This window comes from Maribacter caenipelagi, from assembly GCF_004364175.1.
GTDB lineage: Bacteria > Bacteroidota > Bacteroidia > Flavobacteriales > Flavobacteriaceae > Maribacter > Maribacter caenipelagi.
Map to the genome: position 1 here is coordinate 288,358 of NZ_SNZW01000017.1, position 57,671 is coordinate 346,028.

A 57,671-nucleotide genomic window follows, 5' to 3' on the forward strand; every position below is an offset into this window, starting at 1 on the left:
AGAGTTCCATTCGCTGCATCTCTATTAAAAACAACAATATTGTTACTACGTTGATTTGCCACCAGTACATATTTCCCAGAAGGGTCAATAGTGAAATTTCTTGGCCAATCTCCTTTTACGGACTCTCTACCTACTAATTCTAATTTTCCCGTAGCTTGGTTCACTTCAAATATTACTACAGTATTCTCTCCTCTATTGGTGCCATATAGAAATTTTCCATCAGGGGATAAATGAATGTCAGCACAATAGCTATCTCCTTCAAAATCTGAAGCTAAAGTATCATAGGTCTCTACTCCATAAAAATTATTATTACCGTCTTTTTGAAATAGTGTTATCGTAGAATTCAACTCATTGATCGCATATAAAAATTTACCGTTACTCGAACTTACAAAATGCCTTGGGCCTGCACCCTCTTCAACCACCAATTCTTTCTGCTCACTTGCAACGAATGAACCATTTACATCATTATACCTTTTTATCCTATCCAATCCTAAATCAGCAACAAACAGCTCATTATTTAGAAATGAAGACATATGGGCATGGGCTGTTTTATTTGTGTCCAAAACTTTGTGATCTAAAATTTGAACAGGTAATTTCAAATTTCCTTCTTCCAGTCTATTATATACAGCAACATTACCGCCTGTGTAGTTAGCAACAGCTACTAAATTCCCATTTTCGGAAACGTTAACAAAGCAAGGGTTTGCGCCATAGGTAGATTGTACATCTACTTTTACAAGAGCTGTATCTTTTACCATAAATGTAGTTATGGAACCCTGGTCTTTTTTAAAATCATCTACCTCACCAACCGCATACAAAGACTTTCTATCTGGTGAAAAAGCTAAATAGGATGGGTTTTTTAGACTTGCAGCAACCAATTTATTGCCCAGATGACCCGTTTCTAGATTTAGATTGAACCTATAAATTCCTTCACTTCCATTATCGGTGTACGTTCCTACAAACAGCACCTCTTCATTTTTAATTTCTTCCACGTTACAGCTGTTTATCATTGTTAATGTGGTAATAGTTATTAAGACTACTATTATGGCTTTAAATTTCATCTTTTAAAAATAAGAACAATTATTATGCGAAGAACTAATACCCAATACAAAACCGATTTGATAAATGATTAAAATTTAGCCTCTAAAAGTGACGCAAAATCAATATAATCTAAAGTCTTTTTATGAGTAGCTTCTAAAACGACAGGAGGGGCAACGCCAGCTTTATAAGCTTGCAACCAACGTGTCGCACATAAACACCATTTGTCGCCTGGCTTTAAACCTGGAAAATTATACATTGATATCGGGGTAATTAAATCATTGCCTTGTTGCTTAGAATACTCCAAAAATTCTATGGTCATAACAGCGCATACTGTATGTCTACCACTATCTTCTAACCCTGTTTTACAGAAACCATCGCGATAAAAACCTGTTAGTGGTTCGTAACAACAAGCTATTAATATAGTATCTAAAACATTAAGATTCATACTTGAGTTTTTATCCATCTTATTTAGTTATTAAGATAAATGATTTTTAACCATAAAGGTCAGTCGTTTTCAAATCGAATTAAAATAACAAACAATATCAAATTTATAATAGCATAAAATAAAGAAGGTAAAGCTAATAAAAATGGGTCTTTTATCTTAATTCTTACCATAAAACCAAAAACCATTAATATTGCCAAGCCTAAACTTGCCAATATTGCCCAGTTTTTATGAAAAATCCCTAATAAAAGTCCTACAGCCCCTATAAGCTGAAGAAACCCTACTAATACCCTAAACTTCTCAAGATCATACCTTTTAAATTCAAGAACCATAAAATTCGAGAACAAACAACTTATCCCAAAAAAGACGAAAGAAAAGGCCGAAAACAAAATAATGGCTTTTGTAACCAACATATATTCTTTAAAATTAGCAAATAACATATACAAGTTTAAAATATTTTGTTTAATTTTATTTCAAATATATTAAACAATATGGACTATATCAGTATTTTAGCCAAAGTAATTATCTTCATATCAATTATTAATGTGTGGATTTTTCGTTTTAATAAGAAAACAATTTACAGGGGAGGCAACGCTTCTTCAATGAAAGAAGAATTCGCCGCTTATGGATTATCAGAATCTATAATGTATATCATTGGCACCCTAAAAATACTTAGTGCCCTAGGTCTAATAGTTTCTATTTGGGTTCCTATACTAAGCATCCCTTCTGCCAGTTTAATGGCAATACTTATGATTGGGGCCATACTAATGCATATGAAGATTAAAGATTCACCAAAACAGTCAATGCCTGCGGCGATATTTCTTTTACTATCTATTATTATTATAATTCAAACCTATATTTAGTTCAATAATAAATATACTCTGCTTAAAAAGACAAGAGTAAAAATATTGCCGAAGCACTACGATTTATTAGATATTCTGTAACAAAAACTTCAAATTCTTTACATATTAAGAAAGAAGTTACAATGGGTTTCTCGGGTCATGCAACAAAGGTTTTAAAGTCGAACAGGGTTTTACTTAAAAAAAGTAGAAGCTTTAGAGAGTTGCGCAAAGATTATTTGGACTATTCGCAAGAAACCAAGTTACACTTTAAAGAACTTACCGATGTTGAGCGCCAAATAGTACGCGATAAAATAAGAGCTCAAGCTAAAAAAGATAGGTTTCAAGAAATAGTCATTTATATACTCTCTTTTGTAATCGTATTTGGAACCTTTTATGCAATCTATTATTTTAGATAATTAAGGCAAAATACTATCACCTATAAACCCCAAAGTTTAAAGGGGTTTTTGGTTTCCGGATCTTTATCTTTTGATTTAGTTAGAGGCTTATCTACCATAACCTTGTACGTAGGGTCTTCCATAACATTTACATCTATAATGTCATCTGCAGCTGCTAATAAGCGTATACAGTCATTACTCAAATGACGTAAATGAACTTTTTTACCTACTTGGGCGTAGCGTTCTGTAATCTTGTTTAAAGCCTCTATACCACTCATATCTGATACACGGCTTTCTTTAAAATCGATGATCACTTCGCTTGGATCACCTTGCACATCAAATTTCTCGTTGAACAACGTTGTTGACCCGAAGAATAAAGGTCCGTAAATTTCATAATGTTTTACTCCGTTTTCATCTATATGCTTTCTAGCTCTAATTCTCTTGGCGCTTTCCCAAGCAAATACTAATGCAGAAATTATTACCCCAATCAATACAGCTAATGCCAAATTGTGCAAAACTACAGTGATTAAAGTAACCAATATCATTACAAAAATATCTGATCTTGGCATTCTTCTTAAAGCCTTAAAACTTGCCCACTCGAATGTACCAACAGAAACCATTACCATAACGCCAACTAAAGCCGCTATAGGCACAAGTTCTATTACCGGTGCTCCAAACAATATAATTAGCAATATAGTTAGCGCAGCAATTATACCTGATAATCTTGCTCTTGAACCTGCAGACAGGTTTACTAAAGTTTGTGCAATCATTGGACAACCGCCCATACCGCCAAAGAAACCGTTCAATATATTTGCGCCACCTTGTGCCAAACACTCCCTGTTACTATTACCTTTTGTATTGGTAATCTCATCTACCAAATTCAAAGTAAGCAAGCCTTCGGTAAGACCTACCGCTGCCATTATTAAACCGTAAGGTAAAATAATTTTAAAGGCTTCAAGTGTAAAGGGTATTGTTGGTATATGAAAAGAAGGTAAAGACCCACTAAGCGACTTCAACTCTTCTCCCGGTAACGTATCTTGATTAATAATATCTACTACTTGTTTGGTTTCTATATTTAAAAAATATACTACTAGAAACACTACAATAATACCTATTAATGAAGCCGGTACTGCTTTAGTAAGTTTGGGAACAAAAACAATTATTGCAATTGTGAACAATACCAAGCCTACCATAGTGTACAATGTTGCACCTGTTAACCAAACTGCAGCATCGCCCACGCCAACTTTAAACTGATCCATTTGTGCCATAAAAATAATAATGGCCAAACCGTTAACAAACCCAAACATTACTGGTTGCGGAACTAAACGAATAAATTTACCAAGCTTTAAAAAACCAACGATTAATTGAAAAACACCTGCCAAGGCAACTGCCGCAAAAACATATTCTAAACCGTGAGAATTCATTAATGCCATTAGTACAACTACGGTCGCTCCTGCTCCACCGGAAATTAGCCCTGGTCTTCCCCCAAATATTGCTGTAACCAACCCCATGATAAAGGCTCCATATAAACCTACTAATGGCGAAAACCCAGCAAGAATTGCAAACATCAATGATTCTGGAATCATTGTCATTGCCACCGTTAATCCTGCTAAAATTTCATTTTTATAATCTACTTTCTGGTTGAAATCGAAAATATTGAGGTACTTCTGCATGCTCGATGAATTTAAGGGCGCAAAAATAAGTCATATTTATTGGCCTCACCACTAACTAGCAGATTATTACCATATTATCTATCTACCAGGCTTTTAAGCCTAATAACTTCTCTCCTAAAGGTGATAATTTAGCGGTATCATATTTGGTTTGTTCCCAATTACGTGGATCACCCGGAAATGCATAGCCTTCGGGTGCGATTTTGTTCTGCCAAGAATTGACTCTCCAATTACGCATTTCTTCATTTTCTGGTTCGGCAGGCATCATAGAAATGTACTGCGCTATTCGTACTTTATCTTTCGACTTATTTGGTCTAATACCGTGTGGTTCTGTGCTATTGAAAATCAACAAATCACCGGCCTTCATTTTTACCTTTACTATTTTATCTTCCAGACCATCTAAAGAAGGTTGAAAATGATCTCGATCATCTGGCTGTGTAAGTTTCCATGAATCATAATTACGGTATAACCAAGGTATACATTGAAACCCGCCCATATTCTCATCTTCTTGGTCTGCTAATGCCAATACTCCTTGTACGTTTTGGGGCTTGGTCTCGGGGTCATAATCCCAATGTATAAATCCTTTCTTATCTACTCCTGGTGGTAGTGGAAAATTTAGATTTGCACGATCAATAGTAACCCACAACTTTTCTGTACCCCACACATCTACAAATGCATCATATACTCTTTGCGTCTGTCTATTGTTCCATAAATGTTGGTTGTTGTACACCTCAACCATTCCTGTGCCAGTTAGTTCTTTCATTTGCATTTCTGCTCTTGGTGGTGTATACCATGTAGAAGAATCTGTTGGACTCTTTTCATCAAATTCCCAAAGAAAATCTGCTGTTTTTCTAGCTTGCTCTAACGGTACTGCATTTTTAATAACTATATATCCATTCTCTATCCAGAATTTCCAGTCTTCTTCACTGAGTACACGAAGTGGCTTACCGTTAGATCGATCGTTTAATTTTTGTTTACTGCTTGTTGCTGTTGATGGATTACCGGGTATATCCTTATGCGCTTTATTACCCTGCTCAACTTTATTGTCTGTCTGTTGCATCGTATAAAATTTTAAGTTGAAAATGTTTTATAAATTTACTGAGCATAAGCTACTTGGACTACCGTAATATTGACCACAATTTGAACAATATTGATTTTAACCTCTTCAAAATGTCAAAACATGTGTAATTTTGTTACATTTAACTCATGAAAATTGAGTTAGAAACTATTGAACCGGCAAGTAAAAGTCCGTTTCGTTTACTGCACGACCCTAAGCTAAGTCACCTATTTTATTGGCATTTTCACCCTGAATATGAAATCGTTTATATAGAAGGTGCAAACGGAACTAGGCATGTAGGTGACCATATTTCTGAATATAAAGAAACCGATCTGGTTCTAATAGGTTCGAACATACCACACCTAAATTTTGACTACGGTGTAAAAACATTGTATCGTGAAGAAGTCTTACATATTAAGCCTTCTTTCAAGAGTACTTTTGTTGACCCTATTCCTGAATTAAAAAACTTAAATAGATTATTAGATCTATCTAGATACGGAATTGCTTTTCACGGAGAAACCAAAAAAGAAGTAGGCGAATTATTAAAGGAACTCCACACCCTAAAACCCTTTGAATATTTTATGGCGATCATGAATATTCTAAAAAGGCTTTCTCAAAGTAATGAGTTCGAATTGCTACATAAAAAACCGTATAAGAATAGATATAGTAAAAAGGAACAAAGTAGAATTCGTGATATTTACGCATTAATAGATGAGCGTTATCAAGGTAAAATTTCGGTCGATGAAGTTGCTAAATTCTGTAATTTAACGAAACCAGCCTTTTGCCGATACTTTAAAAAAGCTACAGGTAGTACTTTTATCGAGTTCTTAAATCAATATCGCATCAGCCAATCTAAGCGTTTATTGCTTACCGGCAAAAATGTTAGTGAAACTTGTTTTGAATGCGGATTCGAAAGTTTGTCGTATTTCAATAGAACGTTTAAAAAAGTAACAGGAGAAAATCCGTCAGCATTTAAAAAGAGATTGCAGCGTGATTAAATGAACTAGAACTATAAGCAATAGAGGAAACATGTAACGTGAGACCTTGTTATTTTAGAGAGAACACAATGTCTACATTCATCTACACTTTAGATGGGTAGCGAATAACTTCTTAAAAAATAATTATCATGGAAATTTTTGATCCTCTTTCGTTAAAAACCGTTTTACAAATATGTGTTGCTGCAGTTTTTATCTATCTATATATGATGTTCATTACTCGAGTAACAGGTAAAAGAACATTCGCTAAAATGACAAGCTTTGATTTTGCAGTTACCATTGCCATGGGCTCTATTCTAGCCGATGCTGTTAATAAACCTGTTTCAAGTTTAATGCCCGCAATAGTTTCTATAGCATTACTTGCTGTTTTACAAGCTTTATTTGCAAAGCTATTATCATCATCTAATGCAGCGCAAAAAGTAATAACCAACACCCCAATTCTTCTAATGAAAAATGGTGCGATTTTGAAAGAGAACTTAAAAAAAGCATTGGTTAGTCAGGCAGACTTAATGGGAAAACTTCGAGAAGCAAATGTTTTACAGTTGTCGCAAGTGAAAGCTGTTATTTTTGAAACTACTGGCGATATATCGGTTCTTCACTCAAATAAGCCTATAGATATTGATCCTATTATTATGGAAGACGTAAAATCTTAGGTATAAAAAATACCCTATTCTAGCAGAATAGGGCATTCTTGAGACAATCAACTTAAAAACTATTTAGCCTTCTTTCGTTCTACTTTCATAATAGGATTAGAAGATTTTATTCTTTTCTTACTTTCTGAACCTTTGGCAGATTTTAAATACTCTTGGTATCCTCTACCTCTAAACTCATAAGTTGTACCGCTATCTGGGTGATATAATTCTATTGTGCTGTCATTTATCACATATAATTCAAAGTAATCATCGCCCATAAAATCATAATCTAAAGTCAATGTTTTTAATGAATTGTCCCCCTGTACATCATACACTTGATAATCACCTTCAAAATCCCACTGTAAATTAGAAACACTCGTATTAGGTGCATCTAAAGAAGACCTGAAAAAATTGGGTAAAAATTGTATATAATTTTCATTATCAAAATCATTTAAAGCGCCTGCTTCACTGGTGTATATTTTTTCCCAAGCATCATATTCTTGTATGAAGTAGTTGATATTATCGTAGAATACGGTATCATAATCGAAATAATTAATCTGATATCCTTTCAAATAGTAAGAAGTGTCTGTACTGGCATCATACAATTCAATCGTATTATTATTCACCGCATAAACTTCTAAAAACCAAGATCCGTCAATATCATGGGCAATATCTACCGTACCTCTAAGTGTACCATAAGTACCTACATCAATACCATAACCACCACCCGTTTTGCCGATGCCAACGATATTATTATTCGCATACAACACTCCGCGATCAAAAGACACCGTAAACGCTCTTTGTAAAAAAGGCACTTCACCATTGCCGCGTGTTGCATTGATATCGACATACCATAAATCATAGCTTTGTAAAACTTGATCGGTATTAAATGCTGACTCTTCTATAAAATCATCTTCAATAATTACTTCTGTATAACAAGAAACCATTAAAGTGGCTAAAAGAAAATATCCTGTAAGTAGTTTTATAGTTTTCATATGATTTCATTTAATAGGTTATTAACCATAAAACAATCTCCATGCCAAAATTTACATAAGACTGATACTAATGACATTATGAGCATCTAAATTATTGGTAAATTTGCCCTATGAATAACGATGCGAAATTTGCAGTTTTAGGCGGTGGAAGCTGGGCTACGGCTATTGTAAAAATGTTGACCAATAATCAAAAAGAAGTTGGTTGGTATATGCGAAATACAGATGCTATTGAACATATTAAATCTCAAAGGCACAACCCAAATTACCTTACTTCGGTAGAGTTTAAACCAGAGCAATTGATTTTGACTAACAACATCAACGAAGCTGTCAATTATGCCGATGTCTTAATTTTCGCTATCCCTTCTGCTTTTTTGGTAGGAGAATTAGAAAAATTAACTGTTTCATTAAAAGATAAAATAATCTTTTCTGCGATTAAGGGTATTGTACCCGAATCTGGATTAATAGTTGGTGAGCATTTTCATAACGTTTATGAAATACCTTTTGACCATATTGGTGTTATTACTGGGCCTTGTCATGCAGAAGAAGTAGCCATGGAGCGACTTTCTTACTTGACCATTGCATGTGCCGATACTGAGAAGGCTAAATTGGTAGCCAATAATCTAGCTAGTAATTACATTAAAACCAATATTAGCAAAGACATTATCGGTACAGAATATGCCGCAATGCTAAAAAACATTTATGCGATTGCCGCTGGTATAGCTCATGGATTGGGTTATGGTGATAATTTTCAGAGTGTATTAATGAGTAATGCCATTCGTGAAATGAAACGTTATACCAAGCGTATTCACAATTTAGATCGTAATATTAACAAGTCTGCTTATTTAGGCGATTTATTGGTTACCGGATACTCTGTGTTTAGTCGAAATAGAATGTTCGGTAATATGATTGGAAAAGGATACACTGTAAAAAGTGCACAGATGGAAATGAGTATGATTGCCGAAGGGTATTATGCCGCCAAAAGCGCTTATAACATAAAAGAGAACTTTACAAAAAAGGTCAAAACTCCTATTATTGACGCTGTTTACAAAGTTCTCTATGAGAATAAAAACCCTAAAAAGGTGTTTCTTGATTTAACTGATAAGTTAGATTAACGTCTCTCTAAAGAAAAATCTGAATGCTCTTTTAATTCTGCGTTCAAGGTTGTTCTCCATTCTTCGACTACGTCATCTGTTACTTTGAACCTTTTCTGAAACTCCGCCATTAACGGTTCCATTAGAGTTCTAACGCTATCTATATCGAAATAAAGTCTACCTGTTCTTCTAATGAAGAAATCCATAGGGGTTTGCACCATTTCATAATCAATACCAAATGTCAATTCTGCTTTGGCCAAACGCACGTATTTATCTGTTTCAACAATACCCTTGTAATTTTCAAGAATCTTCTCTGTTTGTTTACCATAGTTGGTTACCAAAAACCAGGCATCGTGCTTTGTAAAACCGTCTTCTTTGATTTGCTCATACACTTCGTCAATGTATTTTTTTACATGCTTAAATTTTTTAAAATCTACGTTTCCGCATAGAAAAATTTTCTCTGTATAGCATTCTTTTAGCTCGGTATCATATTCCTCTTCCATTTTCTTGGCAATACGATCCACTACTCTTTCTGCCATTTTACGGTAACCTGTTAGCTTACCGCCTGCAATACTTACCAAACCAGTATCTGATACAAAAATTTCATCTTTTCTCGATAATTCTGAAGCTGATTTACCTTCTTCATGTATTAAAGGCCTTAAACCTGCCCAAGAAGAAACAATATCTTCTAACTCTAAGTTGATATCAGGAAACATGTTATTCACCGCAGAAATCAAATAAATGGCATCTGCAAGATCTGTTCGTACATTGTCTTTATTATCATTGAAGTTGGTATCTGTTGTACCAACATAGGTGATTTTACCTCTTGGTATGGCGAACATCATTCTGCCATCGGGAATATCAAAATAACAAGATTGTTTCACTGGCAGCTTTTCATATGGAAAAACTAAGTGAACCCCTTTGGTTAAATGTAGTTGTTTTCCTTTTTTAGAATTATTTAGGCTTCGCAATTCATCTACCCACGGACCAGCAGCGCTGATTACATATTTCGACTTAATAGTAAACTCTTTGCCTGTAACCGTATCTATTGCCTTAACACCGGCAATTTTCTCATCGTCGTAAATAAACTCATTAACCTTGGCATAATTTAATGCCTGCGCACCAAATAAAAGACTGGTTTTTATATTCTCAATGGTTAAACGGGCATCGTCTGTTCTATATTCGGCATAATAACCTGCACCGTTCAAAATCTTTTTAGGTAATAGAGGCTCCAATTTCATGGCTTCCTTTTTTTCTAGCATTTTTCGCTTATCATCACCCGTAACTTGAGCCAGAATATCGTATACCTTAAGACCAATAGATGTCAACCATTTACCGTAAGAACCGTTTTCTATTAACGGTAATAACATTTTTTCTGGTAGCACTAAATGAGGAGCCAATTTATGTACAATGGCACGTTCAGAACCTACTTCTTTCACCAACCAAAAATCGAATTGTTTTAAATAACGGAGCCCTCCATGTATCAGTTTAGTAGATTTACTACTGGTACCAGAAGCAAAATCTCCTTTTTCTAACAAGGCTACTTTTAACCCACGAGACGCAGCATCTAAGGCGATACCACCGCCGGTAATTCCACCACCGATTACCACTAAATCAAAATCTTCCGATTCTAGGTGATCTATCGTTTTTTGGCGTTCTAAATTGGTGAATTTTATATTTTTCATCAGTAGATGTATTTTTAGTTTTAAGCAGATATTTTGGTCGTAACACAAACAACACCCAACATCTAGAAGCAAAGATATAGCTAGTTATATGCTATTCTATGCTCTATAAAATTAATAAATTGTAAAATTGATAATAGGCTATTCCTCTTCTTCCCATCCTTTTGATCTTTCAACTGCCTTTTGCCATTTTTTATACAAGCGTTTTCTTTTTACACGATCAAAAGTTGGTTTAAAAATTCGGTCCATTGGTCGACTTTGATCAATATCAGATTGCTGCCAAAAACCAACCTGTATACCTGCAAGAAATGCAGCACCCATAGCGGTAGATTCTATAATTTCTGGTCGATGTACTTCAGAATCTAAAATATCTGCCTGAAATTGCATTAGATGATTATTTGCACAAGCACCGCCATCTACCCTTAGGTTTTTTAGCTGAATACCCGAATCATCTTCCATAGCCTTTAAAATATCTTTAGTTTGGTATGCCAATGCTTCTAAAGTCGCCTTTGCCAAATGTGCCTTACCTGTATCTCTAGTTAAACCGAAGACGGCACCTCTTGCATACATATCCCAATAAGGTGCACCAAGACCAGCGAAGGCCGGTACCACGTAAACAGGATTCTCGCCCTCTATTGAATTTGCCAATTCTTCTGTTTCTTTGGCATCTTTAATAAGTTCTAAACCATCTCGCAACCACTGTATAGCGGCTCCTGCAATAAAAATACTACCTTCTAAGGCATAATTAACCTTGCCATCTAAGCCGTAAGCAATAGTGGTTAATAGTCCGTTTTTAGAAAATTGTGGTTTCTCACCAGTATTCATTAACATAAAGCAACCAGTACCATACGTATTTTTTGCAGATCCTTTCTTAAAGCAAGCTTGACCAAATAATGCCGCTTGTTGATCACCCGCAATACCTGCAATAGGAATTTTTACTCCATCAATTTCATAATCTCCAAAATTCGCGGCAGATGGTTTTACTTCTGGTAGCATGGTTTTAGGTATATCTAATGCCTTCAACATTTTATCATCCCACTTTAGATTTACAATATCATAAATCATGGTACGAGACGCGTTGGTATAATCAGTTACGTGATTATGATTTTTCGTCATATTCCAAACCAACCAATTATCTATTGTACCCATTAATAAATCACCAGCTTTAGCTTTCATTTTAGCTCCTTCAACATTGTCAAGAATCCATTTTACTTTGGTACCCGAAAAATAAGAATCAATGACCAACCCTGTAGTTGTCTTTACATGCTCTGTTAAACCTATTTTCTTAAGATGCTCACAAATATCTGCTGTACGTTTGTCTTGCCAAACAATGGCGTTATAAACAGGCTCCCCAGTATTCTTATCCCAAACTACGGTAGTTTCCCTTTGGTTGGTAATACCTATACCAACAATTTCTGTGGGTTTGACTTTTTCCTTCTCTAAAAGTTCTTTTAAAACTTCCATCTGAGAAGATAAAATTTCTTTTGGGTCATGTTCTACCCAACCCGATTTAGGAAAAATCTGTTTAAATTCTTTTTGGACCATTCCTTGAATGGTGCCATCATGGTCCACTAATAAAGCCCTAGAGCTTGTAGTACCTTGATCTAATGATATTATAAATTGCCTTGACATGTGCTTTAAGTTGTTTCTCTAAATATAGCGGAAATAAAAATTAATGCAAAGCAACGAATGTTGAAGAGATGTGAAGAATTAAGTGCTTCTGCTAAAACTATATTCCCGTTCTACCAAACAAATGCGAACGGTATAAGATTCGTACCAATCTGCTATACCTTTTTTCTGAGCTAACAAATGGTCTGCCTGTTGTTTCCAGTCATGAATTGCATTTAGATTTTCCCAATAACTTACGGTTATTCCTATTTCTTGACGTGCACTTTCAATACCTATAAAACCAGATTGTTCCTTAGCCAAACGCTCCATGAACTCTGCCATTTTACCGTAACCATTATCACCTGCTGTTCTAGTAGAAGTAAAAATTACAGCGTAATATGGCTTTTGCATCTTTATTGAATAAACTCTTTTTCTACAAAATAGGTAACAATTGCTTCTTTCATAAGTACCGTTTGCTCTCCGGCTTTCAAAGAAGGTAATTCTTCCATTACATTATAATGAGGCCAACCATCTTCATCGAAAAAACTAAACTCATAAAAACCGTAAGGTTCTAAAAGACGACAAATTGCGATGTGCATTAAATCTAACTTATCATCTTTCTTATATTTTTTATGATACTGCCCTAATTCTTGAACACCTATCAAGTAAATGATGGCATCTAATTCTAAAGGGTCACCGTCAGAAAACTTTCCAGAGAGCTTTTCTACCAAATAATCCCACCGTTCTTTTAATTGTATATCCCTTGCCATAAAATTAACTTCAATCTCATCTATGATATTGACCTTGCAAAGGTACAAATCAAAGTTCTATATTTGTTAAAACACTTTACGAATGGGACTTTTAGATATTTTACTTGGATTACCCTTAATATGGGGTCTTTGGAAAGGATATAAAAACGGACTATTCATGGAGATAGCTTCTATTGTTGCACTTGTTGCCGGTATTTTCGGAGCCATTCATTTTTCATACATAACGGGCGACTATTTATCTGAACACTTGAACTGGGATGAACGCAACATGAGCATCATTGCCTTTATTGTTACATTGGTGCTCATCATGATCATAGTAAATTTAGTCGGAAAATTATTGACCAAAGTTGCCAACTTCGCTATGCTAGGTTCTTTGAACAAAATTGCCGGAGGTATTTTCGGTGCTTTAAAAGTTGCAATTTTATTAGGTGCTGCTTTTATTTTTTTTGATAGAATGGACAGTACATTTAATTTGCTAGATGAAGACACTAAGAAGGAATCAATTCTCTACCAACCTATTAAAGATATAGGCGCCTTAATTTTTGATACCGTGTTACAAAATGAAGAACTTCAAAAAGAGTCTTCTGAAGAACCTGTTACTATTTAAACACATTGTCAACTAATCTAACTTTTCGAGCACTTTATCGAATATGCATTTTTGTTACTGCCCTGCATTTAATTTTTCGATAATATTACTATAACGATTACCCAAATCGATTACGAGAGCTTAGAACACTCTTAACTTTTTTACCTACTGCGCTACGCCGAGAGGCTACAATTTAAAGACACTTATATGAAAATGAGATTGCTTTACGCGGTCCCTGTCTTTATATTACTTTTTCTTGGTTCTTGCACTAGCGACTCTATTGACGACACGCCGGTACTTGAAGCTGAAAATGTATTATTTATAGAGCAGGAACTTCTAGATATTGTTAATGAACATCGTTTAAGTTTAAACACCAATGCTTTGGCGTTTAGTGATGTGGCATATAAATACGCGAACCTTCATACCGATTACATGATATCTAAGGGTAGTATTAGTCACGATAATTTTAGCTCGAGAGCGTCTAACATCGATTCTGAAATAAATGTTGAAATGGTTGCTGAAAATGTTGCCAAAGATTATCAAACGGCAATAGAGGCATTTGAAGGGTGGTATGTAAGCAGCAGTCATAAAAAAACTATGGAAGGCGATTTTACACATACTGGTATTAGTGTTAAAAAAGATGACTTTGGCAACTATTACTTCACCCAACTGTTTTATAAGCAATAAACCATATTTTACTTTATTAAAGACTATTCTGGATTTAGATTAACTTAAATAAACTGACTGGTTTCTTTAAATAGATGAAATGTAGAAAGTCATATAAAATGCACTTTTATTCGTTGTAATTTCAGATGTATTTTAACGATCAACCATAATCTACAGATTCGTGTCGCTTACCGTACAAAATATACTTTCTATAGATATTCTTCTTTATGAAAAGATTAGTGAGCCTATTTTTGACACTCAATACTTAAATAGTTCCCCTATATGAAATCCTTTTTTATTTATTTAGCTTTGATTTTAGCCTTATCATCATGTTCTAGATATGAGAACTTTGCGGGCTACGGAGAAACTTCTGAAGAACCATCCTCAACTTATAATCTGGCCTCTTCTAATTCGCATAGTATTCTAGAAGCCGAACTTTTTGAAATGATAAATAATTATAGAGTTAGCATAGGTCTAAATGAAATGCAATTTGAAAGTACAACATATTACTATGCAAGCCTTCATACCTCATATATGATTTCAAAAGGTAATACGAGTCATGACAATTTTAGTAACCGAGCAAATAATATTGCAAAAAGAACCAATGCGGTATTTGTTGCAGAAAATGTAGCAAGAAAATACGACACCATAGAAGATGCTTTTGATGCATGGTTGTTAAGTTCTGGTCACAGAGAAAATATAGAAGGCAACTATAATTACTCTGCCATAAATATTCAAGAAAATAATAAAGGAGATTTATATTTTACACAATTATTTTTTAGATAAATAATTTAGGAAATACTTTTAGTAAAAGCCTTTGTAACCCAAAGGTTTTTTTATGCTTACCTTTTAGGTAAGAAATGATCATTTCTTTAACTTTCACTTAAAATCACAGAAATGAGTATACAAGCACCATTTAATCTTAACAAATGGATTGAAGAAAACAGAGCTTCACTTAAGCCACCGGTAGGAAACAAAAATCTTTATAAAGATGCGGGCGATTATATTGTTATGATCGTTGCCGGACCCAATGCTCGAAAAGACTACCACTATAATGAAACTGAAGAGTTGTTTTATCAACTTGAAGGACATATAGAAGTTAACATTCAAGAAGATGGCAAAAAACGAACCATGCAATTGGGACCAGGCGATATGTATTTGCACCCTGCGAAAGTACCACACTCGCCGGTTCGTAAAGAAGGCTCTATAGGTTTGGTCATCGAACGAAAACGAGCAGAAATGAATGTAGACGATGGTCTATTATGGTTTTGCGACAATTGCAACCATAAACTATATGAAACCTATTTCACCCTTCATGACATAGAAAAAGATTTCTTATCTCACTTTAAGCATTTTTACAGCTCAAAAGAATTAAGAACTTGCGATAATTGTGGTACTGTTATGCCAGTTGACGAACGTTTTATAGCCAAAGAATAATGATTATAACAGCACAAATTATTACAGCCCTTGTAGCACTCATTCATATATACATTCTTTGGTTCGAAATGTTTGCCTGGACCACAACTGGCAGAAAAGTGTTTGCAAACTTTCCGAAAGATTTGTTCGCGCCGACCAAACAAATGGCCGCGAACCAAGGGCTGTATAACGGCTTTTTAGCAGCAGGTTTAATCTGGAGCTTTTTTATAAATCATACAGAATGGTCTGCAAACATTGCGCTCTTCTTTTTAGGCTGTGTAACTATTGCCGGTATCTATGGCGCCATATCGGTAAGTCAAAAGATTTTTATTGTTCAAAGTGTGCCAGCCTTACTAGGAATTATTTTTTGGTCAATTATTAAATTCTCTTAATTACTATTTGTTCTTCCTAGGGATAATATTCTTTGTATTTTTGTAATAAATCTAACATAAATTACGTAAAAAGTTATAAAATGTCAAAAATAGCAACAGATTTCGGAATACACGATGCTCTAAAAGCATTAGGAATTAAAGATGTCAATGAGGGTACTTCAACCGGATCTAACCATTTTTCATCAGGCGATATTATTTCGTCATACTCACCGGTAGATGGTTCTCTGATTGCAAAGGTCAAAACAACGACAAAAGAAGATTACGAAAAAGTAATGTCTACTGCTACGACTACTTTTAAAGAGTGGAGAACAAAACCTGCACCGCTACGGGGAGAAATTGTTAGGCAATTTGGCGATAAGCTTAGAGAACTTAAAGAACCGTTAGGTAAACTTGTTTCTTACGAAATGGGAAAAAGCTACCAAGAAGGTTTAGGCGAGGTTCAAGAAATGATAGATATCTGTGACTTCGCTGTAGGACTTTCTCGTCAGCTACACGGTTTAACTATGCATTCTGAAAGACCTGGGCATAGAATGTACGAACAATACCATTCTTTAGGTGTGGTTGGTATTATTTCTGCCTTTAATTTTCCTGTAGCCGTTTGGGCATGGAACACGGCACTTGCCTGGATCTGTGGTGATGTTTGTGTTTGGAAACCGTCAGAAAAAACTCCATTATGCGGCATCGCATGTCAAAATATTGCTGCCGCAGTAATGAAAGCCAATAACCTACCAGAAGGTATTTCTTGCTTGATTAATGGCGATTATAAGATTGGTGAATTAATGACCCATGATAAAAGAATTCCTTTAGTATCTGCAACAGGTTCTATAAGAATGGGTAAAATAGTTGCTCAGGCTGTTGCAGCCAGACTAGGAAAATCTTTACTTGAACTTGGCGGTAACAACGCAATTATTGTTACACCTGACGCTGACTTAAAAATGACCGTTATCGGTGCCGTATTCGGTGCGGTAGGTACTGCGGGTCAACGTTGTACTTCTACCAGAAGATTGATCATACACGAATCAATGTACTATAAAGTGAAAGAAGCTGTTGTTGCTGCATACAAACAATTAAGAATTGGTAACCCGTTAGATGAAAACAATCATGTAGGTCCATTAATTGATACCGATGCGGTTGCTCAATATAAAATGGCTCTAGAAAAAGTAGTTAAAGAAGGTGGAAAATTAATCGTTGAAGGTGGTGTGCTAGACGGTGCTGGCTATGAAAGTGGTTGCTACGTTAAGCCTGCAATCGCAGAAGCTAAAAATGATTTCGAAATTGTACAGCACGAAACTTTTGCTCCCGTTCTTTACCTATTAAAATATTCTGGTGACGTTGAAAATGCCATCGCTATTCAAAATGGTGTGGTACAAGGACTTTCATCTGCTATAATGACAAACAATCTTCGTGAAGCCGAACATTTTCTTTCTGCTTGGGGTAGTGATTGTGGTATTGCAAATGTAAACATCGGTACTTCTGGTGCTGAAATCGGTGGAGCCTTCGGTGGTGAAAAAGAAACCGGTGGTGGTCGTGAAAGTGGTTCTGATGCTTGGAAAGTGTATATGAGAAGACAAACCAATACAATTAACTATACTACTGAGCTTCCTTTAGCTCAGGGTATCAAGTTTGATCTATAACCAAAACATAAATTCCTTTGTATGTTTACAACTAAGCTGCTTTTCTATTGGTTGGTTCGTTTGACCAACTGCCATGAAGCAAAGTTTGTACGCCTAGAACAATAAACATGCAAAGGAAATTTACAATACCTTTTATTTTTTTCTTCATCTTACAGTGTAAATACCTCTGTATTAAACTAGTAAATTGTTTTACTAGTTTCAACTAATTCTGTACAGCTTCACACAAATATTGTATAGTTGGATTGTTCACACCCTTATTTTTAGACATAAAAAAATCCTATCGACTAAAAGAGGACAGGATTTTTTAACCAACTAACTCAAAACTTGAAATTATATATGCAATGCCCAAACTTTGTGGGGAGATATATACCGTTTCAATACTTACGTAAAAATGCAAATAATAGTTGTTGCGTCAACCCGTTTTTTTATTGTTAGCCTCGCATATTGTATAGTTGGTACGCATTTTAACATATCTGAAATTAAGATAATGTTGATTGTAAGGTAATTAGGTACAAATCTTTTAACATTTTTAAGATTTTTTTAATAAATTGTGCGCTAAACACTAAACATTATTTACAATGACAAAAACAACAACGTATTTATTATTGATGTTGATTACCATTGTAGTTGGCACCTATTTTTACATAACATGTTGCAGCGAATGCGGTGCAGCAGTTACAACCACGGAACCCGCTGCAGAAAAGGTAATCGTTAAAGAGCCCTCGGCAACATCGTATCCATTCGCAATTGATGGAAACGGGTTTACCTACAACACCAATGACAATTATAACTTTAACATTTCATCTCACGACATTTTAATGCCTTTAAGTGCTGAATTAACCCAAGGAGTTTCTGGTCTACAAAGTCATTTAGAGTCAAATGAAAGTAATGTTATAAACGTAACCGGATATTACACTAGTGAAGAAGAAAATAATACTGCGTTCCCGAACTTAGGACTTGCAAGAGCAAACTCGATTAAAAATGATTTGGCTTCTAAAGGATTCTCTACCGCTCAAATTAATACCCAAGGCAAACTTATGGATAAAATGATTCCTAAAGATGGCACATATTGGGGAGCTGCTTCATTTGGCCTTGAAGAAAAATCTGCCACTGCAGATGATGACCTAAAGGCACTATACGATAAAATAAAAGCTGATCCACTAATTCTTCATTTCGATACTGCAGAAGCATCAATTCATTTAGATGCCGAACAAAGACAAAAAGTTGCTGATATTTCTAGATATTTAGATAAAGTTTCTGATGCTACTTCAAGTGTAGTTGGTCATACAGACGCAACTGGACAAGCAAGTACAAATATGAGATTAGGTCAAGATAGAGCAGAATTCGCTAAGAACTATCTGATACAAAACGGAATAGCCGCTGATAAGATAGTCGCTTCGTCTAAAGGACAAACGCAACCAATTGCTGATAATGCCACAGAAGAAGGCAGAGAGAAAAATAGAAGAACAGTTATTACATTAAATTAAAACATACACTAATCCAATAAACAAGAAATAACATGAATTTTGAAAATATGAATATTTGGTGCTGGCTAATTCCAGCTTTAGTTGGTATCATTTGTGGAATACTAGGTTACCTACTCGGAAAAAGCTCTGCCAAGGTTATAGATAATTCTGCTGAAATCAATAGTCTTACCGCTAGTAACACGAAGTTAAAAGCCGAACTATCTGATCTAAACAATCTTAAAGCAAGTAATAGTAAATTGAAAGCTGATTTAGATGCGTGTAACCAAAGGGTAATTGCTGCAAGCAAGGTTGCAAAAGCTGCTCCTGCTGCACCAAGTACTAATCTAGGTGCATCTGCCGCCTCTTTTGCTGCCGGTGCCGCTACAAGTAGCGCTTTAGCTTTTGACGGCTCTGCTGCAAAGGCTGCTTTTGGAAAAACCATTAAACAAGATGACCTGAAACTTGTTGAAGGTATAGGTCCAAAAATTGAAGGAATGTTCAAAGACCATGGCATTAAAACCTGGAAAGAACTTTCTGAGGCTAGTTTAGAAGCATGTCAAAAAATATTGGATACTGGCGGTACACGATATAAGATTCACGATCCTGCTTCTTGGCCATTACAAGCTAAAATGTGCTATGAAGGTAAGTGGGCAGAACTTGTAAAGTGGCAAGATGAACACAAACACGGTAAATTATAACCTACCGTTTAAAGCAAAAAAAATCCCGATCAGTAATGATCGGGATTTTTTTTTGCTTTATAATGCTCCGTTTGCCTCAACCCACTTAAAGTGGTATTGATCTTGCGGAAATTTCATACGCTCTGCAATTCTTTCTAGTCTTGAAGGTAACTTAATTAAATAGTCACGTGCCTTTTCAGCTTCTTCATTTAAAGAACGAACAGTTTCTAGCTCCCAATACGCATTAAGCTTACTTAGAATATCTACATAATCTTGCGCCGTATACACACCTAAACGTTGTGCACAGTTAGAGAAGTTCTCAAATGCCGATCCTATCGTACCACCAGACTCACGTAAAAAGTGTGCTGGCATAACAATTTTCTTCTTCATCATATCTGCAAAGGCAATCATCATACCCGATGGGTCCTCACCTAAAATAGTCTTTACAAATTCTCTATAGGCCAAGTGGTGTCTCATTTCATCACCTGCAATAATGGTACACATTTTACCTAATAAGGCATTTCCCTTTTTCTTAGCCATTTGCCCAACACGCTTATGCGAAATATTGGTAGCCAATTCTTGAAAAGAGGTGTACACAAAGTTTTTATATGGATCACGATCGGTACCAATGTCAAAACCATCAGAAATTAAATGTTGGGTAGTAATCTCGATTTCTTTCATATTTACCCTTCCAGATAAATAAAGATATTTGTTCAACACATCACCGTGTCTATTTTCTTCAGCTGTCCAAGCGCGAACCCATTTCGCCCAACCATTCGTTTTATGGTCACCGTGCTGGTCAATACCAACAACATCCATTAACCAAGATTCATAAGTTGGCAATGCCTCTTCGGTAATGGTATCTGCCACCATGGTTACCCAAAAATCATATCCTAAATCTTTAGATTCTTCACGAATATCTTTTACCTCTTGTAAGAAAGTATCCTTTTGAGAATCTGGTAAAAAATCTGTTGGTTGCCATATATCCTCTGGTTTTATAAGGAAAGAATCCATGAAACTTTCTACCTTAGGCTCTAAGGCCTGCATCACTTCTAATCTTATATTTTTAGTAGACATAGTATATTTTTTTTCAAAGATCGTCAATAAAACAATCTATTTTTTTAGTAAAGTTAACGGTTTTCTTAGTTTCTGCCCGTTTCATTGGGATAAAAGGTATGAACAGGCTCGCTTTGCCAATATTCTTTTACATCCGCATTAAATACAGTTAACGGCCCCTTAAAGGCTGCGCCCGTATCAATATTCCAAACATTAGCTGCTTTTTGTGGCGTGGTTTTGCCAATACGTGTTACCGGTGTATGACCTATGTATATTTCAGAATAGTTGGTTAATCGCTTCGGATAATGAATATGCTCTTCATCTAAATCTTTATTTAAAGAAAGTGCCAATTCCCAAAGGGTGCGATCCCAATAGAACGTTTTTTTAAAATATTCATGCTCTATACCTTTTAAGTTTGTAAAACCCGCATGTAAAAACAACCTATTTTCTGAATCTAAATAATAGTTCTCTAAGCTTTCATAAAACTTGATGTGCCTATCTATTATTTCTTTAGAAGCTTTACCGTACGAAATCGAAGTTGCTTCACCACCATGCATAAACCATGTTGGGTTGTCTGCTTTACCGGTTAACCAATCATAACAAAGTTCATCATGATTACCGCGTAGGTATATACAATTATAGGTCTCTTGTAATTCTAAAAGATAATTTATGGTTTCAACGGCCTCGCTCCATCCATCTATATAATCACCTAAAAAAATTATCGTATCATCTTCAGTAATCGATGCTTTCTCAAGTACTTGCTTTAATGCTTTTAATCCTGAGTGGATGTCGCCAACAACCAGTGTTCTTTTTAAACTCATTTAGCAAAAATCGCAATTATGGCTATTATGACAAGGATAAAAATCACTAAAAAGAAAATTTTCCAAAATGAATATGGTCTATTTCCACTTAGCACCCCTGTTTGCCCATTTATATAAAAATTGAATTCCTTACCATCATACCTATATGAACTTAAATAAATAGGAAGCAGAATATGTTTGAACTTTTCATTTGATAATTTTATATCGGCATTTGCTATTCTTTGGGTATCACCACCAATATCTCGCCTTATCCAATTATAGGCAATATTCTTGGCTTCTTGAAACGATTTATGATGACCCTCTTTTAATGAAACCGTATATTTTTCGGTTACAAAGCCAGATAGATACTTCGAATTAAAAACCACTAAATCTTTCAAATTCCAAAAGGTGACTTTTGACGGAATCTCTTTTCGCTTCTTTTCTGATGCACTTATTAGAATATCATCAACAAAACCTTCCACTTTTCCAGAAGCATAGGTCCACCTTGTTTTTCTTACCTGTCTGGTTCTCTTTCCTTTATTACTATTGTAGGTTTGATTTTCATAATAATAGTCTCCTCGTTGCCCTTGGTACGATGCGAAAAGATTGGCATCGAAAGTCCAATACGGAAGATATAACCCATGCAAGCCTTCTGGATCCAATGCTGCCTTTTTTAAATTGTCTGGTGCAAACCAAATTTTATCTACCCAATTTTTAAATATGGCTTGTGCCTTTCTAGCATCTAACTGAAAAGGAACTAAAGCCCCTGGTAAGATCCACCCTTCTTTTTCAATATCTTCTCGAATTAAAGGCTCGCTACAATACACACAATTAAGCGATTTGTAGTTTTCTTCTACATGTTGGTTAGCTCCGCAATTTTTACAATGCAACAGCTCTATAGTCTCGGTATAGGCATTTTCACCAACAATTTTTAAGTAATGCTCTAATTCTAACTCTTCAAAGCTAGTTTTAGATTGCTCAATAAATTCTTCATAGCCACAGTACTCGCATATTAATTGATGTGAACCTGGCTTAAATTTTAGCTCGGCACCACAATTTGCACATGCTTTTTTATACTCCGATTGTTGAATATCGTCCATAGAAAGTATCCCTTATCTTAGAAAGGTATGTTAGTATACGTATTGCTTAAGATTATGCCGTTGGTAATGGTGGTGGTGTATTACCGCCCAAGAACGATTTTAATTCTTCTACCTCTTTCAATGCCGTCCAACTTGCCATTCCTTGTTTCCAAATCAATGAATCCCTATTAATGGTTCTGCTTGCGAATAATTCTTTTAGTTTATCAAACGCTACAGGTCCTAACTGATGCCCATTTACGGCATAGAAATAAGTTACCTGCGTTGGCATTGGTGGTGGTCCTTGTGGCTGCTGTGCAGGTTGACCACCAAATGGCTGTGTTCCCGGTTGTCCCATTAAGCCGCCCATTTGTTGTGCTAACACAAAGCCCATACCCATACCCATGCCGGCACCAGCGGTACCGCCTTCATTTTTAGCGGCCAACTCCATTGCTTTAGCTGCTTTGAATTGTGCCAATTTGCCCATATCCAATTTGTCTAAACGGCTGTATTCAAAAATTTCTTTTTTAAGCTCTTCTGGCATCGATACATTTTCGATGTAGAACTTCTCTAGCTCAATACCTACCCTATTGAACTCTGGCTGCATTACCTCTTGGCAAGTTTCAGAAAGTTCGCTAGTATTTGCGGCATATAATTCTATTGGTAAATTAGCTTCACCTACTGTATCTGTAAAACGGGTTACTATTAAGCTTTTTAAATGTTCGTTAATTTCATAATTGGTAAAATTACCATCGGTACCCACTACATCTACTATAAATTTACCTGGGTCATTAATTCTAAAACTATAGGTACCAAAAGCGCGTATCTCCACCAAACCAAAACGGTCATCGCTTAACATGAACGGATTTTTAGTTCCCCACTTTTCATCTGTAAATAAACGAGTGTTTACAAAATAGACCTCAGCCTTAAATGGACTGTCAAATCCATATTTCCAACCTTTTAAAGTTGTTAGTATAGGTAAGTTCTGCGTGTTTAAAGTATATGTTCCTGGCTTGAAAACATCGGCTAATTGACCTTCATTTATAAAAACTGCAGTTTGCCCCTCACGCACAATTAGCTGGGCATTGTTTTTTATTTCATTTTGGTAACGCTCAAAACGATGAACAATAGTATCGTTGGTAGTATCTAGCCATTCAACTATATCTATAAACTCATGGCTCAGCTTTTTCTTTATTTCATCAAATATACTCATGGTCAATATGTGTTTTTAAATATGTAATTCAAGATATGCAATTCATTAACAGACCCAAAATCAGAAACATATTAATTCAAAAAAATAATCTATAAACTGCTATAATTTGACATTTAATTAAGATTATTTAGGAAGTAGCTACTTTTTCTAATTAACTTAGACTCACTAATTTTCTTAAAATTTATGAAAAAGGTATTCTGTATTGGAGAATTGTTGATTGATTTCGTTGCCGAAAATCAAGGTAAAGATTTAACGAAAGCTAAAGAGTTCTCTAAAAAAGCAGGTGGTGCACCTGCAAATGTCGCTTGTGCAATTAGTAAACTTGGCGGCGACAGCTTTTTTGTTGGTGCAGTTGGCAATGACCCTTTTGGTACTTTTTTACTGCGCATTCTTGAAAATGAAAAAGTAAATATCTCTTTAGCACAAAAATGTGAAACATTTACCACCCTAGCTTTTGTTTCTATAGACGAAGATGGGGAGCGAGATTTCGTTTTTAACCGTGGTGCAGATAAAGAATTAACCTATGATTCATCGCTAAAATCTAGTTTTGAAAATAATATTTTACACTTTGGTGCTGCTACTGCACTTTTAGGTGGTTCATTAGAAGAAACCTATAGCAGGTATTTATTTGACGGACTCACAAAAAATGCATTTATCAGTTTTGACCCAAATTTTAGAATTGATCTTTGGAAAAATAAAGAGGATGTTTTTATACGCAAATGTCATGCTTTTATTGAGAAATCTCATCTGTGTAAGTTTAGTTTAGAAGAGGCTAAGTTACTTTCTGGTAAGGATGATTTAGAGGATGCATGCAAGGTGTTTCACGAAATGGGAACCCAAATAATAGTTATTACCCTAGGAAGCGAAGGCACCCTATTAAGCACTTCTAATTTCAGCAAAACTATACCTAGTATAAAAGTAACACCTAAAGATACTACTGGTGCCGGTGATGCTTTTATAGGTTGTCTTTTACAGCAAATTGCAGAACATTCTAAGTTTGAAAACTTATTAGCCGACGAATATCTTCTTAGCAATATGGTTTCTAGAGCTAATAAAGCTGGCGCGATAACCACCGAAAATTTTGGTGCCATTGTATCACTACCTACATTACAGCAATTAGACTCTTAAAATGAACCAAGCTGAATTACATAGGTTAATGACCGTAAAAGGTCAAAAGAAAAAAGATGCTACATCTTTATCATCTTTATTCGACCAAAGATTAGCGACCAATCTTTCGCTTATTAAAAATCAGTTTTTTTCATTATATCAAGAAACAGAACATAAAGCACATTTCTACACTCTTTTAGATACTTTAGAAAGGCTTTTCAACGACCGCCCAGCAGAACTTCAAAAACAAGACATTGTACGCTTAAATTCGGGAAACTGGTACCAAAGCGAACAAATGGTCGGTATGCAATTGTATGTTGACCGTTTCAATCAAAACATCAACGGACTCAAAGAGAAATTACCTTATTTTGAAGATTTAGGCATTAATTTTCTTCACCTAATGCCCATAACTACAAGACCTGTCGGTGAAAACGATGGTGGTTATGCCGTAAATAGCTATCATGAAATTGATCCTAAATACGGAACAAAGGCAGATTTTACCACGTTTACCAAAAAAGCACGAGAGAATAATATATTCATAATGTTAGATTTCGTTGTCAACCATACCTCAGATGAGTTTATATGGGCGAAAAAAGCGAAAGAAGGCAGCCTAAACCATCAAAATTATTATTATACCTATTCTGACCGCCATATACCAGATGAGTTTGAAAAGGCGCTACCAGAAATATTTCCGCAATCGGCGCCCGGAAATTTCACCTATAACAACGAAATGGAGAAGTGGGTTATGACTTGCTTCAACAACTACCAATGGGACCTAAACTATAGAAACCCCGAAGTATTTATTGAAATGCTCGGTAATTTAATGTCTTTAGCGAATTTAGGTGTAGATGTTATACGTTTTGATGCCCTTGCATTTTTATGGAAAAAATTAGGAACATCATCACAAAATTTACCTGAGGCGCATACGCTTATTTCACTTTTTAGAATGTGCCTGCAAGTAATTGCACCAGGTGTTATTCTTTTGGCAGAAGCTATTGTTGCCCCTAGAAATATTATAAAATATTTTGGTGAAGACATAAACGAAGGTAACGAGTGCGAAGTTGCATACAATGCCTCTTTAATGGCTTTGCTATGGAACTCTATTGCCACTAAAAAAGCCAATTTAATGGTCAAGAGTGTTACCGAGATTCCGAATAAACCCAGCGACGCTACTTGGATCAATTACATTCGTTGCCACGATGATATCGGACTTGGTTATGACGATGATTTTGTTCGTGCCATGGGCTTTGATCCAACAGCTCACAAACAATTTATATTAAATTATTACTGTGGCAAATTAGAATGGTCACCCGCAAAAGGGTTAATGTTTATGTACAACCCTAAAAATGGTGATGGTAGAATTACTGGTAGTGCAGCTTCTTTACTCGGACTCGAAACTGCATTAGAGCAGAACAACAAAAATATTATCGACTATGCTATCACTAAAATATTAATGATGCATGGTATTATTCTAACCTTTGGTGGTATACCCATGATTTATGCCGGCGATGAAATTGGCACATTAAACGACTACTCTTACGAGCAAAATGAAGATCATGCCAATGATAATCGTTGGGTGAATAGACCTATGCAAAATTGGGATGTTATTGCTAAATTGAACACTGAAAAAGAGAGTCCTTCCACAATTATTTATAACGGATTAAAAAACATGATTCGTTTACGAAAAGAGCACAATGTATTTGCAGATAACAACGATATAAAAATTCATGGTTGTCCAAATGAACACGTATTTGCTTATGAGCGTACTCATGAAGGCAATAGCGTTTGGGTACTATCCAACTTTAATGAGGTTACCGAAAAGTTAAACATAGCTTGGTTACTATACATAGGAATTCGTACTGGCAAAAATTCTATTAATTTACTTACAGGCAAGACTTTTGAACTTATTAATAACGAATTACCACTAAAGCCCTACGAGCAACTTTGGATTAAGAATATTTAACTTTTCTAAGAACACGAAGCGCTTCTTTAAGCGAAGCATTTATTCCTGGGTATTTTGGCTTTAAAATCTGCCTAGCATTTTCCATTTGTTCTTTGGCTTCTTCAAATCCGTTGAGAAAGCATATTAAATATGAATCTGCTAAATATTTCAATTGCCTAACTTCAGCAATACTCAATCCGATATTTTTATTTGCCTTTGCCACCAAAATATTATTGCTTTTATATATCTTTTTTAGCTCGTCTTCATCATGTATTGGTGGATCAAAAAGTAAATCGCTCGTAATTTGGTAGGTGCCGTTTTCACTGAAATTTATAACCACCTTTTCTAAAGGATAGTACTTTTGCTTAGCTGCCAAACCTAGCTGCACATACTCAATCGTGGTAAATGAATCATTGTTATACGTAATGGTAACCTCATCTAAATTAGAGTAGAATAGTTTTACCTGTTCGTTTATTAATTCAATATCGACCCGGTAGAAATATGTTTCTCCATTTACTACTTTTTTATTGCCTGCCCAGCAGACTACAAATTGTTCTTTAAAAACCTTGTAGTCACTTTCTAAATCTTTATGTCGATGATTTAAAAAATCTATAACACCATCTAAAGTAAGCTCAATATTGTTTTTCGCATGCTGTTCGATAGTGGCGACAGCCTCAGAATTGCTATCTTTTAATTCTATATCAAAAACTTTAGGCAAGCTTATACTACCTTCTCTAAAAAATACAGAACCTCCGTAATATTTCCATATGTTTTTTCTGAGCGAACAAATTTTACCAATAGATTTTATAGTCACCAACCCCACAACTTTACCTTCTGGCAAATGTGGAAATGGAATGTTCTCGTAAGATATTAACGGGGGATTATCTAAATAGGCATTCACCAAATTTTGAATCTTACTATCATCAAAAAAATCTACCCCTACAATTTTATTATCTTCATCTTCAACCCCTATAACTATAAAAGAATTATTTGAAGGATTACTGTTTGCCAAAGCACAAACATGCTTTAAAAACTTACCCTTGCCTTCTTTTTCTCCGATTGAAATAAATCGCTTTTTATCGTAAAAACTATTCTCGTCGTTATGAGCGAGTAAGTTTTTTACCAAAAGGCGTTTATTGATCATGATTAGCTATTTATCTACGAACGATTCTTCAATTACTGCCTAATTTATGATTTATCTACAATGGTAGAAGAAGCTTGCGCCGTTGGCATTACTATCAAATCAGCGATATTTACATGATATGGTCTAGTGACAACGAAATGAATAATATCTGCGATATCTTCTGGTTTTAAGGGTTGAAATCCTTTATACACATTCTCGGCTCTATCATCATCTCCTTTAAAACGAACATTGCTGAACTCGGTTTCTACCAACCCAGGGTTTACCGCCCCAACACGAACTCCCGTGCCGTTAAGATCTATTCGCATTCCTTGATTAATGGCATCGACAGCATGCTTACTTGCGCAATATACATTGCCTTTTGGGTAAACTTCTTTACCTGCAGTAGAACCAATGTTAATGATATGACCAGATTCACGAGCGACCATTTGAGGGATTATGGCTTTTGAAACATACAATAAGCCTTTTACATTGATATCCAACATGGCATCCCAATCATCAATATTGCCATCTTGAATGGTATCCATTCCATGAGCGTTACCTGCATTATTGATCAAAATATCTATTTGAGAAAATTCTTTTGGTAGCGAATCAACCGCTTCTTGAACAGATTCTTTATTACGGATATCAAAATTTAAAGTGTGTACCTGAACTTCTTTACCAAGTTCTTCTTTTAGCGCATCTAGCCGATCTTGACGTCGACCACACAACACCAAATTAATTCCGTTTAAGGCAAATAGAATCGCTGTAGATTTTCCAATACCACTTGTAGCGCCAGTAATAAATGCTGTTTTTCTCATTATTTTTTATAATTATGCAACCTCGTGTCCTTCGTTAGCTTCCAGCAAGATAAACCAATCTTGTACATCCATATCAATTGAAACGGCATCCATAGCCATTTTTAACCGCTTTGGTGTCGCCGTGCCTACAACAGGGTGAATATTAGAGGGGTGTTTTAAAATCCAAGCCAACAAAAGTTGATCTTCTGTTGCATCATATTTTTTAGTAAAATCAGCCAATACTTTTTTAATTCTTGCATTTGCCTTAGACTCTTCTCTAAAATAATTACCCAGTGGACTCCAGCTCATTGCTAGTCTGTCATACGTTATACAATCGTCTAAAGTACCATCGTTCATTACTGCGTTACATGACAATGAAAACTCTACCTGATTCGCCTCAACTTGTATTTCTTTTTCTATAAGTTGAATTTGAGATGGTGTAAAATTTGACACTCCGAATTGCCTGATTTTTCCATCATTCTTTAATTTATCTATTGCCTCAGCGATTTCTGAGGGATTCATTAAAGGGCTAGGCCTATGCAGCAACAGCATATCTAAATGATCTGTCTGTAACATTTTCAAAGAACGCTCTACCGATGATACGATATAGTCTTTATTATAATCGTAATGCTTGACCCTGTTCGTACGCTCTGTTACATCGAACTGAATACCACATTTACTAATGAGTTGAATATCTTCCCTTTTTATTTCACTTTTTTTAAATGCTTTGCCAAAATCTTCTTCATTGGTATAATCACCATAAATATCGGCATGATCAAAAGTGGTAATGTTATTATCTAAGCAATGATTCATTAATGAGATCATCTCGGTGGTAGAATGCTTTTTCCCCCATTTACCCCAAGTCATTGTACCTGCAATTATTCTAGAATATTTCAATATATTGTTATTTGATTGATGAAATTAAAAAGAAATCCCTTAAAACCTTCATAAAAATCAGGGGTTTTCCAATTTTTTAACCTATCATTAACAGCGACTGAGTGAATAAATTTTCAATTTGCGTAACTGTTAAAATTAGAAGCCTTAACAATCAATAATATATAGTTTTAAATGGAAGAAAATACTTCAATTGACATTAGTGCTGTTAATGAGAAAATAGCAAAAGAAAGCGCTTTTATCGATTTACTGATGCTTGAAATGAATAAGGTAATCGTAGGCCAGAAATATATGGTTGAGCGTTTATTAATCGGACTTTTAGGACAAGGTCATATTTTGCTGGAAGGTGTACCCGGTTTAGCAAAAACCTTGGCCATTAACACACTTTCAAAAGCTGTTAAAGGGAGTTTTAGTAGAATACAGTTTACGCCAGATTTACTTCCGGCAGATGTTGTAGGTACTTTAATCTATAATATGAAACTGAATGACTTCTCGATTAAGAAAGGTCCTATTTTCGCAAATTTCGTTCTTGCTGATGAGATTAACCGTGCTCCTGCCAAAGTACAATCTGCTTTATTAGAAGCCATGCAAGAGAAGCAAGTGACCATTGGTGACGAAACTTTTATTCTTGACAAGCCCTTCTTAGTAATGGCAACTCAGAACCCGGTTGAACAAGAGGGAACATACCCGTTACCTGAAGCTCAAGTGGACCGTTTTATGTTGAAGACTGTTATCGATTATCCAAAAATAAATGAAGAGCAGTTGATTATGCGCCAGAATTTATTAGGTAATTATGAGACCGTAAACGCTGTTGTATCCATAGAACAAATACTAAGCGCACAGAAAGCGGTACGTGAAGTATATATGGACGAAAAGATCGAGAAATATATTCTTGATATTGTTTTCGCCACCAGATATCCTGAAAAATATAATTTAGAAAGTTTAAAACCTTTAATTAGTTTTGGTGCTTCGCCAAGGGGAAGTATCAACTTAGGTGTCGCTGCAAAATGTTATGCCTTTATAAAAAGAAGAGGCTATGTAGTTCCTGAAGATGTGCGAGCTATTGTACACGATGTTTTAAGACATAGAATAGGGATTACTTACGAGGCAGAAGCCGAGAATATTACCTCTGTTGACATCATCAACAAAATTGTAAACGAGATAGAAGTACCTTAAACTAGTTGTGATATTCGGTAAATACTATAATTTATGCCGAATATGTTAAACTGCTAACGGAGACTGTAAACTGTTTACTAAAAAAATGGATACCAAAGAGCTACTCAAAAAAGTACGAAAAATTGAAATAAAGACGAGACGTCTTTCTGACCATATGTTTGGTGGGGAATACCACTCTACATTTAAGGGTCGTGGTATGACCTTTAGTGAAGTACGACAGTATCAATTTGGTGATGATGTAAGAAATATTGATTGGAATGTTACCGCACGATATAATGAACCTTACATTAAGGTTTTTGAAGAGGAGCGAGAATTGACCATGATGCTCATGGTAGATATTAGTGGATCTGAATTATTCGGTACTACCAATCAATTTAAAAATGAAATCGTTACCGAAATATCGGCAACATTAGCTTTTAGTGCACTACAAAACAATGATAAGGTCGGTGTCATTTTGTTCTCTGATCAAATTGAACTTTTTATACCGCCTAAAAAAGGAAAAACACACGTTTTACGAATCATTAGAGAGTTGTTAGAGTTTAAGCCAAAAAGTAATAAGACAGATATTGCACAGGCATTAAAATTCTTAAGCAGTATCATGAAAAAGAAAGCGATTGTTTTTGTTCTTTCTGATTTTATTGATGAAGGATATGAAAAAACTCTTAAAATTACTGGTAGCAAGCACGATTTAACAGGTATTCGTATTTACGATGAGCGAGAAGAAACCATTCCTAATATAGGTATGGTGCAAATTGAAGATGCAGAGACCGGCAAATTACAATTGATCAACACAAAATCTAAAAAAGTACGTAATGCTTACGCTGCATATAACTTAGAACGTGTTGCCTACTTTAAAGATTCTTTTACCAAAGCTGGTTGCGGAGTTTTAGATTGTAGGGTCGATGAAAGTTATGTAAAAAAATTATTGGGCTATTTTAAAAGAAGAGGTTGATACGAATGATTTATACTAATAGAATAATTAAAAGCGGTGTTTCGTTCATAAAACGAATTTCACCTTTATTGGTATTTCTACTGTTCTTCGTTGAACTATCTGCTCAAGAACGACCAACGATTTCAACAAAAGTCAACACCACTTATATAAAAATTGGCGAACAGGTTCAATGGACAATTACAGTCGATATAGATTCTACCGATTTTGTTATTTTCCCTGAGGGGCAAACATTTTCACCATTAGAGACCGTAGAGGCATTTGCGACTGATACCACAAGAAAAAAAGACAGACTAACACTTCAAAAAATATACGCCCTTACCCAATTTGATTCTGGTGCATACAAATTACCATCGCAACGAATTGATATTAATGGAACTGGTTACATGACCGATTCTACACTGATCAATGTAGCTACCATACCAGTAGATACCTTGAATCAGAAAATGTACGACATTAAACCATTGATAAATGTTGAGAAAAGCAAGCTAGCTTTTTGGAAGTATTTGCTGATAGGTTTGTTGATATTGCTGATTTTAGGCGGACTGCTTTACTGGTTCGTTTTCCGTAAAAAACCACTTACAGAAGAAGAGAAAGTAGCACTTTTACCACCATACGACAGAGCTTTATTAGAACTTAAACGTTTAGAGAATTCTAAATACTTAATACAAGACGAGTACAAACAATACTATTCTGAACTAACTAGCATTGTACGTTCTTATTTAGAAGAAGATGCACATGTTACCGCACTAGAAAGTACCACGGGTCAATTAATCGAAAAATTAGAGCTATTAAAAGATGCTGGAGAATTAAAGTTGGACAATGATACCATCAAACAATTCTCACAAATATTACAAACGGCAGATTTAGTAAAATTTGCTAAGAATAAGCCTTCTACTTCGGTAGCAGAACAAGACAGAAAGTTAGTTGAACACATTGTCGAAAAAACCCATGAAGCTTTACCAGAACCTACAGAAGAAGAACTACTGGAACAGGCCGAATATCAAGAAGAATTAGAGCGTAAAGCTAAAAAGAAGAAAATTAAAATTGCAATAATTTCTACCATTGCTGTAGTATTGATTGGTATTACCATTGCCGGCGTAAAATTTGGTTTTGGTTATTTAAAAGATACCGTTTTAGGACATCCTACAAAAGAGCTTTTAGAAGGCGAATGGGTACGTAGTAACTATGGCTTTCCTCCTGTTCAAATAGAGACTCCGCAAGTTCTCGTACGTCAAAACATAAAATTACCGCCCGAAGCCAAGGCTGCCATTGAAGATATACAAGCATTTCAATATTCTAGTCCTATTGGTCTTTTTAATGTAGCCACGACATCTGTAACGCTGGCACAAAAAGATGTGGAGCCAGAGTTCGATAAAACCATTGAACAGATTTTATCGAATTTTGAAAGTCAGGGTGCAAAGAATATCATTACCAAACAAGAAGAGTTTAGTACAATAAGTGGTGTTAAAGGGGCGAAAGTTTTTGGTAGCGGTAAATTTTTAGCTCCAGGATCAAAAGAATTAATGGAAGGTGAATATACCGTACTACTTTTTGGTGGCAAAGGTTTTCAGCAATACATTATTCTAACTTGGTTAGAAGACGATAACTACGCTCAAGAAATAGTAGACCGAATTTTAGCATCGGTAGAAGTTAAAACAGAATTATAAATGTTCGATAATATATCATTTGCAAATCCTGATTTCTTTTGGCTGTTTCTATTACTGCCATTAGCAATCGTGTGGTATATATTTAAGCAAACAGAGCAAACTGCATCATTACGCATTTCTAGTGTAAAAGGTTTTACCTATAGCAGTATTTTACCGAAACTAAAACCAGGCTTGTTCATTCTACGCTTATTGGCATTAGGTGCTATGATTGTAGCACTGGCTAGACCACAGACAGAAGATATATCTACGCGCACCAAAACCACAAAAGGTATTGATATTGTAATGGCCATTGATGTTTCTTCTAGTATGTTGGCAAGAGATTTAAAGCCAAACAGGCTATCTGCATTAAAAGATGTTGCTGCAGATTTTATAAAGAAAAGACCTAACGACCGTATTGGTATTGTTGCCTATGCCGGTGAAGGATATACCAAAACACCGATTACTACAGATAAGTCTATTGTACTGAACGCACTTTCAGAAGTTACATACGGTCAATTAGAAGACGGTACCGCAATAGGTATGGGACTCGCAACATCGGTAAACCGGTTGAAAGATAGTAAGGCCAAAAGTAAAATCATTATTCTATTGACAGATGGCGTTAACAACACTGGTTTTATTGAACCCCAAACAGCATCAGACCTAGCTATAGAATTTGGTATTAAAACGTATACTATAGGTTTGGGCACCAACGGAAATGCCCTTTCACCTATTGCTTATAATGCCGACGGTTCTTTTAGATATGGAATGCGCCAAGTAGAGATAGACGAAGAGTTATTGAAAGATATTGCAAGTGCTACAGGAGGTCGATATTTTAGAGCGACGGACAACGAATCTCTAGAGGAAATCTATGATGAGATCAATAAGCTTGAAAAAACAGAGGTAGAGGAATTTAAATATTACCGCTACGAAGAGAAATTTAGACTTTGGGTTTTATTGGCCGGAGGTTTGCTTTTGTTAGAATGGATTTTAAGAAACACGCTTTTTAGAAGCTTTGTATAATATGGTACAGTACGACGAAAAAATATATTTCTATTTACTTATTATCATTCCGGTGATAGTGGTGTTGTTCCTATTATTATTGGTATGGAAAAAGAGAACACAAAAGAAATTTGCAGACTCAGAACTTTTAAAAAGACTAACACCAAATCGTTCTTATAACAAAGGAGGTTTAAAATTAGTCGTTTTTATTCTTGCCTTAGCCTTAATGATTATAGGTCTGGTGAATCCTAAAATCGGTACAAAACTAGAGACCGTTAAAAGGGAAGGCGTAGATATTGTTTTTGCTGTCGATGTCAGTAAAAGTATGCTTGCTGAAGATATTGCCCCAAACAGGTTGGAGAAGGCAAAACGATTGGTTTCTGAAATCATAAACCAATTGGCAAGTGATAGAATAGGAATAATTGCTTACGCAGGTCAAGCGTACCCGCAACTACCGATTACAACCGACTATGGCGCTGCTAAAATGTTCTTACAGGGCATGAATACAGATATGCTAACGTCTCAAGGTACAGCTATAGATCAAGCAATAGAATTAGCTACAACTTATTACGATGATGCAGAACAGACCAACCGTGTATTGTTCATTATCTCTGATGGTGAAGATCATTCAGAAGGTTCTACATTAGATGCTGTAGAAGATGCCGTTGATGAAGGCATTATTATTTACACCATTGGTGTTGGTAAAGAAAAAGGTGCTCCAATACCTATCAAAAGAAACGGAATTTTAGAAAGCTTGAAAAAAGACAGTCAAGGAGAAACCGTAATTACTCGATTAAACGAGAGTGTTTTAGTAGATATCGCAAATGAAGGTGATGGGCAATATATAGATGGCTCTAACACCGATGCAGCCGTAGAATTTATTAAAGATGAATTGTTAAAAATGGATAAAAAGGAATTTGAAGCCAAACAATTCGCAGAATATAAAGATCAGTTTCAATGGTTTATTGGTGGGGCACTATTGCTTCTCTTTTTAGATATATTTATCTTGGACCGCAAGACAAGCTGGTTAAAGAAACTCAATTTGTTCAATGAGAAAAGAAATGAATAAAATAAGCACAGTTTTAGTACTACTTTTTGTTTGCTTTTCATCTCTTGCTCAAGAGGTTGATGAAAAAGTAAAAGAAAAATCTTTACAGTCGTCTACCAATCTTACTTGGGATGCAAACAAAGCGCTATCTGAAGATAACTTTATTGCTGCAGAAGTAGCGTACAGAAAGGCTATTGCAAAAAGTACAGAGAATAGTGCTGCCCCTTATAATTTAGGTAACGCCTATTACGAAAATGAAACGTATAATGAAGCCTTTGGTAGATTTAAAGAAGCAGGCGAGGCATCTACCTCTAAAGTAGATAAACATAAAGCTTACCACAATATGGGAAATGTTTTTATGAAGCGTAAAGATTATGCAAAAGCAGTAGAAGCTTATAAAGAAGCCTTACGTAATGACCCTACCGATGAAGAAACCCGTTATAATTTAGCCTTGGCAAAAGAGCTTTTGAAAAAAGAACAAGACGAAAACAAGCAGGATCAAGACGACAAGGATAAGGACAAAGACGATAAAGACGAGAATAAAGATCAAGATAAAAAAGACGAAGGAGAAAACGAGGATAAAAAAGATCAAGGCGAAGACGGCGATAAGGGTGACGAGGGGGATCAGGACGAAGAGAAGAAAGACGATAATAAAGAAGGTGAAGGAGACAATAAATCTGATCAAAAAAAGAAGCCCGAACAAGGCGAAGGCGATAACGAACAAGAGCAACAGCAACCTAGACCGAATCAACTTTCTAAGCAGCAGGTTGAGAATTTATTGAGAGCCATGCAAAATGCAGAAAAAAAGGTGCAAGATAAAATCGATGCTAAAAAAGTAAAAGGTGCTAAAATTAAAACCGAAAAAGATTGGTAGACTTTAAGTCCATAGCTAAACTTGGGTTAGTATTAACCGTTTTTCTATCATCCGTATTGATGATGGGGCAAGATAACAATGACGTTACTTTTGAGATGAAACTAAGCAAACCTAAGCTTGGTCTAAACGAAAGACTACGTGTAGATTTTATTATGAACCGCGATGGCGATAATTTTAATCCACCAGATTTTACCGGTTTTAAGGTTATTATGGGACCATCACAATCTATTAGTTCTTCATGGATCAATGGTGTAAGAAGTTATTCTAAATCATATTCATACACATTATCGCCTACTGCTAGAGGTAAATTCACTATTAAACAAGCCTCTATCGTAATTGGTGGTGAAACATACAAGTCATTGGCACAAAATGTGGAAGTCACTGCGGCAGTAGACAAGCCTAGTGATCAAATGACAGCTGATGATATAGCAGATGAAAATTTACATTTGGTTGCCGAAATTTCAAAAACGAATCCGTATTTGAACGAAGCTATCACCGTAATTTACAAGTTGTATGTAAGTCCAGATATCAGGGTTTCGAACTATCAACCTTTAGATAACCCAACTTATAATAATTTTTGGAGTCAAGATATTAAAGTAAATGCTCTTAGTGCTCAAAATGGTACCTACAAGGGCAAGCCATATCGTTATGTAATCTTAAAACGTGTGGTTCTTTACCCGCAAAAATCTGGAAAATTAGATATTGAACCGTTATCGCTTGATGTAAGCGTAGATGTACCTACCCAAAGACGAGATTTCTTTGGTCAGAGAATGTATGCCCAAACAAACAAAACCGTATCTGCAGGAAACAGAACTATTAATGTAAAAGCGTTGCCATTAGACAATCAACCTGCTGATTTTAATGGTGCAGTAGGTGATTTTGATTTTTCGGTTACAACAAGTAAAAAAAGCTTAAACGCTTCAGAATCTTTACAAGCAACTATAGAAGTAAGTGGTAGGGGAAATTTAAAATTATTCAAACTTCCAGAACTAGAATTACCTAGTGCTTTAGAGGTTTATGAACCTGAGTTTACAGAAGGCGTTAGAACAACCTTAGCCGGTATGCAGGGCAAAGTGAGCAACCAATATACTATTGTACCATCCTTTAGAGGTAAATATCCAATATCACCTTTAAGCTTTAGTTATTTTAATCCTTCCACCGAAAAATATAAAACACTTACATCAGATGAAATTGTTATCAATGTTTTAGAGGGTCCGTTAAGCGCTTCTTCCAATTCTGATGCAACTACCAATAGCAACAAGCAATCTGTTGTTAGCAGCGGAAATGAATTCAATTTTTTAAAGCTGACACCAAACCTAACAAGTAAATCAGCTTCGTACTTTTTCGGTTCTACCTCTTTTTACTTGTGGTTATTGGGTCCGTTATTACTAATTCCATTAGCTATTTTCTTTAGAAAGAAAAGAGATGCTATTGCTGGTGATATAGTTGGAAATAAAATTAGAAAAGCTAATAAACTTGCCCGTAAATATTTATCTGCAGCAAGAAAACAACTAGGTAATAAAGAATCTTTTTACGTTGCCCTTGAACGAGCGCTACATAATTACCTAAAAGCAAAATTGAAAATAGAAACCTCAGAGTTCAGTAAAGATAAAATAACCGAGCTGCTTACAGAGAAGCAAATTGACGACACTACGGTAAACAGTTTTATAGCGCTTCTTAAAAATTGTGAAGCGGCAAGATACAGCCCATTCTCAAACGTACAAATGCAAGCCGATTATGATAAGGCAAGCGAGGTAATCTCTTTAATGGATAAACAATTATAAGTATGTTCAAAAAGCTAGCTACTCTTATTAGCCTTTTCACGGTTCTCTTTTGTGCCGCTCAGAACAATAAATTGTTTGAGCAGGCCACAGCGGCTTATAATACCGGTGATTATGATAAGGCCGTATCTTATTATGAAGATATTTTAAACAATGACGAGCATTCTAGCGCCGTTTACTATAACCTTGGTAATTCGTATTACAAGCTCAATATGATTGCCGAGAGTATCTATTACTATGAGAAGGCTTTGCTACTATCGCCAAACGATAATGAAATAAAAACGAACCTAAGCTATGCTCAGAATATGACCATAGATGCTATTGATACAATGCCTGAAACAGGGTTGAGTAAATTGTATAAAAATATAACCGGCAAATTAACTTTTGATCAGTGGGCGTATACAGCGATTGTCTTTATGCTACTTTTTGTGCTTTTATATATTTTATTTTATAACTCTAATTACAGCACAAGAAAACGATGGACATTTATAGGTAGTTTACTTGCACTGTTCTTTTGTTTAATCTCGGTTCTATTTGCTTTTATTCAACGAAATGATTTCGATGAAAATCAACCTGCAATAATATTTTCGGAAGAAAGTATTGTAAAATCTGAGCCTAACGACGCTAGTGCAGAAGTATTTTTGATTCATGCAGGAACCAAAGTGAATGTTTTAGAGAAGCTAAATGACTGGAATAAAATTAGATTAGCAGATGGTAAAACAGGATGGATTCAAAACAATGAACTTAAATTGTTAAAGGATTTTTAGATTATAGTTAACAGTTTTTAACCATTTCAGTACTATCTTTATACCTTATTTTTAGTACATGACTTTTTTTGCTCGCATTACTTTACTGTTATTATGGCTTTTTGCAGTTACTGCACCAAGCATCATAACCCTATGCGATGTTGAAAACCCTATTTTAATAACCAATCTTAACGAAGAAGAGCAAGAGACTGGTAAAAAATCTATGGGCGAAGAAAAGTTTGTTAAGGAAAGTTTGTTAGATTTTTCAATAGCAGCCATTTTTGAAAATTCTATAATCAGCAACTTCAGCATGATAGGCTATATAGACCTGTCATTAGAAGTTCCATCTCCTCCTCCCGACTACATTAGTTAATTTCTTCATTTTTATTTTACATCAGTTAACTAATCTGTTCCAAAATAACTTTGGGACATAAACTTTTTATACATGTTTAAACATATTAAGAGCGATATTCCTGCGAGTATCGTTGTATTCTTTGTAGCCCTACCATTATGTCTTGGTATAGCATTAGCTAGTGGCGCACCTTTATTTTCAGGATTAATTGCTGGTATTGTTGGTGGTATTTTTGTTGGCGCACTTAGTGGTTCCAAAATTGGAGTAAGTGGTCCTGCAGCTGGTTTAGCCGCAATTGTATTAACCGCAATAGGTGCTTTAGGTGGTTATGAAAATTTCTTGGTAGCCGTTGTATTAGGTGGTATTATTCAAATTATTTTCGGAATTTTAAAAGCAGGTGTCATAGGATATTATTTTCCTTCTTCTGTAATTAAAGGTATGCTTACCGGTATTGGTATCATCATAATTCTTAAGCAAATACCTCATTTCTTCGGTTATGATCCTGATCCAGAAGGCGATTGGGCTTTCTTTCAAGTTGATGGGGAAAATACCTTTTCAGAAATTTTCAATACCATAAATAATATTAGTCCTGGTGCAACTCTTGTTGCCGTTATAGGTATGGCCATTCTTTTATTATGGGATAAAGTTCTTTCTAAAAAAGGAAAAATATTTCAACTTGTACAAGGTCCTTTAGTAGCTGTTGCAGTTGGTATCATATTCTTTATTGTTACACAAAACAGTGAAATATTTGCTATTTCATCTGAGCATTTGGTTAGTGTACCTGTTCCTAAAGATGCAGCCTCTTTTATAGGTCAGTTTAGCTTTCCTAATTTTAGTGCCATCACAAATCCGCAAGTTTGGGTAACAGCTTTTACCATTGCTTTGGTAGCTAGTTTAGAAACTTTACTTTGTGTTGAAGCAACAGATAAATTAGATCCACATAAAAATGTTACGCCAACTAACAGAGAATTGCTTGCGCAAGGTGCTGGTAATATCGTATCTGGTTTAATAGGTGGTCTGCCTATTACACAAGTTATTGTTCGTAGTTCTGCTAACATACAATCTAATGGTAGAACTAAGCTTTCAGCAATAATTCATGGTTTTCTATTACTGATTTCTGTTATTTTAATTCCTACACTATTAAATATGATTCCGCTATCAGTTTTAGCAGCCATATTATTTATTGTAGGTTATAAATTAGCTAAGCCAGCGTTATTTGTAAAAATGTACCAATTAGGTTGGAAACAATCCGTGCCTTTTTTCGTAACGGTATTCGGTATCGTTTTTACAGATTTATTAATCGGTATTAGTTTAGGTCTTGCCGTAGGTATTGTAGTAATTCTTTTAAAAAGCTACCAAAACTCGCATTTTCTGCATATTGAAGATAATAGTAACGGTAAGCATAAGATAAAAATGTCTTTGGCAGAAGAAGTAACCTTTTTCAATAAAGGTGCTATTCTTAAAGAACTAGACAATCTTCCAAGAGATACGTATTTAGAATTAGACATTTTAAAGACCAGGTATTTGGATTATGATATTGTTGAGATTTTAGAAGATTTCAGGCTTAAGGCATCAGAGAGAAACATAGATATTAAGTTAATTTCAAAGAGAGGTGTTGTTGAAAATCCGCCAAGTTTTATAGGATTCTTTGAGGAACGCCCAAAATCTAAATTGAGCTTAAGCTAACAGATTGGGATTATATTCAATCAACTAAAAAAAACAAAAATGAGTAAAAAATATAAAATCGTTGTTTTCTCAGATTTGAAAAAATCTTTGGGAAACACACTTAAAAGTACGCTTAGCCTAGCTAAGATGCTCAATGGAGAAATAACCATTTTCCATGTTAAGAAAGCGACAGAAGTAGTTACTGAAGACAGCCATCTTTCAGCAATACGTTCTTTGAATAGTGAATATAGAGATATGGATAACGATATAAATTCTATCGTCACAACATATTCCAAAGATTTTGGTGTACCATTAACCTATTCTTGTACTATTGGAAATCTTAAAAATGAAATAGCCAATTACATTGAAAAGGAAAAGCCAGATTTTATAGTATTAGGAAAAAGAAAATCTAAGGTATTTAACATCCTTGGAGACAATCTTATTCCGTTTGTACTTAAAAAGCATAATGGACCTGTTTTTTTGTCTGATGAAAATCAAGTTCTTAACATCGACAAAGATTTATCTTTAGGTGTATTAAGTGGTGACGAAGAGACATCTATTGCTTCACTGACAGAAAATTTACTTTTACATTCGCAAAAGCCTTTAAAATCATTTAGAATATTGAAGAATGCCGACACTTCAGATAAAACAAAAGTGTCAAAAGAAAGAAAGGAGATTGAATTTGTATTTGATAGTAACGATAATTCTATAAAGAATATATCAAACTATGTAGCTATCAATAATATTAATCTACTTTGCATCAATAGATCACAAAACAAGGGAGATTCTAAAAACAAATCTCTTTCTATGCCCACTAATATTAACGACATCATCAATAATCTTAATGTTCCTCTAATACTAATGGGCCAAACAAATTATACATTGTAAATAATTATAAAAAAATATGAAAGCACATACTAAAGAAACACAATCAACGATGACTCCTAAGAAATCATTAGATTTCTTAAAAGAAGGAAATCAAAGATTTCAGAATAACCTAAAAGCAAATCGTAACCTTTTAGAGCAAGTAAATGACACTAGCGAAGGTCAATTTCCTTTCGCCACAATATTAAGCTGTATAGATTCAAGAGTTTCTGCAGAACTAGTTTTTGACCAAGGATTAGGAGATATCTTTAGTGTTAGAATAGCTGGTAATTTTGTAAACGAAGACATACTTGGAAGTATGGAATTTGGTTGCAAATTAGCTGGTACCAACTTAATTGTTGTTTTAGGCCATACAAGTTGTGGTGCTATAAAAGGTGCTTGTGACCATGCTAGGTTAGGTAATTTAACTGCGCTTATCAAAAAAATAGAGCCAGCTGTAGATGCTGTTAAAGAACCGACCGATGAAAGCTTACGAAATTCAAAAAACTTAGATTTCGTAGATAGTGTTTCAGCAAAAAATGTTGAATTAACTATTGATAATATCAGAAAACAAAGTCCGGTATTAGCAGAAATGGAAGAAAATGGTGAAGTCATGATAGTGGGAGCTATGTATGATATCGCTACTGGTGCCGTTGATTTTTACAACTAGAATCAACTGTACATAACACAAATAGAGCCGATGTTAAACCATCGGCTCTATACTTAAGGGAAATCAATCAATTATTCGCAGCCAACGAAAATTTATTAATTAAACACGAGTAGAATCACTTCTAATTATTGTGACTCTATCTCATTAAAATTCATTATTTTAAATTATGAAGAATTTATTTTCAAATTTCAGAGGAGATTTATTTGGCGGTATTACAGCGGGTATTGTTGCTTTACCTTTAGCACTTGCGTTTGGGGTTAGCTCAGGTCTAGGACCTAGTGCCGGACTTTATGGTGCTATTTTTATAAGTTTTTTTGCAGCACTTTTTGGCGGAACCAGTACACAAATATCTGGACCTACAGCACCAATGACTGCTGTGAGTATGGTGGTAATAGCCGGTATTGTTGCCATGAACGATGGTAGTCTTGAAAAAGCCCTACCTGCAATTTTAATAGTTTTTCTTTTAGCGGGATTAATGCAAATTGGCTTAGGCCTTTTGGGTATTGGAAAATACATTAGATATATTCCTTACCCTGTAGTATCTGGTTTTATGACAGCTATTGGTGTTATAATTCTAGTTACACAAATTTTACCGGCTATTGGGTATTACCCAAAAGAAGATGCTGAGTTTGTAAACCTATACAAACCTATGGCCGAAGAGATTATTCTAGATAATATCTTAAAAGAAGAAGCTGGTGAAGGTATATTGGTTTTAGAGGATTTTAAAGAGACTATCTCTCGTGCTGAAGGAATAACGGAAGCCGATATGATGAAAGAGGCTCAAACATTAGCTAAATCTGAAGCATCTGGGGTAATAGGTGCAATTAAAGTATTACCAAGAGCACTTAACAACATTAATTGGCTCGAATTAATTCTTGCACTTTCTACCATTGCCATCATTTATGGTTTCAAAAAAATAACCACTACAATTCCAAGTGCTTTGGTTGCACTAATTGTGGTGTCTGGTGTGGCTTATGGATTTGGCTTAGACTATAGGCCAATAGAACAAATACCAAGCGGTTTTCCTATGCCTAACCTTGGCATATTCACCGAATTTCAATTAAGCTCAGTAACTCCATATGTATTTACCGCTCTTACCTTAGCATTACTTGGTGCCATAGATTCACTTTTAACTTCTGTAGTTGCAGATAACATGACCAAAACCAAACACAAGCCTAACAAAGAATTAGTTGGCCAAGGTATTGGTAACAGTATTGCCGCAATATTTGGTGGAATACCAGGGGCAGGAGCTACTATACGTACTGTTGTAAATATTAATGCAGGTGGTAAAACAAAATTATCTGGTATGGTTGCCGGTGTTCTACTATTGATTGTACTTCTAGCTCTTGGCCCTATTGCTTCTCAAATTCCTGCTGCGGTATTAGCCGGTATTTTAGTTACGGTAGGTATTGGTGTTATGGATTATAAAGGTTTAAAGGCAATTCCAAGTTTACCAAAAGATATGAGCTTAGGACCTATTAAATTCAGCTCTGAGGTAGTTATAATGCTTGTAGTTCTGGTACTTTCTTCTGTTTGGAACTTGGTTTACGCCGTTGGTGTAGGTCTAGTAATTGCTTCTTTAATGTTTATGAAGAAAATGGGCGATTTAACAGCAGAACGATCAGATGTAAAATCTTTAGAAAAAGAAGTAAACTGGCCAGATGAAGCTGCGTTTCCTAAAAGTCTACAAGAAGAAGTTTTTATTAAACATTTGAAAGGACCGTTATTTTTTGGATCTACTAGTGAGTTTCAACAAATGGCAGATCAAATACCTGAAACGGCATCTACCGTAATTATAAGAATGGGCAGAATGCAATACATGGACCAATCTGGTTTATACACTCTTGAAGATGTTCTTATAAGCCTTCGAAAATCAGGCATAAATATTCTCTTTGTCGATGTTTTAAATCAGCCTCGTTATATGATGGAGCGTGTTGGCGTTATACCAGAACTAATACCAGAAGAACATATTTTTGATGAGTTCGATGAGTGTTTAATTTGGGTAAAGGCTAATGTAAAAGATGAATTTACCTCTAGCTGATTCATCTTAAGCAACAAAAACATATCATACCTGTTTTAAAAGTTTTAAATTTGCGGCTTTAATCAACATTCATGATTGATAAGATAAAAGAACAAATCTCTGAAGTAGCATCGTTCACAGCTGACAATATGGAAGCTGTTGAAACGTTTCGTATTAAATATTTAGGTAAAAAAGGTATACTTAACGACTTCTTTGCAGAGTTTAAGAATGTACCTAAGGACCAGAAAAAAGAGTTCGGCCAAACTATCAACGAACTTAAACAAGCTGCTACAGAAAAGGTAGAATCTTTAAAAGAAGTTTTAGAAAATAACCAAACTGATGAACAGGTGTATGGCGATTTAACCAGACCTGGAAATCCTATTGAATTAGGTTCACGTCATCCTATCTCTATAGTAAAGAACAAAATCATTGATATTTTCTCTAGAATTGGTTTCAATGTTTCTGAAGGTCCAGAGATTGAAGATGACTGGCATAATTTCACAGCGTTGAATTTACCAGAATATCATCCTGCGAGAGACATGCAAGATACCTTCTTTGTTCAAACAGATCCAGATATACTTTTACGTACACACACCTCATCGGTTCAAGTGCGTTATATGGAAAACAATCAACCTCCTATTCGTACCATATCTCCGGGTAGAGTATATAGAAACGAAGCTATTTCGGCAAGATCTCACTGTTTCTTTCACCAAATAGAAGGCTTATATATTGATAAGGACGTTTCTTTTGCCGATCTAAAACAAACGCTTCAATACTTTACTGCCGAACTTTTTGGTAAATCTAAAATTAGATTAAGACCTTCTTATTTTCCGTTTACCGAACCAAGTGCAGAGGTTGATGTATACTGGGGATTAGAAACAGAATCGGATTACAAAATTACAAAAGGTACTGGTTGGTTAGAAATTGGTGGCTGTGGTATGGTAGACCCAAATGTGCTTACAAATTGCGGACTAGATCCTGAAATTTATTCTGGATTTGCTTTTGGTGTCGGTATTGATCGTATTGCTATGCTATTACATCAAATAACCGATATTCGTTTGTTAAGTGAAAATGATCTACGCTTTTTAGAGCAATTTAAAAGCGCCCTATAAAATCACTTCGTGAAAAAAGATATTGAAATACCTGTTGTTAAAGATGTACATGTTGCTATCATTCGCGAATGGAACGAAGAATTTTTGGACAAAGATTGGAATGCCTATATCTTAAATGACCGTAAAACTGCTATTGAAATGACCATGGTGGTCTCTAAGGGGTATGATCAAGATCGCAAATCGTCTACGATGAGGCACGGTATCGGCGACATGGAACCAAAGTCCTTTAGAAAAATAGAAGTAGTTCAAGAAGATGTTTTGGGATTGAACAATGAGTTTTTTGTCACATTCTATGCGGATAATAAGTTGTACGAAAAACGCTTTGTGTTCGAGAAGAATACCGTGACAGAAAATAATTTGGTTAACATTCAATTGATCGATAAAGAGGGCATCTTTGCTAAATAAGGTTTTTAAAAGCATCCTATGCGTCATGCGGCTATCTAATAATTAAAACATGAAGCTTAAAATTGCCATCTTATTATTCATCATTATTTTAAACAATGCCTGTGACGTTTCTCAGGAAGGAACAGATTGTTCTTTAGTTGATTGTGCAATTGGACAATTATTTTCTGTTGAGTTGATCGATAATGACGGTAATAATTTAATAACCAACGGCACCTATGCCATTTCAGAAATATCAATAACTAATAATGAATCAGAAATAGATTTAATACCCTTTAACTCTAACGATTTTCTAAATTTTATAGTTGAAAATAAAAGTGGAGAAAGTATTTATACCATTCGATTTTCAGAATCTGAAATTGATACGTTAAATCTAAATCTGGTTGAATTGGACCAAGCCTCTGTTTGCTGCGGTCCCTATTATGCAGTTCAAAGTGCTACTTATAATGGTGCCAATTATGAAATTCTGACTAACAATAATGATGATTTTTTTAAAATTACTGTAGTCAAGTGACTAAACTATTCCATTTGTTCTACTAAAAATAGAAGTGGTTTATGGCTAAACAACTGTTAAACGAGATTAAACAACTTCTTCGATTCTTTTAAATTTCAATACTTTAACATTTTTTAAGTTCTTTTAGTTTGTTTGTTACCGAACTAACAATACCTTTGTAGCTTCAAATTTCGAATTATGGAAAAAGAAGAACGTAAACAAAAGTTAATAGAAGAGCTAGGTGTTCATTTTGAGGCTGAATATAGTTTACCTCCTTTAGCTGCAAGAATATTCGGGAATCTTGTAGTTACTGAAGAAATCGGATTAACATTCGATGATTGCCAAATGAAAAGAGGGGCTAGTAAAAGCTCTATTTCTACCTCACTGAATTTATTGTTACAGTTAGGTATGATTACCTATTTCACTAAATCTGGAGATAGAAGAAGATATTTTCAAATATCTGACAAGAGCACATTTTTCATTAAAAAGCTAGAACAAGCACTTAAAAAAGCAGCTAACGAATCTAAAATGATACAGAAAGTTGCTGAATACGATAAAGAATATAACATTGAAAAATATATTTCTAATAAAGCAAAAATAGAAGCATATATGCACTGTTTAGACCAAAATGAAAGTACTTATAAAGAAACGATAGAAGCTTTAAAAAAGCTGATATAAAAAAATTTAATCAGTAGGTTCGTTTTTTACCGAACATACTGAATTAACAAAACCTTAACAAGCAAACAACGACTATTTAAACAAGTAAACATCCGATTAAAATGAAAAAATTATCAATTATAGGAATATTATGTGCAGCTCTTCTTTTGAGCTCCTGCTTTGGTTCATCAGAAAAACCAGCAGAAGGTCCTACAGCTCCCCCACCACCAAGCTTGAAAGTTGCTAAACTAGTAAAACAAGACTTAACAATTTATAATGAATTCTCTACTACTCTTGAAGGTAAGCAAAACGTAGAGATATGGCCAAAAGTATCTGGTTTTGTTCAAGAGGTATATGTTGAAGAAGGTCAGAAAATAAAAAAAGGTCAACTACTTTTTAAATTGGAAACTCAGACTTTAAATCAAGACGCCAACGCTGCAAAAGCTTCTGTAAATGTAGCCCAAGTTGAGGTAGATAAGCTGAAGCCCTTAGTAGATAAAAATATTATTAGCCCTGTGCAATTAGAAACTGCAAAAGCACAACTTGCACAAGCACAGGCTAATTATCATAGTGTTACGTCTAACATTGGTTATTCTCGCATTACTAGCCCTGTAGATGGTTATATTGGTGAAATTCCTTTTAAAATTGGTGCGCTTGTAAGCTCAGCAATGGCTAAACCATTAACTACAGTTTCTGATATTAGCGAAGTACGTGCTTATTTTTCAATGAACGAAAAAGAGCTTTTAAAACTAAAGGAGTCTTTGCCTAAAAACGATAATAACGTTTTAGACTTAGAGAAAGCCCCTGAGGTAACCTTAATAATGATCAACGGTGAAGATTATGCTGAACCTGGTAAAATCGCTATGATCAATACTATTATTAATAGCACTACTGGTAGTGTAACGGCCAGAGCCGATTTTGACAATAAAAACAATTTACTAAATAGCGGTAGTACCGGTAAAATTAAAATTCCAACTATTTATAGTGGTGCATATGAAATACCACAAACTGCAACCATTGATCTTCAAGGTAAAAAATTGGTTTACGTTTTAAAAAATGATAATACGGTTACTACAATGCCATTAGACATAATTACGACCACCCAAAAAGGTTTTGTAGTTGAAAATGGAATTGAAGATGGAACTACCATTGTTGTCGAGGGAGTATCTAAATTAAAAGACGGAATGACTATTAACCCAGCCAAGTAAGCATCCGGTATTCATTAAAACTTATAAATAAAGAACAATGTTTCAAAGATTTATAGATCGTCCCGTACTTTCTACGGTTATTTCGATTATTATAGTTATTCTAGGTGTTTTAGGTTTAACAACCTTGCCTATAGAACAATACCCTGAAATTGCACCACCAACGGTACAGGTTACAAGTACCTATACAGGTGCAAATGCAGAAACCGTACTTAATAGTGTTGTAATTCCATTAGAAGAGCAAATTAATGGTGTTGAAGACATGTTGTACATGACCTCTAACGCAAGTAATGATGGTGCCTCAACCATAAATGTATTTTTTAAGTTAGGTACAGACCCTGATATTGCTACCGTAAACGTGCAGAACAGAGTTGCAAGAGCAAACAGTGTATTACCTCAAAGTGTTGTTCAAACAGGAGTTATTACTCAAAAATCTCAAACCAGTGCATTATTATTCTTCTCCTTATTTTCTGATAATGATGAGTACGATGCAACGTTTGTAGAAAACTATGCTAAAATTAATATCGTACCAAAATTACAACGTATCGAAGGTGTAGGTAACGTTACAGTTTTTGGAGCTAAAGATTATTCTATGCGTATCTGGATTAATCCAGAAAAAATGGCTGCTTACAAGCTAATGCCATCTGATATTCAAGCAGCTCTTGCAGAACAAAATCTCGAAGCAGCAACGGGTAAAATTGGTGAAAATGCCGATGGTGTTTATGAGTATGTATTAAAATATAAAGGTCGCCTTTCTAATGAAGCCGAATATGAAGACATCATTATTAAAGCTGAAGAAAACGGACAGTTTTTAAGACTTAAAGATGTCGCCGAAATTGAATTGGGAGCTTTTAATTATGGAACTAAAAATGAAGGCATGGGTAAGCCCGGTGCTGCCGTTGGTGTTTTTCAAACTTCTGGATCAAATGCGAATGCAATTATCGAAGAAATTCAAATTATCTTAGAAGAGAGCAAGGTAGATTTCCCTAAAGGATTAGACTATGTTATTCCTTATAACACAAAAGATTTCTTGAGTGCATCTATAGATCACGTAATACAAACTTTGATTGAGGCCTTTTTATTGGTATTCTTAGTAGTATTCCTATTTTTACAAGACTTTAGATCGACATTAATACCCGCCATTGCTGTACCGGTAGCAATTATTGGTACATTTTTCTTCCTCTCATTATTTGGGTATTCTATTAACATGTTAACGCTATTTGCGATGATACTCGCCATTGGTATTGTAGTGGATGATGCTATTGTAGTGGTAGAAGCCGTGCATGCCAAAATGGAAGAAGGCGCTACAAATGCTAAAACGGCTACGAAATCTGCTATGTCAGAAATATCTGGTGCTATTATTTCTATTACTTTGGTAATGTCGGCAGTATTTATTCCTGTATCATTTATCAGCGGATCTTCGGGTGTATTCTATCAACAATTCGGAATTACACTAGCAATTGCAATTCTTATTTCTGCAGTAAATGCATTGACACTAAGTCCGGCTTTGGCTGCTCTTTTATTAAAGCCTCATCATACATCCGAAGAAAAAAAGAAAGGTGTTGTAAAACGTTTCTTCTCAGCTTTCAACACTGGTTTTGATGCCGTAACCAATAAATATATTGGATCAGTTAAATATATAGCAAAAAGAAATTGGCTTACCGGGGTGTCCCTTGTAATATTCGCTATTATAGCAATTTTATTATTTCAATCTACGCCTACAGGCTTTATACCGAATGAGGATCAAGGGCTATTATTTGCCGATGTTACCATGCCTCCCGGTACTACTTTAGAGCAAACACAAAAGACTGTAAAGAAGCTCGACTCTATTTATGCTTCTATGGATATCATAAAAGATAGAATGAATATTACCGGTTTCAGTATTCTGAACAGTGTTAACGGTGGTTCATATGGTTTCTCTGTACTTCGTCTTAAAGATTGGGGCGAAAGAGAAGGAGAAGGAGAATCAGTACAAGAAGTAATAGGAAGTCTTTTCGCAAAAACAGCGGGATTAAAAGATGCTAAAATATTCTTCTTCACACCACCAAGTGTTCGTGGTTTTGGTAACTCTACCGGTTTTGAAATGAACTTGCAGAGTAAAGATGCCGATGATTGGCAAACCGTAAACAAAGTTACCAATGAGTTCTTAGGTGCTATCAACGCACGACCAGAGGTACAATACGCAATTACAAACTTTAATGCCAACTTCCCTCAATATGAATTAGATGTTGATGTTGAGAAAACCAAAATGGCAGGTTTAACTGTAACTGATATTTTTAGTGCAATGCAAGGATATTATGGTGGTCTTTATACTACCGATTTCAATAAATTCGGTAAGCAATACCGTGTAATGATCCAAGCTAAACCAGAAGATAGAGCCGACGAAAATTCATTAAACCATATTTTTGTAACCAATGCCAATGGAGAGTCGGTTGCTGTATCTCAATTTGTATCGTTGAAGAAAATTTACGGTCCTGAGCTGGTAAGTAGATTTAACCTTTTAAGTTCAGTGAAAATTAACGGAGCTATGAACCCTGGGTATTCAACCGGCGATGCGATAAAAGCAATTGAAGAGGTAGCTGCAGAAGTATTGCCTAATAACTATACCTATGAATATTCTGGTCTAACTAAAGAAGAAAATAGCGCAGGTAGCCAAACTATCATCATATTTATATTGAGTTTGGTATTTGTATACTTCTTATTAAGCGCTCAGTACGAATCGTATATTTTACCATTATCAATTATACTTTCACTACCCGTAGGTATTGCAGGTGCCATTGGTTTTGTAAGTATAGCCGGACTTGAAAACAATATCTATTTTCAGATTGCATTGATTATGCTTATTGGTCTACTTTCTAAAAACGCTATTCTTATTGTAGAGTTCGCATTGCAACGTAGAAAACACGGTATGTCGATTATTGATTCTGCTATTGATGGTGCAAAAGCAAGACTTAGACCAATTTTAATGACATCATTCGCCTTTATTCTTGGTTTAATGCCATTGGCACTTTCATCGGGTATTGGTGCTGTAGGTAATAGATCTATTGGTATGAGTGCTGTTGGTGGTATGTTAATCGGTACCATATTCGGTGTATTCGTAATACCAGCTTTGTACGTTATTTTCCAGACTATTCAAGAGCGTTTTACTGGTGCTCCACAACCAACTATTGAAGAATAAAAGAACTAAAGAAATCATGAATAAAATAATATCAAATAAACTTTTACTGGTTGCCTTTCTGCCGCTGTTGTTGCAGTCTTGCTTTACGGCAAAAACATACGAGCGACCAGAAATTGAAACAGAAAACTTGTATAGAACAGACAATTTGCCACAAGATAGTGTGTCGTTTGCGTCGGTTTCTTACCAAGACTTATTTACAGATTCTTATTTGAATACCTATATTCAAAAAGGTCTAGAAAACAACCTTGACATTCGCATTGCGCTGCAGAGCATTGCGGCTGCAGAGGCTTATGTGAAGCAAGGTAAGGCTGGTTACTTACCAACAGTTAACGCTGCGGCAAGTGCGACTAGAACGGCGAAAAACAGTGAAAATGGACAATTTGGAAGCTTATTCACCCAACCTTATAACCAGTTTGAAACTTCTGGTACTATTTCTTGGGAGGCAGACATTTGGGGCAAAATCAGAAGTACAAAACGTGCTAGTGATGCCAGCTACTTACAAACCGTAGCTGCACACAAGGCTGTAAAAACTAGTTTAGTTGCACAAATTGCTACTACTTACTATCAAATTTTAGCCTTAGATAAACAAATTTCTGTTACCGAAGAAACCATAGAAAACCGTTCTAAAAGTTTAGAAACCATAACGGCTTTAAAAGAAGCAGGGCAAGCTAATCAGGTTGGTGTTGACCAAACTGCAGCACAACTATATAGTGCTCAAAGTCAATTGTTAGACCTTAAAAATCTACTTTATCAAGCGGAAAATACCTTGAGCATTTTATTAAGTGAAGAACCACAAACTTACGAGCGCAGTTCACTAGACGAGCAGTCTTTAGCTAACGAAATGCAATTAGGTGTACCTGCTCTTTTACTTCGAAACAGACCTGATATTATGCAGGCGGAATATAGCTTAGTAAATAGTTTTGAATTAACGAACGTTGCTAGAAGTAACTTTTACCCATCTATAACGTTATCTGCACAAGGCGGATTTCAAAGTTTAGATCTTGATAATTGGATAGATTCTAGTTCAATATTCGCTAATTTGGTTGGTGGTTTAACACAGCCCATTTTTAACGGTAGAAAAATTAGAACTGCTTACGAAGTTGCGCAGGCTCAACAAGAACAGGCAGTGTATATGTTTAAGAAAACACTATTAAATGCTGGTCAAGAAGTATCTAATGCTTTGTATGATTACAATATCTCTTTAGAAAAAGAAGAGTTCATTACAAAACAAGTATTGGCTTTAAAGAGAGCAGAAAGTAATTCAGAAGAATTATTGAACAGTGGCTATTTAACCTATTTAGACCTTTTGACTGCTAGAGAAAATGCCTTAAATGCTGAACTTAGCTTGGTTGACAACAAACTTTCTCAATTATCTGCAACGGTAGAATTATATCGTTCTCTTGGTGGTGGATGGCAATAGGTCGATGCTTTAAAAAATGCAAAAAAACTAAATATATTGAACAGGCATTAGTGCTTTTCTCTAAATATGGATGCAAAAGGGTCGGAATGGATGATGTTGCTGAGACCCTTGGCATCTCTATAAAACATTTTATGAAGTTTTTGAAAACAAGAGTAATAATATACAGGAAAGTGTTTCACTTTTACTAAGTCGAACGCATGATAAAAAAAATCAGGTTTTTTAAAACTTCTGATCAAACGCCAAACCCATTTATTTATATTATTCATATTTATAGCGTAGGACTTAAGGAGCTAAAAACCCTAAGTCCTACTTTTTTATATAGCCTGAAGAAATATTAGCCTCAATCCTATAGGCTTTATGACAATTTTACCCAAGCCGTCGTTTGGACCTACGTTTTGGATTTACTGCAGGAAGCAAAGACTAAAGGACTTTTAAGAGACAATATAAACAATAAGTACAAATACGAGCTATTTCACCTTAGAATCAATGAGGTTATAGTACAGATGAACTTTTGGAACATTTAATCAAAGTGCCGATGCATGGCATTAAAAAATAGAAAGTTTTATCTCAGCACAAAACCTTTTGCCGCCCACCATGGATGAATTTCTATTTGTAACCTACCTGCCTTTACCATAGGGTCTGCATTTGCCAAACTATCTGCAATTTCAATATTTGGCGTATTGTAAATTGTTATTCCCCTTATATCTCCATCATCTCCAAAAGGTCCGGAAATATCGGCATATCCTAATTCATACATTGTACCCAAATGTGCCATATGCAGACTTTGTAAACTATCTGCTTCTGCTTTAGGTTGATCACGGTTTGGTCCACTTTTTAAAAAAGCAATATAATACTCTTGCATAAGTACGGTGTCCTTGGTTTTTTCATCTACATAATCAAAAATTTGAAAACCTTTCTTGGTAAGCTCTGTCTTCAACTGCGTCGCCGATTTCTTTTGTTCTTTGGGTTCAACGGTTGCAATTTCCGTTGTCTTTTCTTTACAAGCCTGTATGAACATCAACGCTATTAATACCAAACAAATGTTTCTACTCCTTACCATAAATTAAAAGGTGTTTTGCTTAATTGAGAATTATAATATTTTACTTCTCCTGTTACCTCGGCTCCAAGCCAAGCAGGTTTATCAAAATATTCATTTTCATCGTTCAATTCGATTTCAGCCACTGTTAATCCTTCATTTTCATCATGAAATTCATCTACTTCATAAACATGGTTTCCTACCGGTACTTCATATCTATATTTATCTAGAATTCCTTTTTCACACAACTTCAAAAGATTTTCTGCATCTTCTACAGTAATTTCCTTTTCCCATTCAAATCTAGAAGTGCCTGAAGTATTCGATTTCCCTTTTACGGTAATAAAGCCCAAATCTCCTTTGATTCTGACCCTAACCGTTCTATCGGGATGTGTATTTAAAAAACCTTGAACAATTCTGGTTTTAGAACTTGCTTCAGACTTATAATCGTCTGATTTGACCAAAAATTTACGTTCTATTTCTATCATATGAATGGGTTAATCTACTATCCTTAAAACTAAGATAAGTCTTAAATTTGCTTATGCCCAATGAAATGCCTTTGCGAAAAATTATTCATGTTGATATGGATGCATTCTATGCTTCTGTAGAAGAATTGGACAACCCAGATTTAAAGGGAAAACCTTTGGCAGTAGGTGGAAGTGAAAAAAGAGGTGTTGTTTCTGCCGCCAATTACGAAGCTCGTAAATTTGGGGTGCGCAGTGCTATGAGTGGATTTCAAGCAAAAAAAAACTGTCCGCAGTTGACTTTTGTAAAACCGAGATTTGACCGATATAAAGAAATTTCGAAAATAATACGCTCTATATTTTTCGAATACACAGATCTGGTAGAACCGCTGTCTCTTGACGAAGCTTATCTTGATGTTACGGTTAATAAAAAAGGAAATCCTTCTGCGACCATGCTTGCCACTGAAATAAGGCAACGTATTCTTGAAAAAACAGGCTTAAATGCATCTGCAGGCATATCTATCAATAAATTTATTGCTAAAATTGCCAGCGATATCAATAAACCTAACGGACAAAAAACGGTTAACCCTGAAGAGGTGATTCCCTTTTTAGAAGAATTAGATATTAGAAAATTCTACGGTGTTGGTAAAGTTACTGCTGAAAAAATGTACAAGCTTGGCATTTTCACCGGAAACGATTTAAAAAGCAAATCAATTGAATTTTTAGCCGAAAATTTTGGCAAAAGCGGACCTTACTATTATCATGTAGTACGTGGAATTCACAATAGTGAAGTTAAACCGCATCGTATACCTAAATCTGTCGGTGCAGAAAGAACCTTCAATGAAAATTTAAGTAGTGAGATTTTTATGCTTGAGCGTTTAGAGCATATTGCCCAAGAACTAGAAAGAAGATTGACAAAATCTAAGGTTGCCGGTAAAACCATTACCTTAAAAATAAAATACAGTGATTTTACCTTGAATACAAGAAGTAAAACAATGCCCTATTTTATCGCAGATAAAGACCTCATCTTAGAAACCGCAAAAGATCTTTTATATCAAGAGGAGTTGCAAAATTCGGTTAGACTATTAGGAATCTCACTTTCTAATTTAAATACTGAAGATAAGACCACTAAAAAAAATGATGACAAATCAATTTTGGTACAATTAAAATTCGAATTTTAATTGTTCTTGTACAAAGCGAACCATGTTACCTTAGCTTACTTCTTAAATTATTTTTTGCAATATATTAGATAAGTAAATTGTTTTTATTAATAGTTTACCTATTATAAAATGACTTGGCACCATAATGACCTCAACGCATATTTACAACTTATTAATTACACATTTAGGGAATAAAAAAAGTTCTAATTACTAAGGTTTGTTGTAAATACTTCCATTTTCAAAGAAAAATAATCTCTTTTGTGTTCAACTTTTTTCATAACTTTTTAAAGTATACCCAACGAACACTTAAACATTTACACTAATCCTCCCTTAAAATTTTAACTGTCACCCGTAAATTTTTAGCTTTATAGCAAATTGCTATGAAAAAGAAATTTTAATTATTACTCTAAACTACACAGAATGATAGATTTAAAAGATTACGACAAAGCCGTAATCAAGTTTAGAAAGAGCTTAAACTTTACGATGTTACCTGTTCTCTCTTGGGATTTTTATGCTTCTAATTATGAAGAAATAAAACAAACCGAAGAAGATTCTGTTGCCTTGTTAAGTTTGGTTTCTGCCAATTCTTGGAATATTGATACCGAAATTCTCGATACCAGATTAAAAACCAATAAGAATGTTATAGTGGTAACAGATGCTAAATTAAACATTGTTTTTGCTACCAAGAACATGTGGAATATGAGTCAATACTATCCTGAAGAAGTTATAGGTAAAAGTCCTAAAATGTTTCAAGGTAGTTTGACATCAAAATCTACCTTAAAAGTGGTTTCTGAAGCAGTAAAAGAAAAGAAACCTTTTGAAGTCACAGTAGTTAACTATAGAAAAGATGGAACTACGTATAAATGTTGGATTCAAGGAGAACCTATTTTCGACAATAAAGGAGACATCGTTAATTTTATAGCCTTTGAAAAAGAAGTTGCTTAACTTTTGATAGTTAAAGCATAAAAAAGGGTCGCTAAATAAGCGACCCTTTTTTTATGAATTATAGTATTAAACCTGACTAAATATCGCCTGATTCTATTTCACTAACTCTTAATGTATTTACCATTCCTTTATCTTTAATAGGCATTGCCGCAAGGCTAATTATCATATCCCCTACTTGCAAATATCCTTTATTAAAAGCTATACGGTTTACATCATCGACAGTATCATCTGTAGATACAAATTTATCATAGTAAAAAGCTTTTACACCCCATAATAGATTCAATTGCGTTAGTATTCTTTTATTCGATGTAAACACAAGAATATGTGAACTTGGTCTCCATGCAGAAATTTGAAAAGCGGTGTAACCACTATTGGTTAAAGTAGAAATTGCCTTCGCTTTAATATCATCTGCCATTGTAGCGGCATGATAACAAATAGATTTAGTAATGAATCTCTTTGTACGAATATGTGGTGGATCGTGCGGTACCTTAATTAAATCTGAACCTTCAACACTCTCTAAAATGCTTGACATTTTTTCAATTACCTGTACAGGATAATTACCAACAGAAGTTTCACCAGATAACATTACTGCATCTGCACCATCCATAACAGAGTTTGCAACATCATTTACTTCTGCTCTTGTTGGTGTAAGACTAGTAATCATTGTCTCCATCATTTGGGTAGCGATAATTACAGGTATTCTAGCTTTCTTAGCTTTTAAAACTAATTGCTTTTGAATTAACGGAA

Annotated in this window: 57 protein-coding genes (2 of these 57 only partly in view); 37 read left to right on the forward strand and 20 right to left on the reverse strand. The window is 35.0% G+C overall.

Annotation, left to right across the window (positions count from 1 at the left end):
* The 3 genes from DFQ03_RS15645 to DFQ03_RS15655 form a co-directional block, all read right to left on the reverse strand.
* A protein-coding gene (locus DFQ03_RS15645) for a lactonase family protein (protein WP_166637484.1) crosses the window boundary here: on the reverse strand, positions 1 to 989 show its 5' portion. It extends 55 nt beyond the left edge of the window; the window shows 989 of its 1,044 coding nt (coding positions 1–989); the start codon lies at positions 987 to 989; its stop codon lies off the left edge, out of view.
* Between the two features lie 137 nt (positions 990 to 1,126).
* Positions 1,127 to 1,483, reverse strand: coding sequence for a DUF2237 family protein (locus tag DFQ03_RS15650; protein ID WP_133674296.1), 357 nt, complete (start codon positions 1,481 to 1,483; stop codon positions 1,127 to 1,129).
* A 59-nt stretch (positions 1,484 to 1,542) separates the two neighbouring features.
* Positions 1,543 to 1,920, reverse strand: coding sequence for a DoxX family protein (locus DFQ03_RS15655; protein ID WP_317128189.1), 378 nt, complete (start codon positions 1,918 to 1,920; stop codon positions 1,543 to 1,545).
* Positions 1,921 to 2,082: 162 nt separating this feature from the next.
* Between DFQ03_RS15655 and DFQ03_RS15660 the strand changes: the two genes are divergently transcribed.
* Together DFQ03_RS15660 and DFQ03_RS15665 are read left to right on the forward strand one after the other, a co-directional pair.
* A complete protein-coding gene (locus tag DFQ03_RS15660) occupies positions 2,083 to 2,343 on the forward strand; it encodes a DoxX family protein (protein ID WP_243834522.1) in 261 nt (86 codons plus the stop codon).
* A gap of 122 nt (positions 2,344 to 2,465) precedes the next feature.
* Positions 2,466 to 2,738 carry a hypothetical protein gene (locus DFQ03_RS15665; protein ID WP_133674184.1) on the forward strand — a complete coding sequence of 91 codons (273 nt, stop codon included), beginning with the start codon at positions 2,466 to 2,468 and terminating at the stop codon, positions 2,736 to 2,738.
* A gap of 20 nt (positions 2,739 to 2,758) precedes the next feature.
* Here DFQ03_RS15665 and DFQ03_RS15670 read toward each other — a convergent pair whose 3' ends face one another.
* A complete protein-coding gene (locus DFQ03_RS15670) occupies positions 2,759 to 4,390 on the reverse strand; it encodes a SulP family inorganic anion transporter (RefSeq protein ID WP_243834523.1) in 1,632 nt (543 codons plus the stop codon).
* Between the two features lie 82 nt (positions 4,391 to 4,472).
* Positions 4,473 to 5,447 (reverse strand): phytanoyl-CoA dioxygenase family protein, encoded by a 975-nt coding sequence (locus DFQ03_RS15675; protein WP_133674185.1) that lies wholly within the window; start codon positions 5,445 to 5,447, stop codon positions 4,473 to 4,475.
* 146 nt (positions 5,448 to 5,593) lie between these two features.
* On the opposite strand from DFQ03_RS15675, the gene DFQ03_RS15680 reads away from it, so the two are divergent.
* Positions 5,594 to 6,442: a helix-turn-helix domain-containing protein gene (locus tag DFQ03_RS15680; protein WP_133674186.1), complete on the forward strand. Its 849-nt coding sequence runs from the start codon at positions 5,594 to 5,596 to the stop codon at positions 6,440 to 6,442.
* A gap of 128 nt (positions 6,443 to 6,570) precedes the next feature.
* On the forward strand, positions 6,571 to 7,092 hold the full coding sequence (locus DFQ03_RS15685; RefSeq protein WP_133674187.1) for a DUF421 domain-containing protein: 522 nt from the start codon (positions 6,571 to 6,573) through the stop codon (positions 7,090 to 7,092).
* A 59-nt stretch (positions 7,093 to 7,151) separates the two neighbouring features.
* On the opposite strand, the gene DFQ03_RS15690 is transcribed toward DFQ03_RS15685, so the two are convergent.
* Positions 7,152 to 8,066 carry a nicotinic acid mononucleotide adenyltransferase gene (locus tag DFQ03_RS15690; protein WP_133674188.1) on the reverse strand — a complete coding sequence of 305 codons (915 nt, stop codon included), beginning with the start codon at positions 8,064 to 8,066 and terminating at the stop codon, positions 7,152 to 7,154.
* A gap of 110 nt (positions 8,067 to 8,176) precedes the next feature.
* On the opposite strand from DFQ03_RS15690, the gene DFQ03_RS15695 reads away from it, so the two are divergent.
* Positions 8,177 to 9,178, forward strand: coding sequence for an NAD(P)H-dependent glycerol-3-phosphate dehydrogenase (locus tag DFQ03_RS15695; RefSeq protein WP_133674189.1), 1,002 nt, complete (start codon positions 8,177 to 8,179; stop codon positions 9,176 to 9,178).
* On the opposite strand, the gene DFQ03_RS15700 is transcribed toward DFQ03_RS15695, so the two are convergent.
* From DFQ03_RS15700 to DFQ03_RS15715, 4 genes are all read right to left on the reverse strand, one after another.
* Complete coding sequence (locus DFQ03_RS15700; RefSeq protein WP_133674190.1) at positions 9,175 to 10,842, reverse strand: glycerol-3-phosphate dehydrogenase/oxidase; 1,668 nt, start codon at positions 10,840 to 10,842, stop codon at positions 9,175 to 9,177. The two genes, DFQ03_RS15695 and DFQ03_RS15700, sit on opposite strands and share 4 nt — an antisense overlap.
* Positions 10,843 to 10,980: 138 nt before the next feature.
* Positions 10,981 to 12,471 carry a glycerol kinase GlpK gene (gene glpK / locus DFQ03_RS15705; protein WP_133674191.1) on the reverse strand — a complete coding sequence of 497 codons (1,491 nt, stop codon included), beginning with the start codon at positions 12,469 to 12,471 and terminating at the stop codon, positions 10,981 to 10,983.
* A gap of 78 nt (positions 12,472 to 12,549) precedes the next feature.
* Entirely contained in the window at positions 12,550 to 12,858 is a 309-nt protein-coding gene (locus DFQ03_RS15710) for an antibiotic biosynthesis monooxygenase family protein (RefSeq protein ID WP_133674192.1), read from the reverse strand.
* A 2-nt stretch (positions 12,859 to 12,860) separates the two neighbouring features.
* The gene (locus tag DFQ03_RS15715; RefSeq protein WP_133674193.1) at positions 12,861 to 13,217 is read right to left on the reverse strand and encodes a hypothetical protein; all 357 of its coding nucleotides are present in this window, start codon (positions 13,215 to 13,217) and stop codon (positions 12,861 to 12,863) included.
* A gap of 82 nt (positions 13,218 to 13,299) precedes the next feature.
* Here DFQ03_RS15715 and DFQ03_RS15720 point away from each other — a divergent pair, with 82 nt between their 5' ends.
* From DFQ03_RS15720 to DFQ03_RS15755, 8 genes are all read left to right on the forward strand, one after another.
* Positions 13,300 to 13,824, forward strand: a complete 525-nt coding sequence (locus DFQ03_RS15720; protein ID WP_133674194.1) for a CvpA family protein — start codon at positions 13,300 to 13,302, stop codon at positions 13,822 to 13,824.
* A 186-nt stretch (positions 13,825 to 14,010) separates the two neighbouring features.
* Positions 14,011 to 14,490, forward strand: coding sequence for a CAP domain-containing protein (locus tag DFQ03_RS15725; protein WP_133674195.1), 480 nt, complete (start codon positions 14,011 to 14,013; stop codon positions 14,488 to 14,490).
* Between the two features lie 261 nt (positions 14,491 to 14,751).
* On the forward strand, positions 14,752 to 15,255 hold the full coding sequence (locus DFQ03_RS15730; protein WP_133674196.1) for a CAP domain-containing protein: 504 nt from the start codon (positions 14,752 to 14,754) through the stop codon (positions 15,253 to 15,255).
* 111 nt (positions 15,256 to 15,366) lie between these two features.
* The gene (locus DFQ03_RS15735; protein WP_133674197.1) at positions 15,367 to 15,906 is read left to right on the forward strand and encodes a 3-hydroxyanthranilate 3,4-dioxygenase; all 540 of its coding nucleotides are present in this window, start codon (positions 15,367 to 15,369) and stop codon (positions 15,904 to 15,906) included.
* A complete protein-coding gene (locus tag DFQ03_RS15740) occupies positions 15,906 to 16,277 on the forward strand; it encodes a DUF1304 domain-containing protein (RefSeq protein ID WP_133674198.1) in 372 nt (123 codons plus the stop codon). Before DFQ03_RS15735 ends, DFQ03_RS15740 begins: the two co-directional genes overlap by 1 nt.
* Positions 16,278 to 16,357: 80 nt before the next feature.
* Complete coding sequence (gene amaB / locus DFQ03_RS15745; protein WP_133674199.1) at positions 16,358 to 17,911, forward strand: L-piperidine-6-carboxylate dehydrogenase; 1,554 nt, start codon at positions 16,358 to 16,360, stop codon at positions 17,909 to 17,911.
* Positions 17,912 to 18,489: 578 nt separating this feature from the next.
* Entirely contained in the window at positions 18,490 to 19,398 is a 909-nt protein-coding gene (locus tag DFQ03_RS15750; RefSeq protein WP_133674200.1) for an OmpA family protein, read from the forward strand.
* Between the two features lie 32 nt (positions 19,399 to 19,430).
* Positions 19,431 to 20,075: a hypothetical protein gene (locus tag DFQ03_RS15755; RefSeq protein ID WP_133674201.1), complete on the forward strand. Its 645-nt coding sequence runs from the start codon at positions 19,431 to 19,433 to the stop codon at positions 20,073 to 20,075.
* A gap of 57 nt (positions 20,076 to 20,132) precedes the next feature.
* Here the strand turns inward: DFQ03_RS15755 and DFQ03_RS15760 are convergent, their stop codons facing one another.
* The 4 genes from DFQ03_RS15760 to DFQ03_RS15775 form a co-directional block, all read right to left on the reverse strand.
* Positions 20,133 to 21,131, reverse strand: coding sequence for an acyl-ACP desaturase (locus DFQ03_RS15760; protein ID WP_133674202.1), 999 nt, complete (start codon positions 21,129 to 21,131; stop codon positions 20,133 to 20,135).
* A 65-nt stretch (positions 21,132 to 21,196) separates the two neighbouring features.
* On the reverse strand, positions 21,197 to 21,931 hold the full coding sequence (locus DFQ03_RS15765; RefSeq protein WP_133674203.1) for a metallophosphoesterase family protein: 735 nt from the start codon (positions 21,929 to 21,931) through the stop codon (positions 21,197 to 21,199).
* Entirely contained in the window at positions 21,928 to 23,010 is a 1,083-nt protein-coding gene (locus tag DFQ03_RS15770; protein ID WP_133674204.1) for a DNA helicase PriA, read from the reverse strand. Before DFQ03_RS15770 ends, DFQ03_RS15765 begins: the two co-directional genes overlap by 4 nt.
* 52 nt (positions 23,011 to 23,062) lie before the next feature.
* The gene (locus tag DFQ03_RS15775; RefSeq protein WP_133674205.1) at positions 23,063 to 24,199 is read right to left on the reverse strand and encodes an SPFH domain-containing protein; all 1,137 of its coding nucleotides are present in this window, start codon (positions 24,197 to 24,199) and stop codon (positions 23,063 to 23,065) included.
* 183 nt (positions 24,200 to 24,382) lie between these two features.
* Between DFQ03_RS15775 and DFQ03_RS15780 the strand changes: the two genes are divergently transcribed.
* Both DFQ03_RS15780 and DFQ03_RS15785 read left to right on the forward strand, forming a co-directional pair.
* Positions 24,383 to 25,327, forward strand: coding sequence for a carbohydrate kinase family protein (locus tag DFQ03_RS15780; protein WP_133674206.1), 945 nt, complete (start codon positions 24,383 to 24,385; stop codon positions 25,325 to 25,327).
* Between the two features lies 1 nt (position 25,328).
* Complete coding sequence (locus tag DFQ03_RS15785) at positions 25,329 to 27,269, forward strand: amylosucrase (protein ID WP_133674207.1); 1,941 nt, start codon at positions 25,329 to 25,331, stop codon at positions 27,267 to 27,269.
* On the opposite strand, the gene DFQ03_RS15790 is transcribed toward DFQ03_RS15785, so the two are convergent.
* From DFQ03_RS15790 to DFQ03_RS15800, 3 genes are read right to left on the reverse strand one after another with little or no spacing between them, the layout of a single operon-like run.
* A complete protein-coding gene (locus tag DFQ03_RS15790; protein WP_133674208.1) occupies positions 27,256 to 28,392 on the reverse strand; it encodes an ATP-binding protein in 1,137 nt (378 codons plus the stop codon). The two genes, DFQ03_RS15785 and DFQ03_RS15790, sit on opposite strands and share 14 nt — an antisense overlap.
* A gap of 44 nt (positions 28,393 to 28,436) precedes the next feature.
* Positions 28,437 to 29,189: an SDR family NAD(P)-dependent oxidoreductase gene (locus DFQ03_RS15795; protein ID WP_133674209.1), complete on the reverse strand. Its 753-nt coding sequence runs from the start codon at positions 29,187 to 29,189 to the stop codon at positions 28,437 to 28,439.
* Positions 29,190 to 29,201: 12 nt separating this feature from the next.
* The gene (locus tag DFQ03_RS15800) at positions 29,202 to 30,065 is read right to left on the reverse strand and encodes an aldo/keto reductase (RefSeq protein ID WP_133674210.1); all 864 of its coding nucleotides are present in this window, start codon (positions 30,063 to 30,065) and stop codon (positions 29,202 to 29,204) included.
* Between the two features lie 171 nt (positions 30,066 to 30,236).
* Between DFQ03_RS15800 and DFQ03_RS15805 the strand changes: the two genes are divergently transcribed.
* The 20 genes from DFQ03_RS15805 (at position 30,237) to DFQ03_RS15900 (ending at position 53,322) form a co-directional block, all read left to right on the forward strand.
* Positions 30,237 to 31,238, forward strand: coding sequence for an AAA family ATPase (locus tag DFQ03_RS15805; RefSeq protein WP_133674211.1), 1,002 nt, complete (start codon positions 30,237 to 30,239; stop codon positions 31,236 to 31,238).
* 85 nt (positions 31,239 to 31,323) lie between these two features.
* Positions 31,324 to 32,190 (forward strand): DUF58 domain-containing protein, encoded by an 867-nt coding sequence (locus DFQ03_RS15810; protein WP_133674212.1) that lies wholly within the window; start codon positions 31,324 to 31,326, stop codon positions 32,188 to 32,190.
* Positions 32,191 to 32,195: 5 nt separating this feature from the next.
* Positions 32,196 to 33,857 carry a hypothetical protein gene (locus DFQ03_RS15815; RefSeq protein WP_133674213.1) on the forward strand — a complete coding sequence of 554 codons (1,662 nt, stop codon included), beginning with the start codon at positions 32,196 to 32,198 and terminating at the stop codon, positions 33,855 to 33,857.
* Positions 33,858 to 34,856 (forward strand): vWA domain-containing protein, encoded by a 999-nt coding sequence (locus tag DFQ03_RS15820; RefSeq protein ID WP_133674214.1) that lies wholly within the window; start codon positions 33,858 to 33,860, stop codon positions 34,854 to 34,856.
* A gap of 1 nt (position 34,857) precedes the next feature.
* On the forward strand, positions 34,858 to 35,904 hold the full coding sequence (locus DFQ03_RS15825) for a VWA domain-containing protein (protein ID WP_133674215.1): 1,047 nt from the start codon (positions 34,858 to 34,860) through the stop codon (positions 35,902 to 35,904).
* On the forward strand, positions 35,897 to 36,757 hold the full coding sequence (locus tag DFQ03_RS15830; RefSeq protein ID WP_133674216.1) for a tetratricopeptide repeat protein: 861 nt from the start codon (positions 35,897 to 35,899) through the stop codon (positions 36,755 to 36,757). Before DFQ03_RS15825 ends, DFQ03_RS15830 begins: the two co-directional genes overlap by 8 nt.
* 59 nt (positions 36,758 to 36,816) lie before the next feature.
* Positions 36,817 to 38,541, forward strand: a complete 1,725-nt coding sequence (locus tag DFQ03_RS15835; protein ID WP_133674298.1) for a BatD family protein — start codon at positions 36,817 to 36,819, stop codon at positions 38,539 to 38,541.
* A 2-nt stretch (positions 38,542 to 38,543) separates the two neighbouring features.
* A complete protein-coding gene (locus DFQ03_RS15840; RefSeq protein ID WP_133674217.1) occupies positions 38,544 to 39,305 on the forward strand; it encodes a tetratricopeptide repeat protein in 762 nt (253 codons plus the stop codon).
* Between the two features lie 58 nt (positions 39,306 to 39,363).
* Positions 39,364 to 39,657: a hypothetical protein gene (locus tag DFQ03_RS15845; RefSeq protein WP_133674218.1), complete on the forward strand. Its 294-nt coding sequence runs from the start codon at positions 39,364 to 39,366 to the stop codon at positions 39,655 to 39,657.
* Positions 39,658 to 39,729: 72 nt separating this feature from the next.
* Entirely contained in the window at positions 39,730 to 41,322 is a 1,593-nt protein-coding gene (locus DFQ03_RS15850) for a SulP family inorganic anion transporter (protein WP_091901252.1), read from the forward strand.
* Between the two features lie 39 nt (positions 41,323 to 41,361).
* A complete protein-coding gene (locus DFQ03_RS15855; protein WP_133674219.1) occupies positions 41,362 to 42,189 on the forward strand; it encodes a universal stress protein in 828 nt (275 codons plus the stop codon).
* Between the two features lie 16 nt (positions 42,190 to 42,205).
* Positions 42,206 to 42,835, forward strand: coding sequence for a carbonic anhydrase family protein (locus tag DFQ03_RS15860; protein WP_027065700.1), 630 nt, complete (start codon positions 42,206 to 42,208; stop codon positions 42,833 to 42,835).
* Between the two features lie 166 nt (positions 42,836 to 43,001).
* Positions 43,002 to 44,876, forward strand: coding sequence for a SulP family inorganic anion transporter (locus tag DFQ03_RS15865; protein ID WP_133674220.1), 1,875 nt, complete (start codon positions 43,002 to 43,004; stop codon positions 44,874 to 44,876).
* A 71-nt stretch (positions 44,877 to 44,947) separates the two neighbouring features.
* Positions 44,948 to 45,967 carry a phenylalanine--tRNA ligase subunit alpha gene (gene pheS, locus DFQ03_RS15870; RefSeq protein ID WP_133674221.1) on the forward strand — a complete coding sequence of 340 codons (1,020 nt, stop codon included), beginning with the start codon at positions 44,948 to 44,950 and terminating at the stop codon, positions 45,965 to 45,967.
* 9 nt (positions 45,968 to 45,976) lie between these two features.
* Complete coding sequence (locus DFQ03_RS15875) at positions 45,977 to 46,372, forward strand: hypothetical protein (protein ID WP_133674222.1); 396 nt, start codon at positions 45,977 to 45,979, stop codon at positions 46,370 to 46,372.
* A 49-nt stretch (positions 46,373 to 46,421) separates the two neighbouring features.
* Positions 46,422 to 46,883, forward strand: coding sequence for a hypothetical protein (locus DFQ03_RS15880; protein WP_133674223.1), 462 nt, complete (start codon positions 46,422 to 46,424; stop codon positions 46,881 to 46,883).
* Positions 46,884 to 47,060: 177 nt separating this feature from the next.
* A complete protein-coding gene (locus DFQ03_RS15885) occupies positions 47,061 to 47,540 on the forward strand; it encodes a GbsR/MarR family transcriptional regulator (RefSeq protein WP_133674224.1) in 480 nt (159 codons plus the stop codon).
* Positions 47,541 to 47,641: 101 nt separating this feature from the next.
* Entirely contained in the window at positions 47,642 to 48,727 is a 1,086-nt protein-coding gene (locus tag DFQ03_RS15890) for an efflux RND transporter periplasmic adaptor subunit (RefSeq protein ID WP_133674225.1), read from the forward strand.
* 37 nt (positions 48,728 to 48,764) lie between these two features.
* Complete coding sequence (locus DFQ03_RS15895; protein WP_133674226.1) at positions 48,765 to 51,902, forward strand: efflux RND transporter permease subunit; 3,138 nt, start codon at positions 48,765 to 48,767, stop codon at positions 51,900 to 51,902.
* Positions 51,903 to 51,918: 16 nt separating this feature from the next.
* Positions 51,919 to 53,322, forward strand: coding sequence for a TolC family protein (locus DFQ03_RS15900; RefSeq protein ID WP_133674227.1), 1,404 nt, complete (start codon positions 51,919 to 51,921; stop codon positions 53,320 to 53,322).
* 562 nt (positions 53,323 to 53,884) lie between these two features.
* Here the strand turns inward: DFQ03_RS15900 and DFQ03_RS15905 are convergent.
* On the reverse strand, positions 53,885 to 54,382 hold the full coding sequence (locus DFQ03_RS15905) for a YciI family protein (RefSeq protein ID WP_133674228.1): 498 nt from the start codon (positions 54,380 to 54,382) through the stop codon (positions 53,885 to 53,887).
* Positions 54,376 to 54,843 (reverse strand): CYTH domain-containing protein, encoded by a 468-nt coding sequence (locus DFQ03_RS15910; protein ID WP_133674229.1) that lies wholly within the window; start codon positions 54,841 to 54,843, stop codon positions 54,376 to 54,378. The genes DFQ03_RS15905 and DFQ03_RS15910 overlap by 7 nt, the downstream gene beginning before the upstream one ends.
* 53 nt (positions 54,844 to 54,896) lie before the next feature.
* On the opposite strand from DFQ03_RS15910, the gene dinB reads away from it, so the two are divergent.
* Together dinB and DFQ03_RS15920 are read left to right on the forward strand one after the other, a co-directional pair.
* Positions 54,897 to 56,000: a DNA polymerase IV gene (gene dinB, locus DFQ03_RS15915; RefSeq protein WP_133674230.1), complete on the forward strand. Its 1,104-nt coding sequence runs from the start codon at positions 54,897 to 54,899 to the stop codon at positions 55,998 to 56,000.
* A 399-nt stretch (positions 56,001 to 56,399) separates the two neighbouring features.
* Positions 56,400 to 56,924 (forward strand): PAS domain-containing protein, encoded by a 525-nt coding sequence (locus DFQ03_RS15920; RefSeq protein WP_133674231.1) that lies wholly within the window; start codon positions 56,400 to 56,402, stop codon positions 56,922 to 56,924.
* 76 nt (positions 56,925 to 57,000) lie between these two features.
* Here the strand turns inward: DFQ03_RS15920 and pyk are convergent, their stop codons facing one another.
* Positions 57,001 to 57,671, reverse strand: partial view of a pyruvate kinase gene (pyk, locus tag DFQ03_RS15925; protein WP_133674232.1) — the end only. It continues 772 nt past the right edge of the window; only the last 671 of its 1,443 coding nucleotides appear in the window; its start codon lies off the right edge, out of view; it ends in the stop codon at positions 57,001 to 57,003.

Coding starts and splice junctions, on each gene's coding strand:
- DFQ03_RS15650 (WP_133674296.1), bottom strand. CDS start 1,483: ATGAATCTTAATGTTTTAGATACTATATTAATAGCTTGTTGTTACGAA.
- DFQ03_RS15655 (WP_317128189.1), bottom strand. CDS start 1,920: ATGTTATTTGCTAATTTTAAAGAATATATGTTGGTTACAAAAGCCATT.
- DFQ03_RS15660 (WP_243834522.1), top strand. CDS start 2,083: ATGAAAGAAGAATTCGCCGCTTATGGATTATCAGAATCTATAATGTAT.
- DFQ03_RS15665 (WP_133674184.1), top strand. CDS start 2,466: ATGGGTTTCTCGGGTCATGCAACAAAGGTTTTAAAGTCGAACAGGGTT.
- DFQ03_RS15670 (WP_243834523.1), bottom strand. CDS start 4,390: ATGCAGAAGTACCTCAATATTTTCGATTTCAACCAGAAAGTAGATTAT.
- DFQ03_RS15675 (WP_133674185.1), bottom strand. CDS start 5,447: ATGCAACAGACAGACAATAAAGTTGAGCAGGGTAATAAAGCGCATAAG.
- DFQ03_RS15680 (WP_133674186.1), top strand. CDS start 5,594: ATGAAAATTGAGTTAGAAACTATTGAACCGGCAAGTAAAAGTCCGTTT.
- DFQ03_RS15685 (WP_133674187.1), top strand. CDS start 6,571: ATGGAAATTTTTGATCCTCTTTCGTTAAAAACCGTTTTACAAATATGT.
- DFQ03_RS15690 (WP_133674188.1), bottom strand. CDS start 8,066: ATGAAAACTATAAAACTACTTACAGGATATTTTCTTTTAGCCACTTTA.
- DFQ03_RS15695 (WP_133674189.1), top strand. CDS start 8,177: ATGAATAACGATGCGAAATTTGCAGTTTTAGGCGGTGGAAGCTGGGCT.
- DFQ03_RS15700 (WP_133674190.1), bottom strand. CDS start 10,842: ATGAAAAATATAAAATTCACCAATTTAGAACGCCAAAAAACGATAGAT.
- glpK (WP_133674191.1), bottom strand. CDS start 12,471: ATGTCAAGGCAATTTATAATATCATTAGATCAAGGTACTACAAGCTCT.
- DFQ03_RS15710 (WP_133674192.1), bottom strand. CDS start 12,858: ATGCAAAAGCCATATTACGCTGTAATTTTTACTTCTACTAGAACAGCA.
- DFQ03_RS15715 (WP_133674193.1), bottom strand. CDS start 13,217: ATGGCAAGGGATATACAATTAAAAGAACGGTGGGATTATTTGGTAGAA.
- DFQ03_RS15720 (WP_133674194.1), top strand. CDS start 13,300: ATGGGACTTTTAGATATTTTACTTGGATTACCCTTAATATGGGGTCTT.
- DFQ03_RS15725 (WP_133674195.1), top strand. CDS start 14,011: ATGAAAATGAGATTGCTTTACGCGGTCCCTGTCTTTATATTACTTTTT.
- DFQ03_RS15730 (WP_133674196.1), top strand. CDS start 14,752: ATGAAATCCTTTTTTATTTATTTAGCTTTGATTTTAGCCTTATCATCA.
- DFQ03_RS15735 (WP_133674197.1), top strand. CDS start 15,367: ATGAGTATACAAGCACCATTTAATCTTAACAAATGGATTGAAGAAAAC.
- DFQ03_RS15740 (WP_133674198.1), top strand. CDS start 15,906: ATGATTATAACAGCACAAATTATTACAGCCCTTGTAGCACTCATTCAT.
- amaB (WP_133674199.1), top strand. CDS start 16,358: ATGTCAAAAATAGCAACAGATTTCGGAATACACGATGCTCTAAAAGCA.
- DFQ03_RS15750 (WP_133674200.1), top strand. CDS start 18,490: ATGACAAAAACAACAACGTATTTATTATTGATGTTGATTACCATTGTA.
- DFQ03_RS15755 (WP_133674201.1), top strand. CDS start 19,431: ATGAATTTTGAAAATATGAATATTTGGTGCTGGCTAATTCCAGCTTTA.
- DFQ03_RS15760 (WP_133674202.1), bottom strand. CDS start 21,131: ATGTCTACTAAAAATATAAGATTAGAAGTGATGCAGGCCTTAGAGCCT.
- DFQ03_RS15765 (WP_133674203.1), bottom strand. CDS start 21,931: ATGAGTTTAAAAAGAACACTGGTTGTTGGCGACATCCACTCAGGATTA.
- DFQ03_RS15770 (WP_133674204.1), bottom strand. CDS start 23,010: ATGGACGATATTCAACAATCGGAGTATAAAAAAGCATGTGCAAATTGT.
- DFQ03_RS15775 (WP_133674205.1), bottom strand. CDS start 24,199: ATGAGTATATTTGATGAAATAAAGAAAAAGCTGAGCCATGAGTTTATA.
- DFQ03_RS15780 (WP_133674206.1), top strand. CDS start 24,383: ATGAAAAAGGTATTCTGTATTGGAGAATTGTTGATTGATTTCGTTGCC.
- DFQ03_RS15785 (WP_133674207.1), top strand. CDS start 25,329: ATGAACCAAGCTGAATTACATAGGTTAATGACCGTAAAAGGTCAAAAG.
- DFQ03_RS15790 (WP_133674208.1), bottom strand. CDS start 28,392: ATGATCAATAAACGCCTTTTGGTAAAAAACTTACTCGCTCATAACGAC.
- DFQ03_RS15795 (WP_133674209.1), bottom strand. CDS start 29,189: ATGAGAAAAACAGCATTTATTACTGGCGCTACAAGTGGTATTGGAAAA.
- DFQ03_RS15805 (WP_133674211.1), top strand. CDS start 30,237: ATGGAAGAAAATACTTCAATTGACATTAGTGCTGTTAATGAGAAAATA.
- DFQ03_RS15810 (WP_133674212.1), top strand. CDS start 31,324: ATGGATACCAAAGAGCTACTCAAAAAAGTACGAAAAATTGAAATAAAG.
- DFQ03_RS15815 (WP_133674213.1), top strand. CDS start 32,196: ATGATTTATACTAATAGAATAATTAAAAGCGGTGTTTCGTTCATAAAA.
- DFQ03_RS15820 (WP_133674214.1), top strand. CDS start 33,858: ATGTTCGATAATATATCATTTGCAAATCCTGATTTCTTTTGGCTGTTT.
- DFQ03_RS15825 (WP_133674215.1), top strand. CDS start 34,858: ATGGTACAGTACGACGAAAAAATATATTTCTATTTACTTATTATCATT.
- DFQ03_RS15830 (WP_133674216.1), top strand. CDS start 35,897: ATGAATAAAATAAGCACAGTTTTAGTACTACTTTTTGTTTGCTTTTCA.
- DFQ03_RS15835 (WP_133674298.1), top strand. CDS start 36,817: ATGATGGGGCAAGATAACAATGACGTTACTTTTGAGATGAAACTAAGC.
- DFQ03_RS15840 (WP_133674217.1), top strand. CDS start 38,544: ATGTTCAAAAAGCTAGCTACTCTTATTAGCCTTTTCACGGTTCTCTTT.
- DFQ03_RS15845 (WP_133674218.1), top strand. CDS start 39,364: ATGACTTTTTTTGCTCGCATTACTTTACTGTTATTATGGCTTTTTGCA.
- DFQ03_RS15850 (WP_091901252.1), top strand. CDS start 39,730: ATGTTTAAACATATTAAGAGCGATATTCCTGCGAGTATCGTTGTATTC.
- DFQ03_RS15855 (WP_133674219.1), top strand. CDS start 41,362: ATGAGTAAAAAATATAAAATCGTTGTTTTCTCAGATTTGAAAAAATCT.
- DFQ03_RS15860 (WP_027065700.1), top strand. CDS start 42,206: ATGAAAGCACATACTAAAGAAACACAATCAACGATGACTCCTAAGAAA.
- DFQ03_RS15865 (WP_133674220.1), top strand. CDS start 43,002: ATGAAGAATTTATTTTCAAATTTCAGAGGAGATTTATTTGGCGGTATT.
- pheS (WP_133674221.1), top strand. CDS start 44,948: ATGATTGATAAGATAAAAGAACAAATCTCTGAAGTAGCATCGTTCACA.
- DFQ03_RS15880 (WP_133674223.1), top strand. CDS start 46,422: ATGAAGCTTAAAATTGCCATCTTATTATTCATCATTATTTTAAACAAT.
- DFQ03_RS15885 (WP_133674224.1), top strand. CDS start 47,061: ATGGAAAAAGAAGAACGTAAACAAAAGTTAATAGAAGAGCTAGGTGTT.
- DFQ03_RS15890 (WP_133674225.1), top strand. CDS start 47,642: ATGAAAAAATTATCAATTATAGGAATATTATGTGCAGCTCTTCTTTTG.
- DFQ03_RS15895 (WP_133674226.1), top strand. CDS start 48,765: ATGTTTCAAAGATTTATAGATCGTCCCGTACTTTCTACGGTTATTTCG.
- DFQ03_RS15900 (WP_133674227.1), top strand. CDS start 51,919: ATGAATAAAATAATATCAAATAAACTTTTACTGGTTGCCTTTCTGCCG.
- DFQ03_RS15905 (WP_133674228.1), bottom strand. CDS start 54,382: ATGGTAAGGAGTAGAAACATTTGTTTGGTATTAATAGCGTTGATGTTC.
- DFQ03_RS15910 (WP_133674229.1), bottom strand. CDS start 54,843: ATGATAGAAATAGAACGTAAATTTTTGGTCAAATCAGACGATTATAAG.
- dinB (WP_133674230.1), top strand. CDS start 54,897: ATGCCCAATGAAATGCCTTTGCGAAAAATTATTCATGTTGATATGGAT.
- DFQ03_RS15920 (WP_133674231.1), top strand. CDS start 56,400: ATGATAGATTTAAAAGATTACGACAAAGCCGTAATCAAGTTTAGAAAG.